Annotated in this window: 52 protein-coding genes, 4 tRNA genes and 2 other annotated features (1 of these 58 cut by a window edge); of the genes, 35 read left to right on the top strand and 21 right to left on the bottom strand. The window is 54.7% G+C overall.

The features are described 5' to 3' along the window. The 7 genes from DDA898_RS16530 to DDA898_RS16500 form a co-directional block, all read left to right on the top strand. On the top strand, positions 1 to 540 hold the 3' portion of the coding sequence (locus DDA898_RS16530; protein WP_013319125.1) for a sensor histidine kinase. It extends 1152 nt beyond the left edge of the window; the window shows 540 of its 1692 coding nt (coding positions 1153–1692); its start codon lies beyond the left edge, outside the window; the stop codon is at positions 538 to 540. Beyond that, entirely contained in the window at positions 534 to 1259 is a 726-nt protein-coding gene (gene btsR, locus DDA898_RS16525) for a two-component system response regulator BtsR (RefSeq protein WP_013319124.1), read from the top strand. The genes DDA898_RS16530 and btsR overlap by 7 nt, the downstream gene beginning before the upstream one ends. 328 nt (positions 1260 to 1587) lie before the next feature. Then, on the top strand, positions 1588 to 3735 hold the full coding sequence (locus DDA898_RS16520) for a carbon starvation CstA family protein (RefSeq protein ID WP_038911762.1): 2148 nt from the start codon (positions 1588 to 1590) through the stop codon (positions 3733 to 3735). Between the two features lie 99 nt (positions 3736 to 3834). After that, the gene (locus tag DDA898_RS16515) at positions 3835 to 4038 is read left to right on the top strand and encodes a YbdD/YjiX family protein (protein WP_012768713.1); all 204 of its coding nucleotides are present in this window, start codon (positions 3835 to 3837) and stop codon (positions 4036 to 4038) included. Between the two features lie 33 nt (positions 4039 to 4071). Then, entirely contained in the window at positions 4072 to 5049 is a 978-nt protein-coding gene (gene yjiA / locus DDA898_RS16510) for a GTPase (protein ID WP_038911761.1), read from the top strand. A gap of 273 nt (positions 5050 to 5322) precedes the next feature. Beyond that, complete coding sequence (locus DDA898_RS16505) at positions 5323 to 6015, top strand: Nmad2 family putative nucleotide modification protein (protein ID WP_038911759.1); 693 nt, start codon at positions 5323 to 5325, stop codon at positions 6013 to 6015. A gap of 241 nt (positions 6016 to 6256) precedes the next feature. After that, a complete protein-coding gene (locus tag DDA898_RS16500) occupies positions 6257 to 6703 on the top strand; it encodes a hypothetical protein (protein WP_013319120.1) in 447 nt (148 codons plus the stop codon). Between the two features lie 85 nt (positions 6704 to 6788). Here DDA898_RS16500 and eutR read toward each other — a convergent pair whose 3' ends face one another. The 8 genes from eutR to ytfQ form a co-directional block, all read right to left on the bottom strand. After that, a complete protein-coding gene (eutR, locus tag DDA898_RS16495; protein WP_038911758.1) occupies positions 6789 to 7832 on the bottom strand; it encodes an HTH-type transcriptional regulator EutR in 1044 nt (347 codons plus the stop codon). 266 nt (positions 7833 to 8098) lie between these two features. Next, a complete protein-coding gene (locus DDA898_RS16490) occupies positions 8099 to 9445 on the bottom strand; it encodes an aldehyde dehydrogenase family protein (RefSeq protein ID WP_050570344.1) in 1347 nt (448 codons plus the stop codon). A 468-nt stretch (positions 9446 to 9913) separates the two neighbouring features. Then, entirely contained in the window at positions 9914 to 11602 is a 1689-nt protein-coding gene (locus DDA898_RS16485; protein ID WP_038911756.1) for a dipeptidase, read from the bottom strand. Between the two features lie 98 nt (positions 11603 to 11700). Continuing rightward, positions 11701 to 13110 carry a phosphatidylserine decarboxylase family protein gene (locus DDA898_RS16480; RefSeq protein ID WP_038911754.1) on the bottom strand — a complete coding sequence of 470 codons (1410 nt, stop codon included), beginning with the start codon at positions 13108 to 13110 and terminating at the stop codon, positions 11701 to 11703. A 610-nt stretch (positions 13111 to 13720) separates the two neighbouring features. Next, positions 13721 to 14713 carry a galactofuranose ABC transporter, permease protein YjfF gene (yjfF, locus tag DDA898_RS16470; protein ID WP_038901866.1) on the bottom strand — a complete coding sequence of 331 codons (993 nt, stop codon included), beginning with the start codon at positions 14711 to 14713 and terminating at the stop codon, positions 13721 to 13723. Further along, on the bottom strand, positions 14700 to 15737 hold the full coding sequence (gene ytfT, locus DDA898_RS16465) for a galactofuranose ABC transporter, ATP-binding protein YtfT (RefSeq protein WP_139348398.1): 1038 nt from the start codon (positions 15735 to 15737) through the stop codon (positions 14700 to 14702). The genes yjfF and ytfT overlap by 14 nt, the downstream gene beginning before the upstream one ends. Before the next feature lie 13 nt (positions 15738 to 15750). Next, positions 15751 to 17253 (bottom strand): galactofuranose ABC transporter, ATP-binding protein YtfR, encoded by a 1503-nt coding sequence (ytfR, locus tag DDA898_RS16460; RefSeq protein ID WP_038901864.1) that lies wholly within the window; start codon positions 17251 to 17253, stop codon positions 15751 to 15753. Positions 17254 to 17322: 69 nt separating this feature from the next. Beyond that, entirely contained in the window at positions 17323 to 18279 is a 957-nt protein-coding gene (gene ytfQ, locus DDA898_RS16455) for a galactofuranose ABC transporter, galactofuranose-binding protein YtfQ (RefSeq protein WP_013319111.1), read from the bottom strand. 651 nt (positions 18280 to 18930) lie between these two features. Here ytfQ and DDA898_RS16450 point away from each other — a divergent pair. Further along, positions 18931 to 19416 (top strand): hypothetical protein, encoded by a 486-nt coding sequence (locus DDA898_RS16450; protein WP_224062110.1) that lies wholly within the window; start codon positions 18931 to 18933, stop codon positions 19414 to 19416. Positions 19417 to 20028: 612 nt separating this feature from the next. Further along, positions 20029 to 20124, top strand: a complete 96-nt coding sequence (mgtS, locus tag DDA898_RS23260; protein ID WP_022634566.1) for a protein MgtS — start codon at positions 20029 to 20031, stop codon at positions 20122 to 20124. Between the two features lie 87 nt (positions 20125 to 20211). Here mgtS and DDA898_RS16445 read toward each other — a convergent pair whose 3' ends face one another. The 4 genes from DDA898_RS16445 to DDA898_RS16430 form a co-directional block, all read right to left on the bottom strand. Next, positions 20212 to 20805 carry an ankyrin repeat domain-containing protein gene (locus DDA898_RS16445; RefSeq protein ID WP_038911752.1) on the bottom strand — a complete coding sequence of 198 codons (594 nt, stop codon included), beginning with the start codon at positions 20803 to 20805 and terminating at the stop codon, positions 20212 to 20214. Positions 20806 to 20865: 60 nt separating this feature from the next. Continuing rightward, on the bottom strand, positions 20866 to 22341 hold the full coding sequence (gene katB / locus DDA898_RS16440; RefSeq protein ID WP_171850668.1) for a catalase KatB: 1476 nt from the start codon (positions 22339 to 22341) through the stop codon (positions 20866 to 20868). 531 nt (positions 22342 to 22872) lie between these two features. Continuing rightward, positions 22873 to 23370, bottom strand: a complete 498-nt coding sequence (locus DDA898_RS16435; protein ID WP_201765866.1) for a MarR family winged helix-turn-helix transcriptional regulator — start codon at positions 23368 to 23370, stop codon at positions 22873 to 22875. A gap of 367 nt (positions 23371 to 23737) precedes the next feature. Further along, positions 23738 to 24511 (bottom strand): (S)-acetoin forming diacetyl reductase, encoded by a 774-nt coding sequence (locus DDA898_RS16430; protein ID WP_013319106.1) that lies wholly within the window; start codon positions 24509 to 24511, stop codon positions 23738 to 23740. 361 nt (positions 24512 to 24872) lie between these two features. Here DDA898_RS16430 and DDA898_RS16425 point away from each other — a divergent pair, with 361 nt between their 5' ends. From DDA898_RS16425 to cybB, 3 genes are all read left to right on the top strand, one after another. Beyond that, entirely contained in the window at positions 24873 to 25526 is a 654-nt protein-coding gene (locus DDA898_RS16425; protein ID WP_013319105.1) for a hypothetical protein, read from the top strand. 107 nt (positions 25527 to 25633) lie between these two features. Then, complete coding sequence (locus tag DDA898_RS16420; RefSeq protein WP_038912619.1) at positions 25634 to 26263, top strand: LysE family translocator; 630 nt, start codon at positions 25634 to 25636, stop codon at positions 26261 to 26263. 386 nt (positions 26264 to 26649) lie between these two features. Further along, the gene (gene cybB, locus DDA898_RS16415) at positions 26650 to 27183 is read left to right on the top strand and encodes a cytochrome b561 (protein WP_038911750.1); all 534 of its coding nucleotides are present in this window, start codon (positions 26650 to 26652) and stop codon (positions 27181 to 27183) included. 80 nt (positions 27184 to 27263) lie between these two features. Here the strand turns inward: cybB and DDA898_RS16410 are convergent, their stop codons facing one another. Both DDA898_RS16410 and DDA898_RS16405 read right to left on the bottom strand, forming a co-directional pair. Then, positions 27264 to 27776, bottom strand: a complete 513-nt coding sequence (locus DDA898_RS16410) for an SRPBCC family protein (protein ID WP_033112015.1) — start codon at positions 27774 to 27776, stop codon at positions 27264 to 27266. Between the two features lie 1482 nt (positions 27777 to 29258). Beyond that, the gene (locus tag DDA898_RS16405; RefSeq protein WP_038911749.1) at positions 29259 to 29723 is read right to left on the bottom strand and encodes a GNAT family N-acetyltransferase; all 465 of its coding nucleotides are present in this window, start codon (positions 29721 to 29723) and stop codon (positions 29259 to 29261) included. Positions 29724 to 29973: 250 nt separating this feature from the next. Between DDA898_RS16405 and pncC the strand changes: the two genes are divergently transcribed. From pncC to recX, 3 genes are all read left to right on the top strand, one after another. Beyond that, positions 29974 to 30462, top strand: a complete 489-nt coding sequence (gene pncC / locus DDA898_RS16400; RefSeq protein ID WP_038911748.1) for a nicotinamide-nucleotide amidase — start codon at positions 29974 to 29976, stop codon at positions 30460 to 30462. Positions 30463 to 30571: 109 nt separating this feature from the next. Then, the gene (gene recA / locus DDA898_RS16395) at positions 30572 to 31648 is read left to right on the top strand and encodes a recombinase RecA (protein WP_038911747.1); all 1077 of its coding nucleotides are present in this window, start codon (positions 30572 to 30574) and stop codon (positions 31646 to 31648) included. Between the two features lie 43 nt (positions 31649 to 31691). Continuing rightward, positions 31692 to 32177: a recombination regulator RecX gene (recX, locus tag DDA898_RS16390; RefSeq protein WP_038912618.1), complete on the top strand. Its 486-nt coding sequence runs from the start codon at positions 31692 to 31694 to the stop codon at positions 32175 to 32177. Positions 32178 to 32217: 40 nt separating this feature from the next. Here the strand turns inward: recX and DDA898_RS23410 are convergent, their stop codons facing one another. Then, the gene (locus DDA898_RS23410) at positions 32218 to 32367 is read right to left on the bottom strand and encodes a hypothetical protein (RefSeq protein ID WP_162471549.1); all 150 of its coding nucleotides are present in this window, start codon (positions 32365 to 32367) and stop codon (positions 32218 to 32220) included. On the opposite strand from DDA898_RS23410, the gene alaS reads away from it, so the two are divergent. The 10 genes from alaS (at position 32317) to luxS (ending at position 39727) form a co-directional block, all read left to right on the top strand. Further along, positions 32317 to 34944 carry an alanine--tRNA ligase gene (alaS, locus tag DDA898_RS16385; RefSeq protein WP_038911746.1) on the top strand — a complete coding sequence of 876 codons (2628 nt, stop codon included), beginning with the start codon at positions 32317 to 32319 and terminating at the stop codon, positions 34942 to 34944. The genes DDA898_RS23410 and alaS overlap by 51 nt on opposite strands. A 321-nt stretch (positions 34945 to 35265) precedes the next feature. Beyond that, positions 35266 to 35451 carry a carbon storage regulator CsrA gene (gene csrA / locus DDA898_RS16380; RefSeq protein ID WP_005972168.1) on the top strand — a complete coding sequence of 62 codons (186 nt, stop codon included), beginning with the start codon at positions 35266 to 35268 and terminating at the stop codon, positions 35449 to 35451. Positions 35452 to 35754: 303 nt separating this feature from the next. Further along, positions 35755 to 35847, top strand: a tRNA-Ser gene (locus DDA898_RS16375). 7 nt (positions 35848 to 35854) lie between these two features. Continuing rightward, a tRNA-Arg gene (locus DDA898_RS16370) sits at positions 35855 to 35931 on the top strand. Positions 35932 to 36007: 76 nt separating this feature from the next. After that, positions 36008 to 36084: transfer RNA gene (locus DDA898_RS16365), tRNA-Arg, on the top strand. Between the two features lie 58 nt (positions 36085 to 36142). Next, positions 36143 to 36219: transfer RNA gene (locus DDA898_RS16360), tRNA-Arg, on the top strand. Between the two features lie 193 nt (positions 36220 to 36412). Next, positions 36413 to 36979 (top strand): fructose-1-phosphate/6-phosphogluconate phosphatase, encoded by a 567-nt coding sequence (yqaB, locus tag DDA898_RS16355; RefSeq protein ID WP_013319095.1) that lies wholly within the window; start codon positions 36413 to 36415, stop codon positions 36977 to 36979. Next, entirely contained in the window at positions 36976 to 37404 is a 429-nt protein-coding gene (locus tag DDA898_RS16350) for a YqaA family protein (protein WP_013319094.1), read from the top strand. Before yqaB ends, DDA898_RS16350 begins: the two co-directional genes overlap by 4 nt. A gap of 80 nt (positions 37405 to 37484) precedes the next feature. Beyond that, positions 37485 to 39038, top strand: a complete 1554-nt coding sequence (gene gshA / locus DDA898_RS16345) for a glutamate--cysteine ligase (RefSeq protein ID WP_038911745.1) — start codon at positions 37485 to 37487, stop codon at positions 39036 to 39038. A gap of 173 nt (positions 39039 to 39211) precedes the next feature. Next, entirely contained in the window at positions 39212 to 39727 is a 516-nt protein-coding gene (gene luxS, locus DDA898_RS16340; RefSeq protein WP_013319092.1) for an S-ribosylhomocysteine lyase, read from the top strand. 92 nt (positions 39728 to 39819) lie between these two features. On the opposite strand, the gene DDA898_RS16335 is transcribed toward luxS, so the two are convergent. Beyond that, positions 39820 to 40614: a cytochrome C assembly family protein gene (locus DDA898_RS16335; protein ID WP_013319091.1), complete on the bottom strand. Its 795-nt coding sequence runs from the start codon at positions 40612 to 40614 to the stop codon at positions 39820 to 39822. A gap of 172 nt (positions 40615 to 40786) precedes the next feature. On the opposite strand from DDA898_RS16335, the gene ffh reads away from it, so the two are divergent. The 5 genes from ffh to rplS all read left to right on the top strand — a co-directional run bounded on the left by ffh (position 40787) and on the right by rplS (position 44327). Then, the gene (ffh, locus tag DDA898_RS16330; protein ID WP_038911744.1) at positions 40787 to 42148 is read left to right on the top strand and encodes a signal recognition particle protein; all 1362 of its coding nucleotides are present in this window, start codon (positions 40787 to 40789) and stop codon (positions 42146 to 42148) included. Positions 42149 to 42307: 159 nt separating this feature from the next. Next, on the top strand, positions 42308 to 42556 hold the full coding sequence (gene rpsP, locus DDA898_RS16325) for a 30S ribosomal protein S16 (protein WP_012768742.1): 249 nt from the start codon (positions 42308 to 42310) through the stop codon (positions 42554 to 42556). Between the two features lie 18 nt (positions 42557 to 42574). After that, positions 42575 to 43123 carry a ribosome maturation factor RimM gene (gene rimM, locus DDA898_RS16320; protein ID WP_038911742.1) on the top strand — a complete coding sequence of 183 codons (549 nt, stop codon included), beginning with the start codon at positions 42575 to 42577 and terminating at the stop codon, positions 43121 to 43123. A 38-nt stretch (positions 43124 to 43161) separates the two neighbouring features. Next, the gene (gene trmD / locus DDA898_RS16315) at positions 43162 to 43917 is read left to right on the top strand and encodes a tRNA (guanosine(37)-N1)-methyltransferase TrmD (RefSeq protein WP_013319087.1); all 756 of its coding nucleotides are present in this window, start codon (positions 43162 to 43164) and stop codon (positions 43915 to 43917) included. A 62-nt stretch (positions 43918 to 43979) separates the two neighbouring features. Further along, the gene (gene rplS, locus DDA898_RS16310; protein ID WP_012768745.1) at positions 43980 to 44327 is read left to right on the top strand and encodes a 50S ribosomal protein L19; all 348 of its coding nucleotides are present in this window, start codon (positions 43980 to 43982) and stop codon (positions 44325 to 44327) included. A gap of 87 nt (positions 44328 to 44414) precedes the next feature. Here the strand turns inward: rplS and DDA898_RS16305 are convergent, their stop codons facing one another. Together DDA898_RS16305 and DDA898_RS16300 are read right to left on the bottom strand one after the other, a co-directional pair. After that, a complete protein-coding gene (locus DDA898_RS16305; RefSeq protein WP_038901861.1) occupies positions 44415 to 45353 on the bottom strand; it encodes an SAM-dependent methyltransferase in 939 nt (312 codons plus the stop codon). Between the two features lie 365 nt (positions 45354 to 45718). Further along, on the bottom strand, positions 45719 to 46096 hold the full coding sequence (locus DDA898_RS16300) for a DUF2799 domain-containing protein (RefSeq protein ID WP_038911740.1): 378 nt from the start codon (positions 46094 to 46096) through the stop codon (positions 45719 to 45721). Positions 46097 to 46736: 640 nt separating this feature from the next. Between DDA898_RS16300 and DDA898_RS16295 the strand changes: the two genes are divergently transcribed. After that, the gene (locus DDA898_RS16295) at positions 46737 to 47801 is read left to right on the top strand and encodes a 3-deoxy-7-phosphoheptulonate synthase (protein ID WP_022634542.1); all 1065 of its coding nucleotides are present in this window, start codon (positions 46737 to 46739) and stop codon (positions 47799 to 47801) included. A 12-nt stretch (positions 47802 to 47813) separates the two neighbouring features. Further along, positions 47814 to 48935 (top strand): bifunctional chorismate mutase/prephenate dehydrogenase, encoded by a 1122-nt coding sequence (gene tyrA, locus DDA898_RS16290; protein WP_038911738.1) that lies wholly within the window; start codon positions 47814 to 47816, stop codon positions 48933 to 48935. A gap of 111 nt (positions 48936 to 49046) precedes the next feature. On the opposite strand, the gene pheA is transcribed toward tyrA, so the two are convergent. The 3 genes from pheA to bamD all read right to left on the bottom strand — a co-directional run bounded on the left by pheA (position 49047) and on the right by bamD (position 51946). Then, positions 49047 to 50204 carry a bifunctional chorismate mutase/prephenate dehydratase gene (gene pheA, locus DDA898_RS16285; protein WP_033112392.1) on the bottom strand — a complete coding sequence of 386 codons (1158 nt, stop codon included), beginning with the start codon at positions 50202 to 50204 and terminating at the stop codon, positions 49047 to 49049. Between the two features lie 22 nt (positions 50205 to 50226). Then, positions 50227 to 50354: a sequence feature (Phe leader region), on the bottom strand. Between the two features lie 210 nt (positions 50355 to 50564). Further along, on the bottom strand, positions 50565 to 50900 hold the full coding sequence (raiA, locus tag DDA898_RS16280; RefSeq protein ID WP_013319077.1) for a ribosome-associated translation inhibitor RaiA: 336 nt from the start codon (positions 50898 to 50900) through the stop codon (positions 50565 to 50567). Positions 50901 to 51211: 311 nt separating this feature from the next. Continuing rightward, a complete protein-coding gene (gene bamD / locus DDA898_RS16275; RefSeq protein ID WP_013319076.1) occupies positions 51212 to 51946 on the bottom strand; it encodes an outer membrane protein assembly factor BamD in 735 nt (244 codons plus the stop codon). Positions 51947 to 52079: 133 nt separating this feature from the next. On the opposite strand from bamD, the gene rluD reads away from it, so the two are divergent. From rluD to clpB, 3 genes are all read left to right on the top strand, one after another. Next, positions 52080 to 53057, top strand: coding sequence for a 23S rRNA pseudouridine(1911/1915/1917) synthase RluD (gene rluD / locus DDA898_RS16270; protein ID WP_013319075.1), 978 nt, complete (start codon positions 52080 to 52082; stop codon positions 53055 to 53057). Positions 53058 to 53076: 19 nt separating this feature from the next. Further along, positions 53077 to 53802, top strand: a complete 726-nt coding sequence (yfiH, locus tag DDA898_RS16265; RefSeq protein WP_038912617.1) for a purine nucleoside phosphorylase YfiH — start codon at positions 53077 to 53079, stop codon at positions 53800 to 53802. Positions 53803 to 53937: 135 nt separating this feature from the next. Then, positions 53938 to 56511 carry an ATP-dependent chaperone ClpB gene (clpB, locus tag DDA898_RS16260; RefSeq protein ID WP_038911736.1) on the top strand — a complete coding sequence of 858 codons (2574 nt, stop codon included), beginning with the start codon at positions 53938 to 53940 and terminating at the stop codon, positions 56509 to 56511. 514 nt (positions 56512 to 57025) lie between these two features. Further along, positions 57026 to 57273: a sequence feature (16S ribosomal RNA rRNA prediction is too short), on the top strand.

Here is a 57273-nt window from a genome sequence, read left to right as displayed (position 1 = left end):
TTTAACGCGCTCAATACCCTGCTGGCGGTGATCCGCCGCGACAGCGAACAGGCCGGCCGGCTGGTGCAGTCGCTGTCGACGTTCTTTCGCAAGAACCTCAAACGCTCTGAAGAAGTTGTTACACTGGCCGATGAGATCGAACATGTGAACGCCTATCTGCAAATCGAGAAAGCCCGTTTTCAGGAGCGGCTACAGATCCGTTTCAATCTGCCGCCGGCGCTGATGTCGATGCGGTTGCCGGCGTTCTCGTTACAACCGCTGGTGGAAAACGCCATCAAGCACGGTACGGCGCATCTGCTGGGTACCGGCATCATCACCATCAGCGCCAGCCGGCAGGGCGACCGCCTGTTGCTGAGCATCGAGGATAATGCCGGCCTGTACCAGCCTCGCACCAACTGCACCGGGCTGGGGATGAATCTGGTGGATAAACGCATCCGCAGCCGTTACGGCAACGACTATGGCCTGAGCGTGGAATGCGAGCCTGACCGTTACACCCATATCCATCTGACCCTGCCTTGTGAGGAAAGCCAGCTATGCTGACCGTGCTGATTGTTGATGATGAACCGCTGGCGCGGGACAATTTGCGTTGCCTGTTGGAATCGGATGACGGCCTTGAGCTGGTGGGCGAATGCGCGAATGCGGTGGAGGCGATCAGCGCCATCCACCGGTTGCATCCCGACGTGGTATTTCTGGATATTCAGATGCCGCGCATCAGCGGGCTGGAGATGATCGGCATGATCGACCCGGACAATATGCCCTACATCGTGTTCATTACCGCCTACGACGAATACGCCATCAAGGCGTTCGAGGAACAGGCGTTCGATTATTTGCTCAAGCCGATTGACCCGCCGCGGCTGGCGAAAACCTTGCGCAATCTGCACCGTGAGCGACCGGCGCAGAATATCGACAAGCTGTCCGACCCGCAGGCCGGCCTCGACTACATCCCTTGTACCGGGCACAGCCGTATTTACCTGATGAAAAGCAGCGAAGTGCAGTTTGCCAGCTCGCGGCAGAGCGGGGTGTATGTGACCGGCCCGCAGGGGGAGGAGTGCTTTACCGAGTTGACCCTGAAAACGCTGGAAAGCCGCACCCCGCTGGTGCGCTGTCATCGGCAGTATCTGGTCAACATGGAGCATCTGCGCGAAATCCGGCTGGAGGAGAGCGGTCAGGCGGAAATTGTGCTGAAAAGCGGCCAGCCGCTGCCGGTCAGCCGCCGCTACCTGAAAACCCTCAAGCAACTGCTCGGCCTTAAGGGGTGAACGTCCGGTCCGTGTTTGCGCGGGCCGACTTTTGCTTTCTGCCGCTGTTTTTTCCTGTGGTTGTCTTCTTTTTCCTGTGGTTGTCTTCGTCGCCGGTGCGTTGACCCGTGTCGGCATCGCATCTTGTGCTGCTTTTCTGTTGCCCGCCGAAGGGTGAACTTTCGTCAATCCAGGTAAAAATCCGTCACCGCTTATCCCGGTATGCGACCGGTCATCGGCTTATCCGACCGCTGACGCAAATTCAGCTATTGCCCGACTTGTGGCCCGATTACAGTCACGACAGGTGACTACATCATAAGTAATTACATCAATAAGAAGAGTAAACGCTATGAAAGATAAACTTCTCAGGCATCTTCCCTGGGCGTTACTGGGGTTCATCGGGGCCAGCTGTCTCGGCGTGGTCGCGCTGCGTCGCGGCGAACACGTCAGCGCCATGTGGATTGTGGTGGCTTCGGTAGCGGTCTACCTGGTGGCCTACCGTTACTACAGTCTGTACATCGCCCGCAAGGTGATGCAGCTCGACGCCAACCGCGCCACGCCCGCGGTGGTCAACAACGACGGGCTTAACTATGTGCCGACCAACCGCAATGTGTTGTTCGGCCACCACTTCGCGGCCATCGCCGGCGCCGGTCCGCTGGTAGGCCCGGTGTTGGCGGCCCAGATGGGCTACCTGCCAGGCACGCTGTGGCTGCTGGCCGGGGTGGTGCTGGCGGGCGCGGTGCAGGACTTCATGGTGCTGTTCATGTCGACCCGCCGCAATGGCGTCTCGCTGGGGGAAATGATCAAAGAGGAAATGGGGCCGGTGCCCGGCACCATCGCGCTGTTCGGCTGCTTCCTGATAATGATCATCATCCTGGCGGTACTGGCGTTGATCGTGGTGAAAGCGCTGGCGGAAAGCCCGTGGGGCGTGTTCACCGTCTGCTCCACCGTGCCTATCGCGCTGTTTATGGGCATTTATATGCGCTTCCTGCGCCCCGGTCGGGTGGGGGAAGTGTCGGTGATCGGCATCGTACTGCTGCTGCTGGCGATCTGGTTCGGCGGCGTCATCGCCCACGACCCGTACTGGGGCCCGGCGCTGACCTTCAAGGACACCACCATCACCTTCGCGCTGATCGGCTATGCCTTTATCTCCGCGCTGCTGCCGGTGTGGTTGATCCTGGCGCCGCGTGACTACCTGGCGACCTTCCTGAAAATCGGGGTAATCGTCGGTCTGGCGATCGGTATTGTGATCATCAACCCCGAACTGAAAATGCCGTCCATGACCCAGTTTATCGACGGCACCGGTCCGGTGTGGAAGGGCGCTCTGTTCCCGTTCCTGTTTATTACCATCGCCTGCGGCGCGGTATCGGGGTTCCATGCGTTGATCGCATCCGGCACCACGCCGAAGCTGCTGGCCAACGAAACCGATGCTCGCTTCATCGGTTACGGCGCGATGCTGATGGAGTCCTTTGTCGCCATCATGGCGCTGGTCGCCGCGTCGATCATCGAGCCGGGCCTGTACTTCGCCATGAACACCCCGCCGGTGGGGCTGGGCATCACCATGCCTAACCTGCACGAGCTGGGCGGCGCCAATGCGCCGGCGATCATGGCGCAACTGCACGACGTCACCGTGCAGGCGGCGGCCACCGTCAGTTCCTGGGGCTTTGTGATTTCGCCGGAGCAGATCCTGCAAACCGCGAAGGACATCGGCGAGCCGTCCGTGCTCAACCGCGCCGGCGGCGCGCCGACGCTGGCGGTAGGGATCGCTTATGTGTTCCATCAGATCATCCCCAGTGCCAACATGGGCTTCTGGTATCACTTCGGTATTCTGTTCGAAGCGCTGTTTATTCTGACCGCGCTGGATGCGGGCACCCGTTCCGGCCGCTTTATGCTGCAGGACCTGCTGGGCAACTTCGTCCCGTTCCTGAAAAAGACCGATTCACTGGTCGCGGGTATCGTCGGCACCGCCGGTTGCGTCGGACTGTGGGGCTACCTGCTGTATCAGGGCGTGGTGGATCCGCTGGGCGGCGTCAAGAGCCTGTGGCCGCTGTTCGGCATCTCTAACCAGATGTTGGCCGCGGTGGCGCTGGTGCTGGGCACCGTGGTGCTGATCAAGATGAAACGTACCCGCTATATTTGGGTGACAATGCTGCCGGCGGTCTGGCTGCTGATCTGCACCACCTGGGCGCTGGGGCTGAAGCTGTTTAGCAATAATCCGCAGATGGAAGGTTTTCTGTATCTGGCGCGCGTTTACAAACAGCGCATTGCCGAAGGCACCGACCTGAGCGCGCAGCAGATCAGCAACATGCATCACATTGTCGTCAACAACTATACTAATGCCGGGCTGAGTATTTTGTTCCTGGTGGTGGTGTATAGCATAATTTTCTATGGTATCCGCACCGCGATGAGTGAGCGAAACTCGTCGGAACGTTCCGACCGGGAGACGCCGTATGTGCCGGTGCCGGAAGGCGGCGTGAAGATCTCCTCCCACCACTAACCGAGGGCGAGGAGGATACCGCCGGCGGGCGCCTGTACGGGCCTGCCGGCGTTCATGTCCTGTCGGCGCGCAGACCAGCGGAGACAAAGAGAGGGCGATATGTTCGGAAACCTTGGGAAAGCGGGAAAATACCTGGGACAGGCCGCCAGAATGCTGGTGGGCATCCCGGATTACGATAATTATGTGCAGCACATGCAGACCAACCACCCGGACCAGGACGTCATGAGCTACGAGGAGTTTTTCCGCGAGCGCCAGCAGGCACGCTACGGCGGCAGCGGCAAAGGCGGTTTTCGGTGCTGTTGAACGTCAGAACGCGACAAGGAGTTTTTTTCGATTATGACCCATTCAGTACCCGCAGACGTATTACCCGCGACCATTCTCACCGGCTTTCTCGGCGCCGGTAAAACCACGCTGCTCCGGCACCTGTTGTACGCCGATCACGGTGAAAAGATCGCGGTGATTGAAAATGAATTCGGCGCGGTGGCGATTGATGACGCCTTGCTGGGCGACCGGGCGACCCGCATTACCACACTGAGCAACGGCTGCATCTGCTGTAGCAGCGCCAACGAGCTGTCCGACGCGCTGCATGACCTGCTGGACGGGATTGATCGCGGCGAACTGGTCTTCGACCGACTGGTGATCGAATGCACCGGTATGGCCGATCCGGGGCCGGTGATTCAGACCTTTTTTTCCGACGAGCGCCTGAGCCAGCGTTTTCTGCTGGACGGCGTGATTGCGTTGGTGGATGCGGTGCACGCCGATGACCAGTTGAACCGGCATACCGTAGCGCAGGCGCAGGTGGGCTACGCCGACCGTTTATTGCTGACCAAGACCGACCTGGCGGGCGATACCTCGGCGCTGGAGTCAAGGCTGGCACGGATCAACGCGCGCGCCAGTCTGCATCGGGTGATTAACGGCCAGATCGACCATCGCCAGATCTTCGGTGTCGACGGTTTCATGCTCAACGATCGCCTGTCGGTTTCTCTGCCGCGTTTTCGGCCGTTGATCGAACAGGATAACGCCATCACTTCGCTGGTGGTGCGGCTGACGCGCCCAGTGGACATGGCGGCGGTATCGGCGGTGATGGAGCAATTGTTGGTCAACTGCGCCGACAACCTGCTGCGTTATAAAGGCGTGCTGGCGATCGACGGTGATGACCGTCGCCTGCTGTTTCAGGGGGTGCAGCGGCTCTACAGCGCCGACTGGGACCGGGAATGGCACGCCGATGAACCGCGCGAAAGCGTGATGGTGTTTATCGGCATCCGGTTGCCGGAAGACGACATACGCCGCGCGTTTGATGCGCTGAGTGCGTGACCACGCTTGCCGGATGAAACGTGGGAATACTTCATCTGGCAATGATCCATTTTCCGTTTAGGAAGTTGCTGGATATTCTATTTTGGTGTTGATTTCCGGTGTGGAATAAAAGTCCAACGGACTTCGTTGGTCGGTCCGAATAGTTGACCTTTTTATTCATATCCTCTGATTGGTCTTCGTCAGAATAACTGACCATGAATAACGTTCAGTGTTTTTGTCGTTGTTTTTATTATCGCGCATGGCGTGGTTGTCGTTTATCCGATAGGAGGTTTTATGCAGCTATTCAGTTATAAAATGACCCACGATACTGGATTCGCGCCAAATCCATTTGGCGAGACGTTAACACTGGCAACCTGTAAGCCTCATTTTCGGTTGAGAAAGCGGGTGGGGCAGTGGATTGCGGGGTTTACATCCGCTGCCTTGACTGGGGAGCCTGTGGGCGAAGAGCGTCTGGTTTATCTGATGCGGATTGGCGAAAAAATAACTATTCGTGATTACTATTACGATCCACGCTTTTTAAACAAACGCCCTGGTGAAACAACAGAAGGGCGATGCGGAGACAATATTTATTGCCCGGTGATACCAACGGCTACCGATGATGAGCATTTTGAGCTGATAGCCAATCCTCACCACGATGAAAGTGATAAAAAGATCGATATATCAGGAAGGTATGTTTTAATTGCCGATGAGTTTTATTACTTCGGTAAAAACGCGTTGGTGATTCCTGCAGAACTGCGCCCTGCTATTCCCAGAGGTCAGTCGGCGCATGGTCGGCTGACGACAGACGAGCAGGTTGTCAAATTTATCGACTATATCCGACACCATTACTCGCCGGGAAGGCACAGCTGGCCGACGTGGTGGAAAGATGATGAGACATCATCACCGTGTGGAAAAGCATGTGCGATAAAAACACCGTCTTCATGGGATAAATACACCGGCGGAGCCGGAAAAAAGAAACGTTGTTGAATATATTACAGCATCGCTTTTCTCTGTTTATTCGTCGGTCGCCATGTGACGCAGAGCATCAACAATCAACATGTGTCATCAACAAGAATCTTATTTTGTCTTTTACCGAGATATGACAGGTGATTTTTATTACGCTATTAATCTATTTTGAAAATTAGTGTTATATTTATTACCTTTGGTGGAAACAATTTATAGATAACTATATTACGGCTCTTTACTTTATTCAGAAGGATATTGAATCATGAAAAACGTTACCAAAATTTTAGTGGCTACGGCGTCGTTATTGGCGTCTTACTCGGCGATGGCCGGCTGGCAGCCGTATAAAACCGTGACGCTGGATGGATATAACAATACTGTCCCTGGCGGAAGCGCTTACAATGAAACCACGATCGCGTCGGGGGTTTATCGTTTTCGCATCGATCCGACTTCGGCGGGGGTTGACTATGCAACAGGGCAGGCCGGTAATACGCGTTCAAAATCGGCGGCGTTGATGGTGTATGACCGCACCAGCACCTCGGATAAGACCGCTGCCGTCAGCTATTACGGCCTGAATGACGATGGGATGCATGCCGCCGCCATCATTCATGCGTTCCCGCAAACCGGGGGCTTCGACTTGTACCTCCAGGACTGGCAGCGTGTGGACAATTCTGGCACGGTGAAAGTCATTATTGAAAAATGGCAGGATTGATCGCCTGAAGCGACGAGCCGATGCCCGTCGGCTCGTCATATACCGCCTGATATCCATGACCTCCGCGTGCCCGATTTTCCCCCTTTCATCCAGCTAATCGCGCTTTGAGCGTTACCGATGGTTTTTCATCAAACAGCCGCTGGTAGTCGCAGGCGAACTGGCTCAGGTGCCAGAACCCCCACTGCATGGCGGCATCCTGCACGGTACGGTGGCAGGAATAAGGACTGATCAGTTCGCGGCGTACCGCGTTGAGGCGGATCATCTTCAGCCAGGCGTTGGGGCCGCACCCCAGCACATCGCAGAACGCGTTTTGCAACGTGCGGCGGCTGACGTGCAGGCGGCGGCACAGGTCGAGCACGGTGACCGGTTCCGACTGCTGGCTGAGTACATATTCTCTGGCGCGGCCGATCAGGCTGCGGTAGCCGATGCGTTTGTCGGTGTGCGCGGTGCCGGCGACGGCCGGCTGGGCGCTTTCCAGAAACGAGATCACCGTGGTCAGCAGGTTGTGTTTCAATACCTTGACCGCATTGCTATGCCGCAGGCGTTGCGGTTCATGGCCGCCATACCACAGCGCTTCACGCAGAAACGACCAGAAGATTTCACGCCTGCGCGGCTCCACCAGCAGCGTGGCGCTTTGCGCCAGCAGACGGGTCAGCTGTTCCGGTTCTTCCAGTGCGTCGGTGTATTGCAGCAGTTCGTCGTGGGAAACCACCACCCCCAGAATGGCGTAGTCGTCCGGCGTGTTCAGTTCGAACTCTTTACCGCCGGGGCTGACGGCAATCGCGCTGTCGCTGATGGGGTGGGAGCCGATGAAGCCGGTCCCGACATGACGGGCCGGGATGCCGAACCAGAAGGAGTCCGGCCATACCATGCAAGACTGGCGTAGCGCCAGACTGGTGTATTCGTGACAAAGCTGGATGCCGTCGAGCAGGATTTCCTGTAGCTCGCCGTTGAAATGCCCCGGCGAAACCTGATCGTAAATTTGCTGCCAGGCGGTAATGGTGCGGGACTGGGCGTAGACGTCCTGAGTCTGGCGCTGATGCACGTTATCGCCCGGCGACATTGCTGTTGTTGCCGAAAGACGGCGCACCGCATCCAGATGATGCAGGTTGACCGGGTTATGTTTCATCGTCAGCTCCCCTCCGTGACAATAGCGGGCGAGGTCCGCAAGGCATGGTGGCCGGTCGTTGCCGGCGACAGGGCTGATGCAGACCTGCGCATGACCCGTTATACGGCATTCGGTTGGGGAGGAACAGGCGCTGCGGCACACTTTGTTCCATTCCCCGATTATTCCAGCCCCCTGATTATTCCAGCCCCTGATTTCTCCCTGCTCCCTGTGGCGTTGCCGTGTCGCCGCCGGTTGTTGTCGGCGGCGACACCGTGGCGAACGTGCGATCAGGCGATACGGAACATGTCCACCAGTACGCAGCGGCGCAGACGGACGAAGGTGCGGGCCGAGGTGACGCCTTCGCCGGTCGGGGTCGAGATAGTCATCGAGGTCCAGCCTTCGCCGCCCAGCCCCAGCCCGGCGATACAGGGGCCGTTTTTCACGAAAATACTGGTGTTGATGGCGTTGGCCATCCGGTTCAGGTTGCGGATGTTGGTGGAGTGCATCGCCGCGGTGTGGCGACAGCCGTTTTCCAGTTTGACCGCCAGTGCGATGGCGTCATCCACATTTTTCACCCGTACCACCGGCAGCACCGGCATCATCAGTTCGGTGACGGCGAACGGGTGGCCGGCATCGGTTTCCGCCAACAGCAAGCGAGTGTGCTCGTTGACCTCCAGCCCGATGGCGGCGGCGAGTTTGGCGGCGTCGCGGCCGACATAGTCACGGTTGACGCGGCCTTTACCCTGCGCGTCGATATCGCTCAGCAGCGCGGGCAGCAACCGCTCGGTCTGTTCCGGCGTGAGCAGCACCGCATGGTTGCGCTGCATCTCCGCCAGCAGCGCGTCGGCCACGCTGTCCACCACGATCAGCACCTTCTCGTCGGCGCAGATGATGTTGTTGTCGAACGAGGCGCCTTTGACGATGGCGCGGGCGGCTTTCGGAAGGTCGGCGGTTTCATCCACCACCACCGGCGGGTTGCCCGCTCCGGCGGCGATCAACCGTTTGTCGGTATGCTTGCGCGCCGCTTCCACCACCGCTTCGCCGCCGGTGACCACCAGCAGGCCGATGCCGGGGTAGCGGAACAGACGCTGCGCGGTTTCGATATTCGGGTCGGCGACGCTGACCAGCAGGTTCTCCGGGCCGCCTGTCGCGACAATCGCTTTGTTGAGCAGGCTGATGGTGCGCAACGACACCTTTTTCGCCGACGGATGGGGCGCGAACACCACGCTGTTGCCCGCCGCGATCATGCTGATGGCGTTGTTGATCACCGTGGCCGCCGGGTTGGTGGACGGCGTGACCGAGGCGACGACGCCCCAGGGCGCGTTTTCGATCAGCGTCAGGCCGTTATCGCCGGTCAGCACTTCCGCCGACAGGCATTCGATTCCTGGTGTATGGCGCGCCTGAGACACGTTTTTGACGTATTTATCGACTACGCGGCCCATACCGGTTTCGGCCACCGCCATTTCCGCCAGCACCTGCGCGTAGCGTTCGCCGGCCACGCGAATGGCTTTAATCACCTGCTGGCGCAGTTCAACGCTGGTCAACTGCTGCTGAGCCTGCGCCGCGGCCTGAACCGCATCGTCAAGCGAGTCGAAAATACCGCTCGGCGCATCAAACATCACCGGGGCGGGCATCGGTACTGTCGGTTCGATCACGGGGTGTTCCATAGGGCTTATCCTCTTGTTATGTCACCTGTTTACGCGTCGTTGATCATCGGCCTGGAGCAGGTTGATCAAACGTGCAGTGGTCAAAAGTACGGATGCGAATTCGGTGTCTTATGCAGGTCGGGCCGAGTGTGGCTCGGCATGTGCGGAGGTTGTCATTCCCGCATGGCTAGAAGATGGGATGACTGTGCCGCAACGGGGGAATCTCATCCCTGAGAGAACCCTTCCATTATTCAGACCTCGCCGCCTGACGGACCCGGTCTGATGTCTCCTGTGTTGACTTGTGGTTATTGTGGCAACGGCGCGCCAAAGCGAATAACAAAATTCGGCAAGTCGGCGTAAAGGTTGAAAGGGATCACGAAAAAAGAACCGCCTGATGAACAGAAAAGAAATCGCCGGGCGATGAGGCGGGGGCGGCGCGGCACCCCCGTAGCGCCGTCATCGGCGGGTTGCCGCCGGGGCGACCGGCATGTCGTAGCTTATCGGCCCGTCGCGATAATTGGTGATGCTCAACCAGTCGGCCGGGTAACCGATGGGAATGGCGGGTAGGTTCTGCGGGCGGAGCGGCGGCGGATTGATGTAGCCGTCGGAGTATTTGGCGATCAGCATATCCGCCAGCCCCCACCAACGGGCGAGCACCTCGTCGGCGTTGTGCTCGCACAGCCGGGCCAGTTGCGCCGGATCCGGCTGCTGCGCCATGGCGTTGTCCCACTCCGCCACGCGCGCGTCCTGTTGTGCTTCCAGAATTTGCTGCAACGGCCGGATATCCACGTGGTACATCCGCTGATAATTGAGTCGTGCCCAGTTGGCAACGAAATCGAACGCCCACCATGCCGCCCGGCGATCAAACTGCTGGGGATCGCCGCTCTGGTAGGCGGCGGGCAGGTCGGGGAGTTTGGCCGGGAAGGGGGCAAAACAGGTAGTGTAAGCCACGTCCGGGCCAAACCAGACGATGCCGCGAGTCAGCTCCGGCGCGGCGGGACGGGTTTGCGCCACGTAGGTATAGCCCTGGTAGAACACCGAGATGGCGCGTTCCCAGGCACCGAGCAGCGTGTGGTCGGCGGAGACATTGTTCTGGTTGCCGTCGTAGGGGCCGACGTAGCGGTTGGGATCGCCATAGGGGCCGGCCGCGACGCCTTTGGTCAGGTCGAACGGGGTGCCTTCGTAGTGGTCGCGGTACAGCGCGAACAGGTCGCGAGCGACGAGCGGAGTTTTGGGCGTGACCGAGAAAGGGTAGTCGGTAGTGTAGCTGCCGCCGTTCACCCACGGGCTAAGGCCGAGATCCGGGTTGATGCGATCGAAGATGCGCCAGACGCGGCGCAGCGAATAGTAGGGGTGGTTGTATTCCCCCCAACTGACCGATTTCAGCCAGTCGACCGGGCCTTGTTCCGGCGTCGCCCAGCCGACTTTTTTCAGCCCAGGCAGCAGGTGGCGGGAAAACCGCTGCGCTGGGTCGTTCTCCCGGATTTCCCGGATACGGAATTCGTTCGCCGCCACGAAGACGGTGCCGTCCGGGACACGCTGGGCCACCCAGGCCGAGTGGTAGACTTCATCCGGCAGCGCGCACATTTCAAACACCCAGCCTTCGTTTTCATCCGCGACCAGCAGGGTTTCGCCGGTAGAGAAATAACCGTAGGTGTCAATCAGCGATCCCATCAGGTCCACCGCCTCCCGGGCGGTTTTGCAGCGTTCCAGCGCAATGCGCGACAGCTCGGCGCTGTAGAACAGGCGGCAATGGGTGTCGTTTTCGGCCGCTTGTTCCACGGTGACGTGCGTCGGCTCGTACCTGGCTCCGTTGGTGCATTCGCCGAACATCAGATGGTGTTCATTCATGATGCCGTAGTTGCCGTCGAAGTAGGCGTAGGTGTGCTCAACCTGGGGAATGGCGCCGATCAACGGCGTTTCCGGCCAGCCGGGCGTCTGGTAGCCGGCACCCCGGTCCTGGCTGACGATGCGCGGATAGCTGACGTTGGTGCCGTCGATGACCCCGCGCAGGCTGCCCGGCGCATGATGCTGTGCCGGTACATGGATAAAACGCTGATCCGACAATTCGTCATCGTCCGAATGGGTCACCATCGTGGAACCGTCGGCGGTGGCGCCGCGGGTGATAATCATTGTGGTACACATGGTTTACCTGACCTTGATGAAGCCGGGGTGCGCGAGAGCGGGCTCCGGCCCGGGTTGATAAACGGGCCCCGGCCACAGCCGGAACCCGGGGCGGGCGCTTATTGGCTTTTGTGAAGCGCGGTGGCGATCACGCTGCCCAGCGGGGTGGGATTTTTATCGTTACGGTGACGGGCGGCGTCGATGGCCCATTTTTCCAACGCCACCCGATCTTTCTGGAAGATCATCATGTGGGTCGATCCGCCGAATTCGAAGTGACCGATTTCGACGCCGCGGGTGATGCCGACCGGCTCGGCGCTCTCTTCAACGATAAAGGTGCTGGGTTCGATCACGCAGCTGGAGACTTCCACCATGCCGATGCAGATTAGCGCCACATAGCCGCAGGTCTTGTGCCGGAAAATAAACACCGCGCGCGCGGCCACGTGACCGAGGTAAGGTTGCGACTCGGTGCCTTCCCAGGTGCCCTGATCTTCACCCTGTCCGGGACGCTGAGCGAAGTAAGTGCCCGGCTCTACCCAGGAACGCACCAGAAAACCGTCCAACGGCGCGTTCCAGCGATGATAGTGGGTGGCGGAGAGGAACCCTTGATAGAGCTGCCCTCCCTCGAACAGTTTGGCCCATTGCCGCTGCCCGCCGAACAGATCGAGCAGCGAATAAGGTATGTCTTTGACCCAGAATCGGCTCTCCAGCTGCAACTGGTCGGCGTAGCGCCACGGCGTGGTTTCACAGCCGATGTCGACCTGGGTGTTCGGATCACCCTGGAATGGGCGCGCGCCGGGGACGAACTGACGGATAAAGAAATCGTTCCAGCTGGCGAAACCGTAGCCCGGCAGGTTGGGATCGTGCTGCATCTGGTGCCAGACGCCGGCCTGATGCGCGGCTTTGGAGATCCAGGAACCGGCTTTTTCCGGCTGTGCGATATCGAGCTTGTCGAGTGAGGCGCTGCTTTTCAGGAAGCAGTTCCAGGCGTCCAGCACCTGGCGAAACTGCTGGTTGAACGTCGCGTCGTGGAACAGCGCCACGCCTGCTTCTGTCCCCATCGCCACCGCCAGAAACGCATTCATCGGTGTCCCGACTTGTGCGGTGGTGTTGAACGACGGCGAGGTAGTGATGATTTCGTTGAGGATCTCGAAGAAGCTGTCGTAGCTGTCTATCCAGGTGGCGTCGCCATCGTCGCTGATCTCCTTACGGGTGGATTCGGGCAGAGAAGCAACATAGGCGTTGGATTGTTCGATCATGCTATTGAGCCACATGCGGTAGACGCTGTGGTTGGTCACCCAGTTTTTAAAGTTCTGGAGCACGGGCTGCATCGGCGTCAGGGTATTGGTCTGTTTTCTGTTGGCGATATGTTCGCGCAGCGGCATCAGAAATTTGGCGGTAGCCCATACCCGGTTGGGCACCCAAAACCCCATCTGGATCGGCCCGGCGTTATCCAGGGTCAGCAGGCTGTGCCCGCTGCTTTCGTAATCTACTTCCGGTGTGCTTGCGGTGTGGTTTTTGGAGCGAGTCATGGCATTTCCTCTCGATAGAACATGTCAATGTCGAAAAATGAATGTGGTCGAAAAATGACGTGGTCGAAAAATAAATGTGCGTTGAAAAATGAACGTGCAGCCACCCGAAAAAACCGTTGCACAGGGCAATTGCCGGGCTGACGGTAGCTTCATATCGTTATGTTTGAACAACGTACGACCTGGTGGTGTGATGAAAGGAAAGCGAAGGGCGGCAAGGATGAAAGCGCTATGGGTATATACCTTAAATAATTCAAGTAGCAGGACAACCGGCTTGCGTGTTGAACAACGCAACGCGTTGGCCCTTTATGGCAAGGCTCATTAGAGCCTTGTCACGCGGCAACAGAGCGAATCCCAAGGATGGGCCGAGTAATAAAGCCAACGCTTCTGCAACTTGACGTATGACGGGTATGATGCCGGGTCGTTGCCCGGTGACAACATGCGCTGTCCCTGTATCAAACATAGGCGTATTCCGGCCGATGGCAAGTTTGCCGCCGACGGGTGATAGTTGACTCAATGGCATGATAGGGAGTGTTAGGCGAGTACAAACGTAGGGTGAGGCCTTGGGGGCGCGTCTCACACCTACGTTTGGGGCGGGTTACCGGTTCTGCCGTTATCCGTGCGGGGCGATACGGCGCACCGGCGCATTCTGGCGGTTTTCCCACAGCGCGGTCAGCCCGCGTTGCAGGGCGATGAACACAAACAGCAGTACGCCGATGGCAATCTTGGTCCACCAGGAGCTTAGGGTGCCGTCGAAATTGATGTAGGTTTGAATCAGCCCCTGAATCGCCACGCCGAATAACGTACCGAGCACGGTGCCGACGCCGCCGCTCAGCAGCGTGCCGCCGATCACCACCGACGCGATGGCGTCCAGTTCGACCCCGACCCCGGCCAGCGCATAGCCTGCCGAGGTGTAAATGGAGAATACGATGCCGGCGAGGGTCGCCAGCCCAGTGGACAGCATGTAAATGCGGATGGTGGTGCTGCGGGTGGAGATGCCCATCAGGTTAGCGGAGGTGCTGTTGCCGCCGATAGCGTAGACCTCGTTACCAAAGCGAGTATGGCGGGCCAGCACGATGCCGACGGCGACGACCATCAGCATCAACAACCCCATCGCGCTGAGTCGTCCGCCGCCGGGAATGACCCACGCCAGACTGGAGAGCGTCTCGTAGATCGGATGGTTGATCGGCAGGGATTCTTTCGACACCAGATAGCTGGCGCCGCGCAGAAAGAACATCCCGGCGAGGGTGATAATGAACGCCGGGATCTTCAGCGCGTCGATAAGCCAGCCCATGAACGCGCCGAAGGCGCAGCCCATCAGTAGAATCAGCGGGAATGCCGCCAGCGGCGACAGCCCCCAGACGCCGATGGCTTTGGCGAGAAACACGCCGGTAAAAGCGATCACCGACCCGACGGACAAGTCGATACCGCCGGAGAGAATCACAAAGGTCATGCCGACGGCGATGATGCCAAGAAAGGCGTTGTCGGTAAGAATGTTGCAGATCACCCGGGTGGAGGCGAAGCCGGGAAACTGCGTCAGGCAGTACAGATAACCCAGCACGAACACCGCCAGGGTAATCATCAGCGGCAGATTACGCTTTATCATGATGGCCAGCTCCTCGTAGCAAGGTCATAAAGCGCGGTGACTGAACGATCAACACGCACAACACCACGATGGCTTTCACCACCTGATTGAGTTCCGGCGGAAAGCCGGACAGCAGAATACCGGTGTTCATGCCCTGAATGATCAGCGCGCCCACCACCGAGAGCGCCAGATTGAAGCGCCCGCCCATCAGCGAGCCGCCGCCGATCACCACCGCGAGGATGGCGTCCAGCTCCAGCCACAGGCCGGCGTTGTTGGCGTCGGCGCCGCGGATGTCGGCGGTGACGATCACCCCGGCGATGGCGGCGCACAGCCCGCTCAGCATATAGGTCATCGTGACCATGGCGCGGGTGCTGACCCCGGCGTTTTTCGCCGCCCGGATGTTGATCCCCACCGATTCGATGAACAGCCCCAGCGCGGTTCGGCGCACCAGCAGCCAGAACAGAAGCAAGGTGACCAACGCGATGATCACCGGCGTCGGGAACCACAACAGCGCGCCGCTGCCGAGCCACGCCAGCGGCGGCGAGTTGAAGGTGACGATCTGCCCGGCGGTGATCAACTGGGCGATGCCGCGCCCGGCCACCATTAGAATCAGGGTGGCGACGAACGGCTGGATCTTCAGAACCGCGACCAGAATGCCGTTCCACAGCCCGGCCAGCATGCCGACGCCGAGCGACGCCAGCAACACCACCGGCAGGCTGTAGCCCTGCACGGTGAGCGATGCCGCCACCGCGCCGGCGATCGCCATGATGGCGCCGACCGACAGGTCGATGCCGCCGGTGGCGATCACCAGCGTCATGCCGATAGCCAGCAGCGCCACCGGCGCCGCCCGGTTGAGGATATCGATAGGGCTGCCGAACAGGCGACCATCCTGCACTACGATCTGGAAAAAGTGGCTGGCGACCAGGCTGTCCACCAGCAGTACCAGCGCCAGCGCGACGATCTGCGGCATCCCCTGCGGCAACCGTAACGACGGCCAGCGAAACGGACGTTTGTCGGAGCCCGGTTTGAGCTGTGAGCGAAGCATCACCCTGTCCTCCTTATGCCGCGATGGCATTCATGATGGCGGAAACGGACAGTTGGTCGAGCGGGATTTCCGCCACCTGCTGCCGGTCGCGCATAATCAGTACCCGGTCGGCGTACCCCACCAACTCCTCCAGTTCGGAAGAGATCACCAGCAGCGCCAGCCCGTTGGCGCACAGGCTTTCGATCAGCCGGATGATCTCGGCATGCGCGCCGACGTCGATGCCGCGCGTCGGTTCATCGAGGATCAGGAATTGCGGCTTGGTCAGCAGCCAGCGCGACAGCAACACTTTCTGCTGATTACCGCCGGACAACAATTCGATGGGCTGTTCGGCGCTCGGCGTGCGAATGCCAAGCTGGCGGATGAACCGTTCGGCGATGGCCTGCTGTTCCTTGCGAGGGATCGGGCGTAGCCAGCCACGCTGGGCTTGCAGCGCCAGAATAATATTTTCCTGCACCGAGGCGGCGGCGATGATGCCGTCGGTTTTGCGATCTTCCGGACAAAAGCCGATGCCAAGGCAGGAAGCCTGATGCGGCGAGCGCAGCGTCTGCGGTTTGCCTTTGATCACCGCTTCGCCGCAATCGGCTGGTTTGATGCCAAAGATCACTTCGGCGGTTTCCGTGCGTCCGGAGCCTAGCAGCCCGGCAAGACCGACGATTTCGCCGGGCCGCACCGCCAGTTCGAACGGCGCAATCACGCCTTTTTTGCCGTAGCCTTTGAATTCCACCACCGGTTTGTCGCTCAGCAGCGTGCGGCCGGCGCGTTGCAGCGCGTTCTGCTCCAGTTCGCGCCCCAGCATCATTTTTACCAGCTCGATCTGCGGCAGCGAGGCGGTGTCGCGGGTGCCGACGAACGCGCCGTTGCGCAGCACCGTGATGCGGTCGGTCACCTGATAAACCTGGTCGAGAAAATGCGTGACGAAGATCAGGCTGACGCCCTGATCGCGCAGCTGACGCATCAGGGTGAACAGCATTTCCACTTCCTGGGTGTCTAGGCTGGCGGTGGGTTCGTCGAGGATCAAGACCTTGGCGGAGAGGTCGATCGCGCGGCAGATGGCGACGATTTGCTGCATCGCCACCGAAAAGCGGTTCAGCGGTTCGCGGACATCCAGTTCGAAACCGTAGGAGGACATCAGCGCGGCGGCGCGTTTTTCCATCTCTTTGCGTTGCAGCAATCCGAAGCGCCTGGGTTCGCGGCCGATGAACAGGTTATCCGCCACCGACAGGTTGGGCAGCAGGTTCACCTCCTGATATACCGTGCCGATCCCCAATTGCTGGGCGTGAGCGGTGTTTTTCGGCGAAATGGACCGGCCTTCGAGGTAGATAGCGCCCGCATCGCGCTGATACACCCCGGTGAGGGTTTTAATCAGCGTGGATTTCCCCGCGCCGTTTTCCCCCAGCAACGCCATGATTTCCCCGCGCCGCAGGCTGAAGTCCACCTTATCCAGCGCTTTTACCCCGGGAAAGTGTTTACTCAGCCCTTCCGTACGCAGGATGTCCTGGTTGTCGAAACCGTTCATGCGATTCTCCCTCACAAAACCGGCGATGTCCTGCCACGGCAGTGGCAGGACGGAGATGACGATAAACGATCAATATCCCATGTTCTTTTTCTTATCGAGCTCGGCCTGCGCGCTGTCGGGTTTGAACAGCGTGGACGGCGTCAGAATCAATTTGGGCGGCAGCGTGCCATCCTTTTTATATTTCTCCAGTGCATCAAACGCCGGCCCGGCCATATTCGGCGTCAGCTCGACCGAGACATTGGCTTCACCCGCCAGCATGGCGCGGAAAATATCCGGTACGCCGTCAATCGAGCCGGTCAGAATATCTTTGCCCGGTTTCAAGCCGGCTTCCTTAATAGCCTGAATGGCGCCAATCACCATATCGTCGTTATGGGCGAAGACCATGCAGATATTTTTGCCGTTGTTTTCCGACTTGATAAAACTTTCCATTACCTGCTTGCCGCCGCTACGGGTGAAATCACCGGACTGGGAACGGATGATTTTAATATTCGGCGTTTTGGCGATGGCCTCTTCAAACCCTTTTTTACGGTCAATGGCGACGCTGGCGCCGACGGTGCCTTCCAGTTGCACCACATTACAGGCTTTGCCGTTTTCGTTTTTAATCAGCCAGTCGCCAATCAATGCCCCTTCTTTGATATTGTCGGCGCGCACGGTGGTGAGATAGAGCGAGTCGTCTTTGACGTCAATGCCGCGGTCCAGCAGGATCACCGGAATCTTGGCTTCTTTGGCTTCTTTCAGCACCGGTTCCCAGCCGGTCGCCACCACCGGCGCAATGAAAATGGCGTCCACCCCTTGCGCGATGAAGGAGCGCACCGCCTTGATCTGGTTTTCCTGTTTTTGCTGGGCATCGGCAATTTTCAGGTTAATGCCGTGCGCTTTCGCCTGTTCTTTCGCAACGGTGGTTTCAGCCGCGCGCCAGCCTGATTCCGAACCGACTTGAGAAAACCCCACCGTTAATGGCGCTGCCAGCGCGACGGATGACAGGGACGCACACACAGCTGAAGCTAAAATGACGCGTTTCCACATAAAAGTGTCCTCTCTGGTAATCATTGGCTATCGGTTTTCGTTCTTGGGGATAGCGGTATTATTCGGTATTCAGAATTGTCGCCCGTATTTGGAATGTGTCAGGCGGCGTTATTTTTCCTCCGTCAAACCGTCATGACAAAACAGTAGTTTTTGCCACGGGGAGAGGGTCAGGGCGTATTCGCTGATCTTATGGATAAAATGGCCGTCAGCGGGGAATCTGTGACTCCACGCAAATATTGTTTTATACCCGTCATACTTCAAGTTGCAGGTGCGTTGGCTGCACTCAGTAACCCGAATCACTTACCTGAGTAAGCTCATCGGGATTCCCTCCCTTGCCGCGTTACAAGGCTCAATGAGCCTTGCCCTGAAGGGCCAACGCGTTGCGTTGTTCAAAACGCAACACGTTTTGTCCTGAAACTCGAATTATTTAGGGTATAGGTGATTTTTCGGTATTGGGCGGATGCGTGCCGTATTCTGCAAGCGGCGTCATGTTTTTTTAAATTGCGGTATTTATCACACAAGGTGATGTGCTGTAGTCAGGCCGCGTATTTTCCGTCGACCTGACTTTTTTACCGTGTCCGTGGGCGACATATGGATATTTGTGGCGTTTTGCCTTTTGGCTTATTGCCGGCCTATGGCACAACATGAACCATGCGCGCATCAGGTGATTTCTCTTTATTATCACCACCGAAGCAACGCAACGTTTTACTCGGGATTTACCATTTTAACGGCTTTGCGCTGGTAAAACAGGTTTGCGATATACGTACTTTAAAAATAAGGCTGACAGAAATGACTGAAGAAGATATTTATCCGCTGCTGGGTAAGCTGGCTGATGGTCGTGTTTATTCCTATGCTGTACCTTGTTGTTTATACCATTCGTCTTATCAGCAATGCGCATTTATTCTTTTTTCTCTGAGTCAGGAAAATAATTATAACAGCACACAACAACTGGCGAACCAGTACATTACCGTCAGCGTTGATTGCTATGCCCACACCGTGGCGGCGGCCCGCGCTTTGCGTGAACAGGTACGCACGGCGCTGGCCGTATTGAAACCGTATAAAACGGTTGAATATAACGATTTTGACGTGGAGTTCGAGCAGTTTCGTATGACGCTGGAAGTCAGTGTCGCCCGTTGATGTTATCTCCCCATGGACTACAGCTTCGACGCCTTTGCCCTGAAAGAAGAGGCCGGGCAGGGTAATCAGTCTTTGACGCTGGAATCTTTCGATGTGGAAAATCGCGACAAATACTGATGTGGCGGGTATTAGTCGTCTGTCAGCCTGGCTTATAACTGCTTTTTTAAGGTCGGTATTTTTATACGATTTTTTGTAATGACAGGCTGGCGGTCGGCGTGATCAAAAAGCATTACATTTTTTCTTTGTTTTCTTGTGTTGCTGACAATAAATATAGGTTTTTATTATTATCAATAATCTGCATATACAATTAAATATATATTCATGCGTATAATTTTCTCCGTGAGCAATGCACCGTTGTTTACTAATAACTGCTTTTTAACCAAGTGGTTATGATGGGGGTGACTATATGTATCGGCGGTAGATGCACCCAACGTGATGCTGGAAAACGAGAACGGGAATCTGTCATTTGAGGTTTTTCGTCCTGCTCTGATTTTTTACCAATAAACGAGATATTAATGTTTGCTTAACTTTCGGCCGATAAAATCATCGTGTAGTGAGCGAAAGCGTCGTTAAACCATGAGGTCGTGTTACATGCAGATGTAGGAGGTTGTTATGATCGAACAGGTCACTGTTTATTTAGCGATATTGGCCGTTATCGTTGTTCCGGGATTTCTGGCCGCTTTTCTGAGCCCCAAATGGGATGACTAAATCATGCTAACCCAGCCTGATACCACACGCCCCGCCTGAAAGTTATTGATTCATGCGGGGCGTGCTATTTTAGGTGACACACTTCGGTTATTGCCCTTTTACTTCCCCTTTTCCCAACGCCTGCACGCTGTTGCCCATCGCGTCGGTGGCATTCATATCCGCGCCCTGTTCCTGTAACGCCTTGAGAATTTCCGCACGCTGAAATAATGATGCATACATCGCGGCGGTCTGCCCGGCGTGGTTGCGGGTATCCGGATTGCATTTGGCCGCCAGCAGCAGGCGGGCAATTTTCAGCTCGCCTTTGAACGCCGCGCCCATCAGTGCGGTGTTGCCGCGATTATCCTGCTGGCAAGGGTCTGCGCCGTGGTTGAGCAGCAGCGAAACCGTGTCGTAATGACCGTGGTAAGCGGCCAGAATGACCGCGCTGTAGCCCTTTTCATCGCGCGTATTGAGGTTATAACCGGCGTTGATGAATTCCTGGATCACGGCGTCGTTGCCGGTGCGGGCGGCATCCCACAAATACTGATTGAGCTGGCTCTGAACCTGGCGTTCATTTAGTGCTGGCGCGGCGGGGGCGTTGGAGACCGATGCCGGTGGGGCGACCGGCGCCGTGGGTTGCTGCGCCTGCGCGGTTGTCAGCGTCAACGCCAGCAGGCAGAGAAAGAGACGAAATGGTTTCATGATGACGGTTCCCTGGTCGTTGGCGCCGCCCGGATGAGATGTCCGGGCGGCGACGTTCAGTTAGTCAGCCAGTTTGCTGGCCAGCGACTGTACTTTGCTCAGGTCGCCTTTGGCGACGTCGGTCAGACGGGTGCCGTAGGTCGCGTCGGCCTTGTAGAAATAAGAAAGCATGATGGTCTTGCTTTCGGTGTCGGCCATCGCCAGCGCGGAGCCCAGGCTTTGCACCAGGTCGTCCTGATCTTTTTTGCTGTAGGAGCGATACAGTTCACCAGTCTGCCTGAAGTTCTGCTCCTTCTGGATCTTGCGCTGCTGGGTGGTGCCGCTGAGCGGCGCCTGGCTGTAGCGCGCGGAGGTTAACTCTTCACGCGGATACAGACGGCTCGGCTGATAGTTCACCCCTTTGTCTTGCGTGTGGCCGCTGTTCAGGCTGCCATCCTGATTGATGTTGTTGGCTTGTTTCAGCGGGGCATTGATCGGCAGACTCAGGCCGTTAGCGCCCAGCCGGTACATTTGGGTATCGGCGTAAGAGAACAGACGGCCTTGCAGCAGCCGGTCTTCAGACGCTTCGATCCCCGGCACCAGATTCGCGGGCGCCATAGCGACCTGCTCGGTTTCCTGGAAGAAGTTGTCCGGGTTCTTGTTCAGTACCATCTGGCCGATTTTACGCTCGGGTACACCCGGCCAGATTTTGGTGGCGTCCAGCGGGTTAAAATCGAACTTAGCCAGATCGTCCGGCGTCAACACCTGAATGTAGAGATCCCATTTCGGGTAATCGCCGCGGTTGATGGCTGCCACCAGATCGTTGGTCAGGTGGCTGTAATCCTTGCCCTGAACTTCCTCCACCTGTTTCGGGTCGAGATTCTTCACGCCCTGCAGGGTTTTCCAATGGAATTTGACGTAATGCACTTCGCCTTTGGCGTTGACCAGCTTGTAGGCATGGACGCCGTTGCCGTCCATGTTGCGATAGCTGGCCGGCGTGCCTTCGTTGGAGTAGAGCAGGGTCAGGGTACGGATGGATTCTGGTACGTGAGAGAAGAAATCGAACCGGCGTCCGTCATTATCCTGATTGGTGCGCGGGTCGGGCTTGAACGCGTGCACCATGTCCGGGAACTTGATGGCGTCGCGGATGAAAAAGGTGGGGAAGTTGTTGCCGACCAGATCCCAGTTGCCTTGGGTAGTATAGAACTTGGTGGCGAAGCCGCGCGGGTCGCGCAGGGTTTCCGGGGAATGATTACCGTGTACTACGCTGGAGAAACGCACGAATACCGGTGTTTCGCTGCCTTTTTTGAACACTTCGGCGATGGTCAGGTCCGAAATATCCTCGGTGGCGGTGAATTCCCCATGTGCGCCGGTGCCGCGGGCGTGAACCACGCGTTCCGGAATACGTTCACGATCAAAACGTTGCAGTTTTTGCAGCAACTGAACGTCCTGTAACAGAACCGGGCCGTTGGGACCGGCGGTTTGCGAGTTCTGGTTGTCGCCCACCGGCGCGCCGTTGTCGCGAGTCAGAACATCGGCCATCGCCGGATAGGCCATCAACAGTGAAGACACGATCACCAGCGGCTTTTGCCAGCCGGGGACACGATGTGTAGCGGTGTGATTGCTCATAACTTTCCTCATCTTCCGTATGATTATTATCAACAATAGGGTTTGGTTATTGCTGTGAGTCCATTGCACTGCTCGAAGCTATAAGCAGAGAAAATTCACCATCAGGGAAAGCTGATAACAACGCTGCCCAACTGGTGAATACGTTTTACCTGTCGTCATGACGGGCAACGGTTTTTTCGCTTATGGTCGGAGGTGTGGCTACCACCGGTGTTACTGGCGAGTCGCAAAGACTCACAGCAACTGCAGGTACTTTACCGTTTTTGACACAACGGATAATGGCAGTTGTTTCTATCGAATTAATAGGCATGCCCTGAATAGGGAATAAGGAAAACGGTGAAGGCAACCACGGACAATAATCGGAAAAGGGAATAACGCGTGGGTGGGCGTGAAGGGCGCATGTAAAGCGTCATACCGGAAAGCTCGCGGCGCTTCTGGTAACGGGCTTTCCGGTACGGTGGTTTAGTCGAACGATTCCGTCTGCGAACTGAAGCGTTTGATCGGCACGCTGCCACGATGGTTGTTGCCTTCAACCAGCGTTTTCATCATCTGAATAAAGGCCTTTCTTGACGCCGGTGGTAACGGCGCCAGTAATTTCATCTGCGCCTGATGCATGTCGGCGGCGGTTTTGTTCAGGATCTTTTTGCCCCTAAGCGTGATTTCCACCGTTTTGCGGCGGCGATCGGAATAGTGGGTTTCGCGCCGGACATAGCCTTTGAGCTCCAGTTGTTCAATAGCGCCGGCCAGCGTGGTACGGTCGGTGCCCAGCTCGGCGCCGAGCATGGTCTGGTCCAGGCCGCCGCGAGCGTTGACCACCGTCAGCAGACCGTATTGCAGCGGGGTGATGTCGCCCCTGAGCGCTTCAAAGAATACCGTATGGTGAATCTGGTTTAGGCGACGAATCAGGAAACCGGGGCGTTCCCACAAATCGTCGGTGTTGATTTCATCGTCTTGCATCATCCTGACTCCTTTGTATGACGGCGGCTGTATGCTGGAGACTGTATGACGGCGACCGCCAGCCAACATCGATGTCCCTGTGCGCACGATGCCATGCGTTCTTATTCGGAGTGATTTGGATATTCAGGGACATAGGTACATGCGGCGTCGCGCATGGCGCTGCCAGCATGAGGCGACGCTCTGGTCATAGCCTGCCAACCGGGCTGCCACCATACCACAAATCTGGTTAATTTTTCTTCTGTGTATCGCAACAGGATTCAGGTAGGAAAAATCCTCAGCGCGCCGTAAGACGCGGTGAGGATGCGAATATGTAGATAGCGCGACGGGCAATAGACGCGGGTCGCGCAATTGCAGAGAGCAACTGTGGAGATCAGTTGAAGACCATACCGCCGTCGATCAACAGGGCCTGGCCGGTCATGTAGTCGGAGTCCGGACCGGCGAGATAGGAAACGCAGGCGGCGACGTCTTCCGGTTCGGACAGGCGGCCGAGCGTGATGCGTTTGGCGAACTCCGCCGTGCCGTAGCCGAGCGGTTTGCCGGCGGCTTCGGAAATCTGGCGGTCAATCTCTGCCCACATCGGGGTTTTGACGATGCCGGGGCAATAGGCGTTGACGGTAATGCCCAGCGGCGCCAAATCGCGGGCGGCGGTCTGGGTTAGACCACGCACGGCGAATTTGCTGGAGCTGTAAACCGCCAGTTCCGGGTTACCGACGTGACCGGCCTGAGACGCGGCATTGATGATCTTACCGCCCTGGCCCTGAGCCTTGAAGGCTTCCACCGCCGCCTGTATCCCCCAGATGACGCCTTTTACGTTGATGTTGTAGACCTTATCGACGATTTCCGGTGTGATATCTTCAATCAGCGTGGTGGGCGCGATACCGGCGTTATTGACGATAACGTGGAAACCGCCCAGCTGTTTGTGCGCGGTGCGTACCGCATCGAACACCTGATCGCGGTTTGAGACATCGGCGGTAAGCGCGATGGCGTTACCGCCGTGGTGTCTGATTTCCTGCGCCACCTGGCCGGCGGTATCGCTGTTATAGTCCACGACCGCCACGGCAAAGCCGTCTTTTGCCAGACGAAGAGCGATGGCCTTGCCGATTCCCTGGCCTGCGCCAGTGACCAATGCGACTTTCTGTTTCATGGTCTTTTCCTGTGTTGTGAATGAAAGAATAGCCACTGCAGGCAGGCTAGCGCGCGATAACAGGAATGAAAACTTATAGTAAATATCGAGAACTATCATTTTAATGGATTAACTTTTTTTATTTGAAAATAAGTCTGTTTATTACCACTGTTTACTGTTGGTTTTTGTGCTGCTTTATTCTGAGTAGTGAACCTGAGGCTAGGGAACGATCCGTCTCGCACTGTAAAGCGTGCTCCGGAAACGGTTGATCTGGAAAGATTGGTCTGGAGAAGGCGCGGCACACAGTGTACCCTGCGAAGAACACCATCCGGGCCATGCCCCGCCGATATCTGTCTTGATGACTGTTTAAAAGCCGGTAACCATGAGCTACATCGATACCATCAAACACGAACTGGTTGGTTTCCTTAACGGATTGCCAATCTATCATCCGCTTGAAGAGGTGACGGATTCGCCCTGGGGTGCGGATGATTTTTCCTGTACGCCGGACAATCTGATTATTGGTGGCGGCGCAGGCGAGCATCCTGCGCTGGTTATCCACCAGTTAGGGGCGCTGGTGGCATCTTACCTGTTGTTGTGCCTGCAAAAGCACAATGAATTTTTTCCCGAACAGCCTGACCCGCTGCCGGCAATCTCGGTAGATCGGTTGTACGAAATGGCGGAGCGGCAGCGCTCGCTGGAGTTTTGCGGCTGGTCGATGAACCATGTGAAGGAGTTTGTCGATCTGGCGCGTTCGCCGCTGCATCCCAACCCGTTATCGGATCTGGGGGTCGCTGAAGAGTGGATTGAGCACTCTATCGGTGAATTCGTTTATTACTCGTTGCCGGAGCTTAACCCGCTGGATGCGAAAATAGCGCGGCTGCCCGGCATGGGAGGCTGGTTTCCCGGTTATTGGATGTGCAACGTCACCTGTCCGCCGCCGAACTATGTCAAAACACGCAAACAGTCGTTGCTGTCCGGCTCGTTTCAGGATCACGGTTTTTTCCGCTGGGATTACCGCTACCCGCCGGAAGAGTAATCGGCGGCGGCGCAATGTCATGATGACGGCAGGTACGAAATGAGATTGAGGCGGTTTGCAAAAACAGTTACACCTGAGGGCTGTCTGCTGTTTGCCGAGGTTTGATGATGGTCAGTTCATCCCAGTTGTTACCGTTTGCCGCAGTTGCGTTAGGTCTGGTGTTGACGCCCGGTCCGAATATGATTTATCTGCTCTCGCGTACCGTCTGTCAGGGGCGGCGAGCCGGCCTGGTGTCGTTATCCGGCGTCGCGCTGGGGTTCCTGTTCTATATGAGCGCTGCAGCGCTCGGTATTACCGCCATCATGATGGCCGTGCCGCTAGCCTACGACGTGCTGCGAATCGCCGGCGCGTGTTATTTGCTGTGGCTGGCCTGGCAGGCTGTGCGCGGTGGCGCATCGCCTTTCCAACTGCGCGAACTGAAACCGGACAGCAATCGCCGCCTGTTTGTCATGGGGCTTGTCACCAACCTGCTGAATCCTAAAGCTGCGATACTTTACCTTTCTCTGCTGCCGCAATTTATTCGCCCGGAGCAGGGGAGTGTGCTGGCGCAGTCGCTGACGCTGGGCATCACCCAAATCGCTATCAGCATGACGGTCAATGCGTCGCTGGTGATGGCGGCAGGGTACATCGCCGCCTTTCTGGCAGAGCGCCCGTTGTGGCAACGTGTTCAGCGCTGGCTGATGGGAACGGTGTTGGCCGGGCTGGCGGTAAGGATGCTGGTGGATAGTCGGCGCTGATGCGCGCGCAGGCGGTCAGCGTTGGCCGCCCTCCCTCTATGCCTTGGGCGCTTTTGCCGTTTCTTTGCCTGGCCGACGGCTCCTGTTCGACGCTGTTATCCCTGTCAAATTCGACTTACATCCCGCCAACCAACCTTACCGACAGATGACAGTTCTATACACTGAAGCTGGTAATGTTTGTCTCAACCCTTGTTGATGTTGTGTTATTTATCCCTGTCAGAGAGTAGTCATTTTTCCCGCCTTCCCATTAAGGCGGGATTTTTTTGTCCAAAAGAACGTTTCGCTGCTGCCGGATAAAAACTAATGCTAGCTTAAGATAGTGAAGTTAGGCTGTATGCGTTTTATATTCACACACTGATTGTATGCTCATACAGAGAAGGAATTCCATGAAGACCAAGTATCACTCATCTCAGATTGTGTTGCACTGGCTGGTATTGCTGCTGGTAATAGTCACTTATGCCGCTATGGAGCTACGTGGTTTTGCTCCGCGCGGGAGTAGTGCGCGAGCGCTGATGTCGACTATTCATTACAGCTGCGGCGTGTCCGTGTGGGTGTTGATGATCCTGCGGGTTGTACAGCGCTTTCGCCATCCTACTCCGCCCATCACGCCACCACCGGGACGACTGCTGGTGATCGCATCCCATGCCGTGCATGGCTTTCTTTATCTGATGTTCCTGGCGTTGCCGGTGCTGGGTGTGCTGGGCATGTACTATCGCGGCGCCGACTGGTCGATATTCGGTATTGCGATGCCGTTCGCTGCCGAATCGAATGAAGATATCAAGCAGATATTGCTGAACATCCACGAGCTGATTGCCAACGCCGGGTATTTCCTGGTAGGGCTTCACGCGGTAGCCGCCTTGTATCATCACTATGTGGTGCGCGACGATACGCTGCTGCGGATGATGCCTAACAAGAAATAATATCGATGGTTGTTGATAAAACAGACGGCGGGGTTTTCCCGCCGTCTGTCTTTTATGCCTGTCGCAGAATAAAGACGGGATCAACGCTCATCAGGCGGCGGCGTTGTTCCAGCACCTGGCTGTTCCGCCATCTGTTTGAAGCGCAACAGCGTTTTGTGCAACATCTCTTTAGGTAGTAGCTGAAACACCTGGCTGAGGGTGCGCCCCAAAAAACCGCCAGGAGGATCGAAACGAATACTGAGGGTCACTTCGGTGCCGTCACCGTGCGGGGCGGGACGAAACGAGAGGCGTCCTTCGTTCGGGATTCTGGCGCCAGGCAATGAGCGCCAGTGAATAAACTGGCCGGGTTGCTCATCCACGATACGCGCCTGCCATTCAATATATTGGCCGAGCGGCGCTTTCATCCGCCACAGAGAATCCGTGCTATTGATGATATCGATGCGGGCGACATGGTTCATCAGCACCGGTAGCGTTTTAGGGTCGCGCCACAAATCGAACAGCACATCCGCCGGACGGAAAATGACCAATGAACTACTGAGCCGATCGGTGTGATTATCCGTAATGCCAGATCGACGTAAGAATGCAGGTGGCACGTTTTCTTCCCCTCCTGATTGACCTGAGACAAACTCTGTTCTGCTTTTTTGATAACCGCTCGAAATAGGCAAGTAAACCCTTTTCTGTAACGGGAGTCGCCGTGTCTTCTGGCGAGTGTACGTGATGCCTGGGGAAACCTGCAAACCCGCTGGAAATAAAAACCGGTTTTAGCGCAGTGACGGGCCGACGCTGCCGATATCGGGCAGGGGAGGATGCGCATTCTCACAAAAACAGAAGAATAATGAACGCTGTCAGAGCAGGTTGGCGGATTTCTGTTACACTTTTACTTAGTATTAATTGACTGCAGTGCCATGTTATAGAGTAAGGAATTTTTTTCGATTGTCATTTTTATTTGGCCCATCTCTGATGGGCTTTTTGTTTTATTGTGGTAATGACGGTAGGGATTATTGGCGTGTTTTCTATTTTTTTTATTTTGTGATAGTCGAAAAATAAATGAGATAAATTGTTTTTTAAGGTTGTTTTAATCTTCCTGGTGTAATTTTATCAGCAGGTAATGATTTTACCGCGCCAAACACCAGGTTTTTTATAATAATTAGCTAGTATTTGCCCACCTTTTGGTGGGCTTTGTTTTTTCATCTTCTTTTTATTTTTAGTGAGGATTTGCATTGATGGTTTTTTTGTTTTTCCTAATGTTGGCTTAATATTTATATTGTAGCATTCTTATCAGGCGGCGGAACGCCGCCAACCTGTGTCTTCAGGATGCTTCATGCCAGAGAATAGTGTCATTTTGCCCACCAGTTGGTGGGCTTTTTTTTTGCTTGTAACACAGTGGGTTAATTAATTGGTGGCCGATTTTGTTTTTTTATCAATGTTTATGTGAGTATGAGATAAAACTAAGGTTATTTTAAGGAATAACTGGTAAATTTATTTTCAGGCAGTGGATAACTGTCGTGCCAGTACTACTAAATCTTTGCTGTTGAAAAACCCAATAGCTTTGCCCACCAGTTGGTGGGCTTTTTTTTATGTCTATCCACCGGCGTTGTGTTTCAATATGGCAATAGTTCCGCTAGGTATAATCATGCCGGAAAATAAAAATATTTTCTTTTCGGGGTAAGGTTATTGGTTTTCTCGCCGATAAATAAAAAAGAAAAGGAGCACTCCAGAAAATAAGCTATCGTAGCCCAACGCACTTAAAGCAGAACAAGATGCAAAAACTAAATGGGAGAGTGCCGCGCTAATTACCCGCCAGGGATGAAACACCGATAACAAGGCTTTTTATACCCAGGGGATTTTGAGTTTGCAGGACAGTGGCAAACAGCGTAACCCCCAGTCGTTTACCGAAGTCAGGGACTGGAAACGAAGCAGCCAATACGCCAGCAGCTTGAAAGATAACAGGTATATCATGAAGTCGATTCGCCTGATGTGTTAATCCACCATGTAGCCAGTGGTATTTCGCAACACAGGCGCTATTCCTTTCTGTGGGTTCCTACCCAACTGGCCTGTCAACTGGCAGGCCAGCATTATTTCAGGTCCAGATACCACGCCTGCCGGGATTCATCTGCTGTTGAGGCGGTGAGAGAAATACGTTGAAAGCCCAGCCGTTGGTAAAGCCTGATCGCCGGGTAGTTATCGCTCATGACCGTCAGCGTCAGGCGCGACAAGCGAGCACCGGCATCATTAATCAGCGCACGCATTAATCTGTCTGTCGCACCGGTTCCACGCAGGGAGCCTGCGACATAGACACCCCAGATAATCCCTTCTTCATCGTTTTGCCCGGCATAGGCGGCGACGCCGCATAACTGGAATTCCGGCTCGAACACGCCCCATACGCGATTATTTTCCAGACGACTGAGAAAAGCGCCGACAGGTTCCGCCTGCTCTTTTTGCCAGGTGCTGCCGAAGGCGTGCGGGGCTTGCCGCAGCCCTTCCAGCCGGATACGTCGAAATTCAGCGAGATCATCGGTTGTCAGTTGGCGAATTATCATCGGCTGTGCCTTGTAGCGCCAATAAAAAAGCCCCGAGGCGGGGCATGCATGTCGTAAAAACGCTATCGTCGTTATTATTGTGTGTCAATCATATACAGTCACAGTGACAATAATAAGACAACGCGCCGCGCCATGTTGCGCGCCGCCTCGCATTCCTGTTAAGCAACGGGGTTGCACGAGGAAAAGTGCTACCCTGAGGGAGAATGTGTTCATTACTATTGAGCTGCGATGGATAAAACAGGGTGCTGCGATGACAGAAACTGAAATCTTGCTACTGAGCGCGCTGGTGGGAGAACGTCTGAAGGCGCGTCAGGCGAAAATAACCTGCGCCGAGTCCTGTACCGGCGGATGGCTGGCCAAGGCGATTACGGATGTGCCCGGTAGTTCGGCATGGTTTGACTACGGTTTTGTGACTTACAGTAATCAGGCCAAGCAGGCGCTGATTGGCGTGCAGGCAAACACACTGGCGCAGTTTGGCGCGGTTAGTCGCGACGTCGTGAACGAAATGGCGGCGGGGGCGCTAAGTCGCTCCGGTGCGGATATCGCCGTATCGGTCAGCGGTATTGCCGGGCCGGACGGCGGAACGCCAGACAAACCGGTGGGAACCGTATGGTTTGGTTTTAGCGATAAAAACGGCAACAGTGTGGCGCAAAGAATGCAGTTTGACGGCGATCGCCATGAGGTTCGTTTGCAGGCGGTGGCTTTTGCCCTGCAGACGCTGCTGGAGAGATTTTTATAAAATAGGCTTGATGCTGTATGAGTATACAGTATAATGCGGCCATCGGTTCGGTGAATCATGAATAAGCAACGGCGTAGAGGCAGCGGCAGGCTGCGCGACAGGAGTAGAAATGGCTATTGATGAGAACAAACAAAAGGCACTGGCGGCGGCGCTGGGTCAGATCGAAAAGCAATTCGGTAAAGGTTCTATCATGCGTTTGGGCGAAGATCGCTCAATGGATGTTGAAACGATCTCCACGGGCTCCCTGTCGCTCGATATCGCACTGGGTGTTGGTGGTTTGCCGATGGGGCGTATTGTCGAAATCTACGGCCCGGAATCCTCCGGTAAAACTACGCTGACGCTGCAGGTGATTGCAGCTGCACAGCGTGGAGGCAAAACCTGTGCGTTTATCGATGCTGAGCACGCGCTGGATCCGATCTACGCCAAGAAACTGGGCGTAGATATCGATAATCTGCTGTGTTCCCAGCCGGACACCGGCGAACAGGCGCTGGAAATCTGCGATGCGCTGGCTCGTTCCGGCGCGGTGGATGTGATTATCGTTGACTCCGTGGCGGCGTTGACGCCGAAAGCGGAGATCGAAGGCGAGATCGGCGATTCGCATATGGGGCTGGCGGCGCGCATGATGAGTCAGGCCATGCGCAAACTGGCTGGTAACCTGAAACAATCCAATACGTTGCTGATCTTTATCAACCAGATCCGTATGAAGATTGGCGTCATGTTCGGTAACCCGGAAACCACGACCGGTGGTAACGCGCTGAAATTCTACGCTTCCGTCCGTCTTGATATCCGCCGCATCGGCTCGATTAAAGAAGGCGAAGAAGTGGTCGGGAGCGAAACCCGCGTCAAGGTCGTGAAGAACAAGGTTGCCGCACCGTTCAAACAGGCCGAATTCCAGATTCTGTATGGCGAAGGGATCAATACCTACGGTGAACTGGTTGATCTGGGCGTGAAGTACAAGCTGATTGAAAAAGCAGGCGCCTGGTACAGTTACAATGGTGACAAGATCGGTCAGGGCAAGGCTAACGCTTGCAATTTCCTGAGGGAAAATTCGACCATCTCCGCCGAACTGGACAAGAAACTGCGCGAAATGCTGCTGCACAAAGATAATGAAGTCGTGCCGAGCGTTAGCGGTGAACGCGCTGAGTACGATGAGGAAGCCGCTGGCGAACTCAACGACGATTTTTAATGGAACGTCGTAGCATGGACAGCACATTCTCGGGATGACAGGCATGTCGAAAGTACTCCGCTATGCGATGAATGTGCTGGCTGTGCGAGATCATAGCGAGATGGAATTGCGCCGCAAAATTGCGGCGTATTTGCAGACAAACCGTGAGTGCGACAATGCAGACGAATCTGCATTGTCCGAGCTCGATACCCAAATCGAGCAGGCGGTGGACAGCTGTCGGCAACAGGGCTGGCTGGATGATGCGCGCTATGCCCTGCGTTATATTAGTAGCCGCTGCCGTAAAGGATATGGTACTCAGCGTATTTGCGCCGAGCTCAATCAGCGGGGCATCGATAAATCTACCCAGCGTATGGCGCTGCAGTCCTGCGACATTGACTGGTATCTACAGGCGAAAGCAGTGGCGACCCGTAAATTCGGTTCACCGTTGCCAGTGAACTGGCAAGAACGTGCCAAAGTTCAGCGTTATTTGCTTTACCGCGGTTTTTCCCACGATGAAATTCAGTCGGTATATATGAATTTTTCCGATTGAACGCATACGGGATTTTACTTCCCCCCTAAGAAAATTTATCTTATTCCCACTTTTTTTGTTTCGCGTTTGGCTTGGTCACATCAGCATGCTGCATCTGCCTTGCCCGCGACTGTTCTTTTAGCTTGATTTCAGGACAATTATGAGCAAGAGCACCGCTGAGATCCGTCAAGCGTTTCTCGACTTTTTCCATAGTAAAGGTCATCAGGTTGTCGCCAGTAGTTCCCTGGTGCCAAACAATGATCCTACGTTGCTGTTTACCAATGCCGGGATGAACCAGTTCAAGGACGTTTTCCTGGGGTTGGACAAACGTAATTATGTGCGAGCCACGACCTCTCAGCGCTGTGTGCGTGCCGGCGGTAAGCATAACGATCTGGAAAACGTGGGTTACACTGCGCGTCACCACACCTTCTTCGAAATGCTGGGTAACTTCAGCTTCGGTGATTACTTTAAACGCGACGCCATCATTTACGCCTGGGAATTGTTGACCAGCCCGCAATGGTTTGGTCTGCCCAAAGAAAAATTGTGGGTTACGGTTTACGCCACCGATGATGAAGCCTATGACATTTGGGCGAATGAGGTGGGCGTGCCTCACGAACGCATTATCCGCATCGGCGACAACAAAGGTGCGCCATACGCGTCGGATAACTTCTGGCAGATGGGCGATACCGGTCCTTGCGGCCCTTGCTCTGAAATTTTCTACGATCATGGCGATCACATCTGGGGCGGACCGCCGGGAAGCCCAGAAGAAGATGGCGACCGCTACATCGAGATCTGGAACCTGGTATTTATGCAGTTCAACCGGCAGGCCGATGGCACCATGCTACCGCTGCCGAAACCATCGGTTGATACCGGCATGGGGCTGGAACGTATTTCCGCCGTCCTGCAGCATGTAAATTCCAACTACGAGATCGATCTGTTCAAAGCACTGATCGCGGAAGCCGCCAGCGTGGTGGGAACCGACGATCTGAACAACAAGTCACTGCGCGTCATCGCCGACCACATCCGTTCTTGTGCATTCCTGATTGCCGATGGCGTAATGCCGTCGAATGAAAACCGCGGCTATGTGCTGCGTCGCATCATTCGTCGTGCTGTCCGTCACGGTAATATGTTGGGTGCGAAAGAAACCTTCTTCTATAAGCTGGTTGGTACTCTGATTAAGGTAATGGGGCCGGCTGCCGAAGAGCTTCAACGCCAGCAGGGGCTGGTGGAGCAGGCGCTTAAGAATGAAGAAGAGCAGTTTGCCCGTACTCTGGAACGCGGGTTGCTGTTGCTGGACGAAGAAATTAAGCAGCTAAAGGGCGATACCCTGAGCGGCGAAGCGGCGTTCCGTCTCTATGACACTTATGGCTTCCCGGTCGATTTGACCGCGGATGTTTGCCGTGAGCGTAATCTGAAAGTGGATGAAGAGGGTTTTGAACGTGCGATGGAAGCGCAACGCCAGCGCGCACGTGATGCCAGCGGCTTCGGCGCCGACTACAACAGCCTGATCCGTGTGGATGAGTCTACAACGTTCTGCGGTTACGAACGTACTGAGCAGCAGTCGAAGGTCGTGGCGATTTATCGTCAGGGCGAGTCTGTGCAGGAAATTCAGGCGGGTGACGATGCGGTCGTAATCCTGAGCGAAACCCCGTTCTACGGCGAATCCGGCGGTCAGGTTGGCGATCAGGGCGAGTTGACGTCGGCGGCAGCCCGCTTTTCTGTCGCCGATGCTCAGAAATACGGTCAGGCCATCGGCCATATCGGCAAACTGACCCAGGGTTCTCTGCGGGTGAACGACAAGGTGGATGCCGTGGTGGATCATGTCCGCCGTGACCGCATTCGTTTGAACCACTCGGCGACTCATTTGTTGCACGCAGCCTTGCGTCAGGTCTTGGGCGAACATGTGGCGCAGAAAGGTTCGCTGGTCAATGACAGCTACCTGCGTTTTGACTTCTCTCATCCGGAAGCGATGAAGCCGGAGCAGATTCGTCAGGTGGAAGATATCGTCAATACCCAGATTCGTCGTAATCTGCCGGTAGAAACGGACGTAATGGCGCTGGATGCGGCCAGAGCGAAAGGCGCGATGGCGCTCTTTGGTGAAAAGTACGAAGAGAATGTCCGCGTGCTGTCGATGGGGGATTTTTCCATCGAATTGTGTGGCGGTACTCATGCTCGCCGCACCGGCGATATCGGCTTGTTCCGGATTGTATCTGAATCGGGTACGGCAGCGGGTATTCGTCGTATTGAAGCGGTTACCGGCGAGAATGCTATTGTCGCTCTGCACCATCAGAATGATTTGCTGCATGAAGTCACACAACTGGTGAAAGGCGATAGTAACAATTTGGCAGACAAAGTGCGTTCTTTGCTGGAACGTACCCGCGGGCTGGAAAAAGAGTTGCAGCAGTTGAAAGAGCAGCAAGCCGCGCAGGAAAGCTCTTCGCTGTCCAGCAAGGCGAAGGATATCAACGGGGTGAAGCTGCTGGTGACGCAGTTAAGCAACGTTGAGCCCAAGCTGCTGCGGACGATGGTGGATGATCTGAAGAACCAACTGGGTTCTGCGGTGATTGTGCTGTCGACGGTGGCGGATGGCAAAGTCAGCCTGATCGCCGGTGTGACCAAAGAATTGACCGATCGCGTCAAAGCGGGCGAGTTGATTGGCTTTGTGGCAAACCAGGTTGGCGGCAAAGGTGGTGGTCGTCCGGATATGGCGCAAGCAGGCGGCAGTGATGTCGATGCGTTGCCATCGGCGTTGACCAGCATTGAAGCCTGGGTGGTTGATAAGCTATAAATATTAAATACGTGTTATCCCGGCAAAAACGCCATGACTATGAGTGGCTTTGGCGTTTTTAGCTTGCGGTAAGGATGGCCGTAAACAAGACTGTTCATAGGTCGTCTGTGGAGCTCCAGAGACGACCAGTGAGGCGAAGTCTGGTTGTGATAACAAAAAGCGCAAGCTGTCTTATATCGACTAAACTGAACATTAGTAACAGACAATGAGTGAGATGATGAGACATTTTCGTCATCCAGGTTTACGTTTTCCCCAACCATGATGGATAATGACGGGAGAACGGAGAGACCTGACTCTTTATAATCTTTCAAGGAGCAAAGAATGCTTATTTTGACTCGTCGAGTTGGCGAAACCCTCATGATCGGCGATGAGGTCACGGTTACCGTACTAGGAGTAAAGGGCAATCAGGTTCGTATCGGTGTTAACGCGCCGAAAGAAGTCTCTGTACACCGTGAAGAGATTTACCAGCGTATTCAGGCAGAGAAGTCTCAGCCTACCTCCTATTGATTGAATAGCGTCTCGTGTTGGCGAGGCGCTGTTGTTCAAGTATTTCTGTCCGCTCCTGTATTTTCCTTTTTGCCAATGAATAGTCTCCCGGGCATTTGCTGTTGTGAGTGCAAATAACTGGTTGTTTTATTGGCGATAAAGCATGCTTTTTGTCGTTAATCTGTTCTTGTTGGGTGCGAAGTGTTCAAACGGAACTGATATCGGAAAAATTGTTTGACTTATAAGTCCGGGAAAGTAATATGTGCGCCACGCAGACAGGTGAGCGCTGAATGAAGACGAAATTCAGTGGTTACCGGTCGGTACGGTGAGGTGGCCGAGAGGCTGAAGGCGCTCCCCTGCTAAGGGAGTATGCGGTCAAAAGCTGCATCGAGGGTTCGAATCCCTCCCTCACCGCCATTAAATTGCATCCATAGCTCAGCTGGATAGAGTACTCGGCTACGAACCGAGCGGTCGGAGGTTCGAATCCTCCTGGATGCACCATTTAATGTAATGCATTATCTGACAACAGCATTGTCAGTGATACAATTTAAGAGAAGTTTGCAGTAAGTCTTGAAATGCATCCGTAGCTCAGCTGGATAGAGTACTCGGCTACGAACCGAGCGGTCGGAGGTTCGAATCCTCCCGGATGCACCATTCTCCTGATGCTGTTTCCTCTTTGTTGTAACATCAAAATCTAAGCAATTTCTAAAATGCATCCGTAGCTCAGCTGGATAGAGTACTCGGCTACGAACCGAGCGGTCGGAGGTTCGAATCCTCCCGGATGCACCATCTTCTTCAAAACCATCTTTGTTTCCTTCCAAATCATCGCCTTTCTTTTGTTTAACGCTTTGTGTTTAACGCTTTGGTATTTCACCCGTCTGATATATCTATTTCACTGTTTTTACTAAGGTTATTGAGTAAGCGACAATGTTTTGAGTTTGCGTTAAAGTAGTCGTCTCTTTTCGGTGGGTACGGAGTCATGATGTACGATCGCTATCAGGGCCTGATCTTTGACATGGATGGCACTATTCTCGATACGGAACCAACCCATTGTCAGGCGTGGCAACAGGTACTGGCAAAGTATGGTATGAGCTATGACAACGATGCCATGACGGCGCTGAACGGCGCGCCGACCTGGCGCATTGCCGAAGTGATTATCAACCAGCATCAGTCAGATCTCGATCCGCATAAACTGGCGGCGGAGAAAGCGTCCCTGACCGAAACCATGCTGATGGACACCGTACAACCACTGCCGTTGATTGAGGTCGTCAAAGCCTATCATGGCCGCCGCCCGATGGCCGTTGGCACCGGGAGCACGCATGGTCTGGCCGAGCGTCTGTTGCGCCATCTTGGCCTGCGTGATTATTTTTCTGCGCTGGTCGGCGCTGATGATGTGCAGCGGCATAAACCTTTCCCGGATACCTTCCTGCGTTGTGCAACATTAATCCAGGTTGCCCCTGAGCACTGTGTCGTGTTTGAAGATGCCGATTTTGGTCTTCAGGCCGCCGCCAGTGCCGGTATGGATGTGGTTGACGTAAGAACGCTGTGAGTGAGTTCTGGGCGGTCTTTTCCCTGTTCTGGAGCAGCTTCCTGAGTGCGACGCTGTTGCCGGGCAGTTCTGAAGTCGTGCTGGTATCGCTGCTGTTAACCCACAGCACCAGCCCATTGCTGCTGATTGTTATTGCTTCCATTGGTAATACGTTGGGAGGGATCACCAATATCATTGTCGGGCGCTTGATACCCGAACTTAAGCCGCAAAGAGGATTGGATACCGCCCGACGCTGGTTGCAGCGTTACGGCACCGCAGCATTATTGTTTAGCTGGGTGCCGGTGGTCGGCGATATATTGTGCGTATTGTCGGGTTGGCTAAGGATGCCCTGGGCAAGCTCCGTAATATGTATTTTTATCGGAAAAACGTTGCGCTATCTGGTAGTAGCTGGCGTGGCGCTGAAATGGACGATGGGAACCGGGTGAGTTGTAATCGCGATTATTGTCCCCATATACCATCCATTATTCTTATTAACATGACTAAATCTTCATAGCGGGAGGTCAATTTGATCCCGGACGTATCAAAAGCGCTGTCCTGGCTGGAAAAACATCCTCAGTCGATAAAAGGGATCCAGCGTGGTATTGAGCGTGAAACACTGCGCGTGATGGCAAATGGACATCTGGCGAAAACAGGACATCCGGAGAAACTGGGGGCGGCGCTGACTCACCCCTGGATTACCACGGATTTTGCTGAAGCATTGCTGGAATTCATTACGCCGGTTGACAAGGATATTGATCACCTTCTCGCCTTTTTGCGTGATATTCATCGTTATGTGGCGCGTAATCTGGGTGATGAGCGCATGTGGCCGTTAAGTATGCCTTGCTTTATCGAAGCCGGGCAGGATATCGAACTGGCGCAGTATGGTTCATCGAATATTGGCCGTTTCAAAACGCTATATCGCGAGGGCCTGAAAAACCGTTATGGCGCGTTGATGCAGACCATTTCCGGCGTGCACTATAACTTTTCGCTGCCGCTGGCATTCTGGCAGGCCCGTGATGGTATTACCGACGCTATCAGCGGCAAAGAAGCGATTTCCGCCGGGTATTTTCAACTGATTCGTAATTACTACCGCTTCGGCTGGGTAATTCCGTATCTGTTTGGTGCATCGCCGGCGATTTGCTCCTCTTTCCTGCAGGGCAAAGAAACCCACCTGCCGTTTGAGCGTTCGGAAAAAGGGATGCTCTATCTGCCGTACGCCACATCGCTGCGTTTAAGCGATCTGGGCTATACCAACAAATCGCAGAGCAACCTTGGGATTACCTTCAACAGCCTGGACACCTATGTTTCGGCGCTGAAAAGGGCGATTCACACGCCTTCTGAAGAATATGCGGCGATTGGTCTCAAAAAAGATGGCCGTTATCTGCAGTTGAATACCAATGTGTTGCAGATCGAAAACGAATTATATGCGCCGATTCGGCCGAAACGCGTCACCCGTCCAGGCGAGTCGCCTTCCGATGCGTTGCTGCGTGGTGGAATCGAGTATATCGAAGTGCGTTCGCTGGACATTAATCCGTTCTCGGCAACCGGCGTCAGCGCCGAACAGGCTCGCTTCCTCGACCTGTTCCTGATTTGGTGTGCGCTGGCGGATGCGCCGGAAATGAGCGAAGCGGAACTGCTCTGCACGCGTAAAAACTGGAATCAGGTGATCCTGGAAGGCCGTAAACCGGGTCAGACGGTAGGCATGGGCTGCGATACGACGCGTCAGACGATTGCTGATGTTGGGCGCACGCTGTTTGCGGATCTGCGGCGTGTTGCGGAATTGTTGGATCAGGGGCAGGCTACGTCGTACTATCGACAGGTCTGCGACCAACTGGTGGAAGGGTTCGACGACCCAGACAAGACGTTCTCCGCCCGGATTCTGGCGATGATGCTGGAAAATGGCAGCGGCGGTGTTGGTTTGCAACTGGCCGGGCAGTACCGCGAACAACTGTCGCAGGAGCCGCTGGAGATTCTGTCTGAAGTGCAGTTTACCTCTGAGTGCGAGCGTTCATGGCAGCACCAGCGTCAACTGGAGTCGGAAGATACGTTGAGTTTTGACGCCTATTTGTCCAGACAGTAAGGCCGGTAGCCGGTAAAAGAAAAGGCCACTCGATTGTCATCGGGTGGCCAAAGAAACATCTCTGATAATAGGGATGATGATAATAAATGCGCGTCTTTCATTTATTATGACCGGTACCGGTAAGAAAAGTTTCCTGGAAACGAGAAATAAATTTTTCATGAGGAGGTGGCAAGATGCCATTACTAGATAGTTTTACTGTCGATCATACTCGTATGGCTGCGCCGGCCGTTCGGGTGGCCAAAACCATGACAACCCCTCATGGTGATACGATTACCGTGTTTGATCTGCGTTTCTGTCGTCCTAACCAGGAGATCATGCCGGAGCGTGGTATCCACACGCTGGAGCACTTGTTCGCTGGTTTCATGCGTGACCACCTTAACGGTGACGGCGTGGAAATCATCGATATCTCGCCTATGGGTTGCCGTACCGGCTTCTACATGAGCCTGATTGGCACGCCGGAAGAGCAACGTGTGGCGGACGCCTGGAAAGCGGCCATGACGGATGTGCTTAAGGTCACCGACCAGCGTAAAATCCCGGAACTGAACGAGTATCAATGCGGCACCTATGAAATGCATTCCCTGACCGAAGCGCAGGACATTGCACGCCACATTTTGGATCACGACGTTCTGGTCAACAAAAACGACGATCTGGCGTTGCCGAAAGACAAACTGGCGGAATTGCACATCTGACTTGCGGACTTACGTTAGCGTGTGACAGTAAAAAAGAGAGCGAGGCTCTCTTTTTTTATGCGCTTGATAAAGTGCTTAAGCCGCGACGGCGGTCAATGCGCCAGGAAGTTCTGGATTACCCGACTGCCGAAGTAGGAGAGCGTCAGCAACAGGGCGCCGATGAGGTTGAACCACACGACCCGGCGTCCGCGCCAGCCTTCGTGGTAGTGCCCCCAGAGCAGCAGAATGTAGACAAACCATGCCAGCAGGGAGAACAACGCCTTATGCAGGTTCTCTTTATTGCTGAGCAAATCGTTCATGTAGATAAGGCCGGTGCATAGCGTCAGCGTCAGCAGGATGACGCCAATCTGGGTAATGTGGAACATCTTGCGTTCGATGCCCAGCAGCGGCGGCATGTCGGCGGCAAAGCCCAATTTCTTGGTTTTCAGCATGTAGTCCAGCAATGCCAGTTGCAGCGCATACAACGCGGCAATCATCAGCGTGGCGTAGGCAAACAGCGCCAGACCGATATGCACCATTAAACCGGGCATCGCTTCGAGGTGGGTAATAAACTCACCCGGCATGAAACTGGCGAACGCCAGATTAATGAATGCAAAGGTATAGACGATGGGCAGCAGGAACCAACCGCGATTGCGCGACGCTACAATGGTCATGACCGTGCAGATAATCAGGCTAATGAGGGACCCGATGTTCAGCAGGCTCAGGTTTTGTCCGACCTGAACATCGAAAATACGCTGATACAAGGCCACTGCATGGCAGACCAGGGCGATCGTAGCGGATACCACTGCCAGACGGCGGTAGGTTCCGTTTTTTCGCACCAGACTGGGAATAATCAGCCCCAGACTGAGGAAATAGGCCGCTAAAGCTACAATGGCGAAGACAGACATAGCGATAGGTTATTCAATATCAACTGAGTAAAATGAAGGGTCAGTATAGCCTTAGTCGCCACCGCCACCAACCAGTTATCCGTGCCGGCGCACGCAGATTGGTCTGGCTTTCGTGTTATACTCCTCGTTGTTCGCGTCGCGGTAGCGGCCAGTTTCACATTGAGCATGAGATATGTTTGAAAATTTAACCGATCGACTATCGCGCACTCTGCGCAATATCAGCGGCCGTGGGCGGCTGACGGAAGACAATATCAAGGATACGCTGCGTGAAGTCCGTATGGCGCTGCTGGAAGCGGACGTGGCGCTGCCGGTGGTGCGTGATTTCATCAATCGTGTAAAAGAGCAGGCGGTTGGTCACGACGTCAACAAGAGCCTGACGCCGGGGCAAGAGTTCGTCAAGATTGTTCAGAACGAGCTGGTGACCGCCATGGGCGAAGTCAACCAGGCGCTCAATCTGGCCGCACAGCCGCCGGCGGTGGTGCTGATGGCGGGCCTGCAAGGGGCGGGTAAAACCACCAGCGTTGGTAAGCTGGGTAAATTCCTGCGTGAAAAACAGAAGAAGAAAGTGCTGGTCGTGTCGGCGGACGTGTATCGCCCTGCGGCGATCAAGCAGTTGGAAACGCTGGCGGAGACCGTTGGCGTTGATTTCTTCCCCTCGGAAGCGCATGAAAAGCCTATCGATATCGTTAACCGCGCGTTGCAGCACGCCAAACTGAAGTTCTACGATGTTCTGCTGGTGGATACCGCCGGTCGTTTGCATGTCGATGACGCCATGATGGACGAAATCAAGCAGGTACATGCGTCGATCAATCCGGTGGAAACCCTGTTTGTGGTTGACGCTATGACCGGTCAGGATGCGGCGAATACGGCTAAAGCTTTTAACGAAGCGCTGCCGTTGACCGGGGTGATTCTGACCAAGATCGATGGTGATGCCCGTGGTGGTGCGGCGCTGTCTATCCGCCATATTACCGGCAAACCGATCAAATTCCTGGGCGTCGGCGAGAAGACCGACGCGCTGGAGCCTTTCTACCCGGACCGTATCGCTTCGCGCATTCTCGGTATGGGCGATGTGCTCTCGCTGATTGAGGAACTGGAAAGCAAGGTCGACCGTTCTCAGGCCGAGAAACTGGCTAAAAAACTGAAGAAAGGCGATGGCTTTGATCTGACCGATTTCCTGGATCAGCTAAAGCAGATGCGCAATATGGGCGGTATGGCCAGCATGATGAGCAAGCTGCCGGGCATGGGGCAGATTCCGGATAACGTGAAATCGCAGATGGATGACAAGGTGCTGGTGCGGATGGAGGCGATCATCAACTCCATGACGCAACAGGAGCGCGCCAAACCGGAGATCATCAAAGGTTCGCGTAAGCGTCGCATTGCGATGGGGTCCGGCATGCAGGTGCAGGATGTCAACCGACTGCTAAAACAGTTTGATGATATGCAGCGCATGATGAAAAAGATGAAGAATGGCGGCCTGGCCAAGATGATGCGCGGCATGAAAGGGATGATGCCGCCAGGTTTTCCGGGACGCTGAGTCGGGGAAATGTGACCCCGACAGAAAAGTCGGTGGTGCGAATGCATGGTTTTAGATTGCTTTTTGCACCAAAATGAGTAAAATATTCGGGCTTTTTATATGACACTGGGCCCCGTTCCTCGATGGGGCCCGGTTGTTTTATTAACTAAAGAGGATGTTATGGTAACAATTCGTTTGGCACGTGGCGGCGCTAAAAAACGCCCGTTCTATCAAGTCGTTGTGACCGATAGCCGCAATGCGCGCGACGGTCGTTTCATTGAGCGCGTAGGTTTCTTCAACCCGATCGCTACCGGTAAAGCAGAAGGCCTGCGCCTGGATCTTGACCGTATCGAGCACTGGGTTGGCCAGGGCGCTACCGTTTCTGATCGCGTTTCCGCGCTGATCAAAGACGCGAAAAAAGCAGCGTAATCTGTTGCGGTGGTGGTAATGAGCAAGCAACTCAGCCCGAAAGCCCCGGTCAACCCGATCACATTGGGGAAAATGGGGTCGACGTACGGCATCAAAGGTTGGCTCAGGGTATTTTCATCCACCGAAGACGCCGAAAGCATTTTTGATTATCAACCCTGGTTCATCCGGAATAAGGGGCTGTGGCAACCGATCGAGATCGAGAGCTGGCGGCACCATAATCAGGACCTGGTCATCAAGATCAAAGATATTGACGATCGGGATGCGGCGAATTTACTGACCAATTGCGAAATTGTCGTAGATTCGGCCCAACTGCCTGAACTGGGTGAGGGTGATTATTACTGGAAAGATCTTATTGGCTGCGACGTCGTCACCATAGGTGGCTATGAGCTGGGAAAAGTCATCGACATGATGGAAACCGGTTCTAACGACGTTCTGGTGGTAAGAGCTAACCTGAAAGATGCTTACGGAGTCAAGGAACGGTTGATTCCGTTTCTGACCGAACAGGTTATCAAGCACGTTGACCTGTCTACGCATCGTATTGACGTAGACTGGGACCCTGGTTTTTGAACTCTGTAGAATCTGCAGTCAATGAGTGGAACGGCGCTATGTGGATTGGGGTGATTAGCCTGTTTCCTGAGATGTTCCGCGCCATTACTGATTATGGAGTCACAGGCCGGGCAGTTAAAAATGGCCTGCTGAGCGTACAGTACTGGAGTCCTCGCGACTTCACTTACGATCGGCATCGCACTGTGGACGATCGCCCTTACGGCGGCGGTCCCGGTATGCTGATGATGGTGCAACCCTTGCGGGATGCCATCCATGCAGCGAAAGCAGCGGCAGGCGAAGGGGCTCGGGTGATTTATCTGTCACCGCAGGGTCGCAAACTGGATCAGCAAGGCGTACGTCAACTCGCCGCACATCAGAAGATGATTCTGGTTTGCGGAAGGTACGAGGGCATTGATGAGCGTGTCATTAAAACCGAAATTGACGAAGAATGGTCAATCGGTGATTACGTTCTCAGTGGTGGCGAGCTGCCGGCAATGACGCTGATTGATTCGGTCGCCCGGTTTATTCCCGGCGTACTGGGTCATGAAGCATCGGCACAAGAAGATTCTTTTGCCGATGGATTGCTGGATTGTCCTCACTATACCCGGCCTGAAGTGTTGGAAGGTATGGATGTGCCGGCGGTATTGCTGTCGGGCAACCATGCGGAAATACGCCGCTGGCGTTTGAAGCAGTCGCTGGGCCGAACCTGGCTTAGAAGACCTGAACTTCTGAAAAGCCTAGCTCTGACTGACGAGCAAGCAACGTTGTTGACTGAGTTCCAACAGGAATATCAGTCCGAACAACATGAGTATTAGGGGCCGTTGCGGCAGCGCCGGGCGAACCCAAATATCAGTTTACCTAGGGTAAGAGACATATTATGAGCAATATTATCAAGCAGCTTGAACAAGAGCAGATGAAGCAAGACGTACCTGCGTTCCGTCCGGGTGACACCGTGGAAGTGAAGGTATGGGTCGTTGAAGGTTCCAAAAAACGTCTGCAGGCATTCGAGGGCGTGGTTATCGCAATTCGTAACCGCGGTCTGCACTCTGCATTCACTGTTCGCAAGATTTCCAACGGCGAAGGCGTAGAGCGCGTATTCCAGACGCACTCTCCGGTAGTGGATAGCATTACCGTTAAGCGCCGTGGTGCTGTGCGTAAAGCCAAACTGTACTACCTGCGTGAGCGTGCTGGTAAGTCTGCTCGTATCAAAGAGCGTCTTAACTAAGCATACGCTTTCGCAACATCCGAAAGCGATAAGGGGTGGCAAATGCCACCCCTTTTTCTTTGCGCCTTATTTGCGTTATGCGGCGTTTTACGCTTTCCGGGCGATTACGGTCGGGAACATCCGCATGCGGTCATCAATAAAATGTATGTCGCTGAATCCTGCTTGTTCCAACTGGCGCTGCGTCTGGGAATGGGTACGGAATGCCGTCCATTTGGCTTCCAGAATGCGTGAAAACAGTAGGTGTTGTAAGGGAAGTAAGCGCTGTTCTTCCTCGGTGACCTGCCAGGTTGATTCTGCAGATAACACCGGGGGCGGCGTTAGGAAACTGGTGATCAACGTACCCCCAGGTTTTAGTGCCTGATTGAATGCCCGATAGAGGTCCGTCACTTTTTCATCATCGGGTTCATAAACGTTGAGTCCATTACTGGTCAGGACATCCGCGGGTTCTGGCAGTTGTAATGACCAGGCGTCGCACTGCAACAACGTGATGCGATCGTCGCAATGCTGTTGTTTAGCCAGTGAATTCGCGGCTTCCAGCGCCTGCAGATCCAAGTCTGCACCGATTAACCGCACATCCTGATGATGTGAATAATCCAGCAACAGCAAATCGCCCATCAGCCCGCAGGGAACAGAGGCCAATACCATTCCGTTACGCAGCCGTGACTGTAACTGCTGGCGGAAAATACCGAATCGTTCACGGGTGGCGAGTACGGCGGGCAATTGTTCGTAGATCAATTTTTCCAGATCGCTGTGGGATGACCGTGTTGCGGTGGTGGAAGGATAGGTGACCAGATTATGAGTCCAGTAGGCGTTCAACCCTCGGTGCGCCAAAAGAAATTGCCCGAGGTCGAATGTAGCCATTTCTTCGGCAATCGCGATTTGCTCTTCCACCGTCGCACCGGGGAGATCGCCGGCCTGGCGAATTCTTGATCTAACCGCGTCGAGCGTGGCGTAATGATCATCAGGTGAGCTTAAGTGATGAGACAGTAGCTGTCCTTGTCCGGAGTGCGATGACGTACTTTTCATAATAAAGTCCTGTTTGCCAGCTTATTGCGTGAATAAAAGCGGTGAATGTTCGACCAGGGCAATGATGGCAATACAAAACGAATGTGTGCGTTCAATTCCATTTGATGTCAGCAGGTGGTTGCGGATTGTTATGATTTATTTTTGTTATTATAAGTTTGATTTACCATCAGGGGTAGCTGATTTATCCGAAAGCCGTGTCAGCAGGCAACAAAGTAGGCAGGATAATCAGGCGGACTGATGATGAAAGCGTCGGGAAAGCGGGGGAAGCATAGCGAGTAGGATGCCCTTGCCAGCGGCTCGCTGGCCGGTTCATACAGTGCTACTCAAGAACTTAGTAGAGTCTATTTGGAGAGAGTAGGGGTAAATCAGTCGGTTGACCTGTGACGAAGGGTCGATTCATCCGCCGCGTATTGCCACACTTTTTTCAGTTTCTCTGCGTTATTGACACCATCGCAGCCAGCCGGGAAGGACTTTCCTGCACGGCCCCAGGCGGTGACATTATCGGGGTGGCACCATTCTGTCTGCCTGGCCCTATACCCAGTCAGATAGGCATGGCGATCAACCTCCGGATTGCCAGACCATTCCGACAGCGTTTCGTTATCCCTGACAACCATACCGTTGGTGGCATCCTTATATCCCGTGTCATACCAAAAACTGGACTCGCCTTTAGTCGGCGATACCGACGGAATGGACTGGCACCCGGAGAGGAGCAACAACCCTATCAACACTATACCGTTTCTCATGATTGAACCTGTTTTGACAGCATCAGAATGGAGAGATACGGCCTAATATTACGCAATTTCCTGTTTTTCCTTTAATGATTTCAATGCACTGTGCCTGATTAACGTTTACCACTCCATTCAGCGCCGATGCCTTTCCGATTTCCCGACCCCGGCAGCATACGGTCATGGCCGCTACAAGGAATAGTTGCGATGATGCTGAATAATGGCTGTATATTTTTGTTTACGGGTTGAGTGCCGTTGGCGCTCGGCATTTTTGCCAGCCATGTGGTTTGTTGCGGTTTAAGCAGCCACTTAGCTGTCTGTTCTGAGAGGGAACTATTCTGCACTCGTCAAATATCACCAGTAACATCATTAGGCTTCGAAATCATTTCAGCATTGCTGATTTTCTGCCGCTGAATACCCGAAAAGTGGCGTCAGGTTAAAAACTTTCCTCGCTTTCAATGAATTACGGTATTCAGCGGTGAGGCTCGTCTGGTAGTCGTTCGTTATTTTTGTGATGTCTAACCCGTTTTACGAGAGTAATTTTAACTTTACACCTATGGCTTGAAAAATTTACGACCTGTGTGCTAAGGTGTGAACCTGTTACTGACAATGACGAAATCGCTCCCTTCATACCAAAGGAATACACAGGATCATCATCATGCAAAAAGACACGCTCAATAATATTAATATCAGCGCCGAACAGGTTCTTATTACTCCCGACGAACTGAAAGCCAAATTCCCGCTCAATGAGCCGGAGCAGCAGGCGATTGCTCTGTCGCGTAAAACTATTGCTGACATTATTCATGGCAACGACAAGCGTCTTCTGGTGGTGTGTGGTCCCTGTTCTATTCATGATACGGATGCCGCGTTGGATTACGCGCGTCGTCTGCAATCTCTGTCAGCCGAATTGAGCGATCGGCTGTATATCGTCATGCGTGTCTATTTTGAAAAACCCCGTACCACTGTCGGCTGGAAAGGGTTGATCAACGATCCCTACATGGATGGTTCCTTTGATATGGAGGCGGGGCTGCATATCGCCCGCGATTTGCTGCTTAAGCTGGTCAACATGGGGTTGCCGCTGGCGACCGAAGCACTGGACCCGAATAGCCCGCAATACCTGGGGGACTTGTTCAGCTGGTCGGCGATTGGCGCCAGAACCACCGAATCCCAGACTCACCGCGAGATGGCCTCCGGGTTATCAATGCCGGTGGGTTTCAAGAACGGTACTGACGGTAGTTTGGGAACCGCCATTAATGCCATGAAAGCCGCATCAATGCCGCATCGTTTTGTCGGTATCAATCAGAGTGGTCAGGTTTGCTTACTGCAGACGCAGGGGAATCCGGATGGACACGTGATCCTGCGCGGCGGCAAAAAGCCGAATTACAGCGCGGAAGACGTGGCTGAGTGTGAAAAACAGATGCGCGATGCAGGACTGAATCCAGCGCTGATGATAGATTGTAGCCACGGTAATTCCAGCAAAGACTACCGTCGGCAGCCGTTGGTGGTGGAGTCCGCGATTGAGCAGATCAAATCCGGTAACCGTTCTATTATCGGGCTGATGCTGGAGAGCCATATCCACGAAGGTAATCAGTCTTCCGAACAACCGCGCGCCGACATGCGTTACGGGGTATCGGTGACGGATGCCTGCATCAGTTGGGAAAGTACAGAGACATTGCTGCGCTCGGTTCATAAAGAGCTTAGCGCGCGAAGCGCCAATCAGTGAGGAGAAGAACAGATGGTCGCTGAACTGACCGCATTGCGTGATCAGATAGATGAGGTAGATAAAGCATTATTGGCGTTGTTGTCGCGTCGGCTGCGTCTGGTGGCGGAAGTCGGCGAGGTAAAGAGCCGTTATGGTCTGCCAATTTATGCGCCTGATCGGGAAGCAGCGATGCTGAGTTCACGACGTAAGGAAGCGGAAACGCTGGGCGTTCCCCCGGATTTGATTGAGGATGTTCTGCGTCGGGTGATGCGGGAGTCCTACGCCAGCGAGAATGACAAAGGGTTTAAAACACTCTATCCGTCGCTGCGCCCGATTGTGATTGTGGGAGGGCGCGGTCAGATGGGCCGCCTGTTTGACCGAATGTTGACGCTGTCCGGCTATCAGGTACGTATCCTGGAACAGGAAGACTGGCCGCAGGCGGAGTCTCTGCTGGCGGATGCCGGCATGGTGATCGTCAGCGTGCCGATCCATGTCACCGAACAGGTTATTGCCCAACTGCCTCGATTGCCGGATGACTGTATTTTGGTGGATTTGGCGTCGGTCAAGAATGGTCCGCTGCAGGCGATGCTGGCGGCACATCAGGGGCCGGTGCTGGGGTTGCACCCAATGTTCGGTCCGGATATCGGCAGCCTGGCCAAACAGGTTGTTGTGTATTGTGATGGGCGCCAGCCAGAGGCCTATCAGTGGTTGCTGGAGCAGATCCAGGTATGGGGCGCCCGGTTGCATCGCACCAGCGCGGTGGAACACGACCAAAACATGGCGTTCATTCAGGCGCTGCGTCATTTCGCGACGTTTGCTTATGGTGTACATCTGGCGGAAGAAAACGTGCAGTTGGAACAATTGCTGGCGCTTTCTTCGCCGATATACCGGCTTGAACTGGCAATGGTGGGGCGGTTGTTCGCGCAAGACCCGCAACTCTATGCCGATATCATCATGTCTTCCGGCAGCAATCTGGCATTGATCAAGCGTTACTACCAGCGTTTTGGCGAGGCGATTGCATTGCTGGAAGCGGGAGATAAAGCCGCGTTTGTCAGCAGCTTCAAGAAAGTCGAACACTGGTTTGGCGATTATTCGCGGCGATTCATGGCGGAAAGCCGTACCCTGCTGCGTCAGGCTAACGATATTCGCCAGTAGTTCTGGGGATATCCTAACCGTTTTCTGAAAAGCCACCCTCGCTGTTGATGGTGGCTTTTTTTATTGCCGGGAGCGGAGTTTATCTCCTGGCGGCCCCTGATGCGATGTGGGTTATGCCGGTTCCACCGGCACCACATTTTCGCTGGGGTAGCAACCCAACACCTTGAGCGAGCGGGTAATGGCGGCCAGTCCTTGCAGCGCTTTACGGGTATTGTCGTTGCGCAGATTGGCCTGCACGTCGATATAAAACATCTCTTCCCACGGATTGCCGTTTATCGGCCGCGACTCCAGTTTTGTCATCACGATGCCGTGCTCGCGCAGGACCAGCAGCGCTTCCACCAGTGCGCCGGATTGCTGTCCGGTAGCCATGATTAAGGTGGTTTTGGCTGGCACTTGTTCGGTGACGTCAATCGGCTTGCGGGCCAGTACGATGAATCGGGTGATGTTCTGTGCCTGATTGGCCAGATTGTGTTCCAGCACCTGCAACTGATAAAGCATTCCACCGGCTTCGCTGCCCAGCGCGGCGGCATGCGGGGAATTGAGCTCGGCGACTTTCGCCATGGCGGCGGCGGTGCTTTCGCAGTACTCGATCTTCCAGTGCGGGAAACGGTTGATGAAATGGCTGCACTGCTGGAAAGGCTGTGGGTGGCTGTAAACGGTTTGGATCTGGTCCAGTTGCGTCTCCACGGCGACCAGCACGCAATGGTCAATAGGCGTGGTCAGCTCACCGACGATGGATAACCCGGTGTGCTGCAGCAGGTCGTAGACATCGTTGATCGAACCTGAACTGGTGTTCTCTATCGGCAGCACGGCGTAATCAGCCTGGCCGGTTTCCACCAGGTTGATGATGTCCTGAAAACGCTGGCAGCCGCATTCAATAATCTGATCAAAATGGCGCGCGGCATACTGGCGAGCGGCCAAATGAGAGTAAGAGCCTTTGGGGCCCAGAAAAGCGACGCGAGCGGAATGCGACGCGCCAGAATTGAGGTGCTGTTGCAGCAGCGCCTGCTGGGTCAGCACCGAATCTTCGATAATCAACTGGAACAGACGGGTAATGTAGTGACCGTCGAGCTGCCGCTTTTTACCTTCTTCCGCCAGCCGGGACAGTAAATCCCGCTCGCGCTCTTTATCGCGAATGGGTCGATGGGAATGCTGTTTGGCCCGCGCTACATCCAGCGCCAGCTCCCTTCGTTGCGCCAACAGTTCGAGCAGTTGCATATCCAGCGCGGTAATGCGCTCGCGCAGCGCCAGTAATGGGTTATCGGTCATGGTGTGTACCTGTTTGCTGTCCAATAAAAAAGCCTCCTGATTTCAGGAGGCTTTTTTGTTCGTCTTCGTATTCTTACTCACACGACAAATCGCCCCCCCGCATCGGGGAGAGTAAAAAAGAATACGAAGAAGAACGGTTGTGGCGTCATGTCACCAAATCCTTGTTGAGAATGTTGATTAAGGTAACTGTTGCCTTTTCATCCTGTCAATACAAAATCGCCGGGAGCCGCAACGCGCAACGTCGGTCTATCAAGGAAGGGGAAACTCGAACCGTAAAAAACGCGCCTTGCGGCGCGTTTCAGGCAACGGACAGAATCTGTCATTAAAGCTGGAGACGCGGCGGTTGCGCCATCCGAACGGTTATTCTGCCGAGGCCTGCAGATTGACATCTTTGATGCAACTGTCCGCACGGCGAGCTTCGCCTTTGTGCTGGACCTTGTTCAGCTGTCGTTCCAGTTTTGTAATGAGCTCATTGACAGCGGTATACATATCTTCGTGTTTGGCGCTTGCCACCAATGGGCCATTGGGCGTACTGATGGTGGCGTCGACCACAAAACCCTGTGGCTCTTTAGACAGGATAATGTGCGGATTAATCAGCTGAGTCTGCCATTTATCCAGTTTGCTGAGACGGTCTTCGACATGCTGACGTATTGCGGGGGTAATATCCATCTGCTTGCTGGTAATGTTGATAGTCATAAAAACTTACCTCTCTGCCTTTTCCGTCTTGGGTGATTTCAGCATACCCCTAGTCGATGCAAATTGGGTGATTTTGATCACCTTTTCTGGTCACTTTTCCGTCATATGAATTGATTTGTGAGCGGCTTTGGGGAACCGGCGCGGCGCGCTTGTCGCCTTGTCAGGGCTGTGCCATTATCTATTGGATGTATTGGCGGGATTATCCGGTTACATTCAGGATGACCGGCTATAGATTGAAGAAACAGGTCGAGAAGACAGAGCGAAAAAACGGCAACCGAAGTTGCCGTAGTAATAGGATTTCAGGCGTCTCGTCAGGCAGAGGGGTTGGCGGCGATGATTTTAGCCACCTTGTCGGCCTGCGCAGTCAATTGCAGTTCCCGATAGGCATTTTCCATCAGCGGCAGCGCGGTGCGCGTTGCCTGCGTATCCGGATAGTCCTTCAGCATTTGTTCTACGCGGTTAACCACGGCGACATAAGCGCCGCGTTTCGTGTAATACTGTGCGACAGAAAGCTCATACTTGGCCAGACGTTCTTTCAGGAATGCCAGGCGCTTGCTGGTGTCCGTGGCGTATTGGCTGTTCGGGTAGCCCTGAAGCAACTGGCTGAAAGCTTTAAACGCTGAGCGAGCATACTGAGGATCGCGGTCTGAACGATCGACGCCGAAGAAGCCTTGCAACGTGCTGTCATCCTGCGCCATGTTAGTCAGCCCGCGCATATAGAGAACATAGTCTACGTTCGGGTGCGTCGGGTTCAGGCGGATGAAGCGATCGATCGACGCCTGAGCCAACGGCAACTCGGCGGATTTGTAATAGGCGTAAATCAGGTCCAACTGGACCTGCTGGGAGTAAGGGCCGAATGGATAACGGTTATCCAGCGCTTCCAACTGCGTGATGGCGGCTTTAAAGTTGCCGTCCTGCAGTTTCTCCTGGGCGGTGGCATACAGTTCTGAAGGTGGACGGTCGGGAACCGCATCTTTGGAATTGGAGCAACCAGCCAGCGTCAGGCTCAACGTGGCAGCAGCCACCAGGTATTTCATACGCGTCATGACGATTTGATTATCCTCAGAGTGTTTTTCCGGGAAACTGTCCGTTAAGCTCCCGATTAAGACCAGCTACAATGGTACATTATTTTAAACGGCATCGCCGTTAAAACCCAACGTTAATAAGAAGCAGCATACTATGTCCCAACAAGTACAACTCACCGCGACGGTGGCCGAATCTCAACTTGGACAACGTTTAGATCAGGCTTTGGCCGAATTGTTCCCTGATTATTCACGCTCACGCATAAAAACGTGGATTTTGGAACAACGGGTACAGATTAACGGCAAGATGGTGGATAAACCAAAAGAGAAAGTGCTTGGCGGGGAGTCTGTCGCTATCGATGCTTTGATCGAAGAAGACGCCCGCTGGGAAGCGCAGCCGATCTCGCTGGATATCGTCTATGAAGACGAGGACATTCTGGTGATCAATAAACCGCGCGATTTGGTGGTGCATCCTGGCGCCGGTAACCCTGACGGCACCGTGCTGAACGCGTTGCTGCATCACTATCCGGAGATTGTCGATGTGCCGCGTGCGGGGATTGTTCACCGTCTGGATAAGGACACCACCGGTCTGATGGTGGTGGCCAAAACTGTGCCGGCCCAGACCCGGCTGGTGGAGTCGCTGCAGGCGCGTGAAATCACCCGTGAATATGAAGCGGTGGCGATCGGCACGATGACGGCCGGCGGTACGGTGGAAGAGCCGATTGCCCGTCACTCCACCAAACGCACGCACATGGCGGTGCACCCAATGGGAAAACCGGCCGTGACGCATTATCGCATCATGGAACATTTCCGTGCTCATACTCGCCTGCGTTTGCGGCTGGAAACAGGCCGAACCCACCAGATTCGCGTCCACATGGCGCACATCAACCATCCGCTGGTGGGCGACCCGTTGTATGGCGGTCGTCCGCGTTTGCCCAAAGGCGCTTCCGAGGCATTTATCGAGACGCTGCGCAATTTTGATCGTCAGGCGCTGCACGCCACCATGTTGCGCTTGTATCATCCTATCAGCGGTATCGAGATGGAGTGGCATGCCCCATTGCCGCAGGATATGGTAGAACTGATTGCCGCCCTGAAAGCGGATACCGACGCGTTTAAAGATCAACTTGACTGGTGATGGCATGGCGCCTGGCAACATGATGTTAATACCTGACTGGCCTGCACCGGCGACGGTGCGAGCCTGTAGCACCACTCGCCTTGGCGGCGTCAGCGGCGTGCCGTATAACTCGCTCAATCTGGGTAATCATGTGGGCGACGATCCGCTGCATGTGCAGGACAACCGGCAACGTCTGGTCGCCGCGGCCGGATTGCCGACAATGCCGCACTGGCTGGAGCAAGTACATGGCACTCAGGTGATTAATCTCGATCAGGCATCGCCTGCTTCGCTGACAGGCGATGCCGCCTATACCACCCGCAAGGATCGCGTCTGTGCGGTAATGACGGCCGATTGTCTGCCGGTGCTGTTCTGCTCTGCCGATGGCAGGGAAGTGGCTGCGGTGCATGCCGGCTGGCGCGGCTTGCAGGCTGGTGTGCTGGAACAGACGCTACGTCATTTCCGCGCTCGTCCGGCCGACATTCTGGCCTGGATGGGGCCGGCGATCGGCCCGCAGCAATTCGAAGTCGGGGGTGAGGTGCGCGAGGCTTTTATGCAGGGCGATCCCGCCGCCGATTGCGCTTTTATCCCCCGCAATGGTAAATTCCTCGCCGATATTTACCAGTTGGCCCGTTTACGCTTACAGGCCGCTGGCGTCAGCCAGGTGTTCGGCGGCAACGACTGTACGGTCAGCGACGCAGGCCGGTTTTTCTCCTATCGACGCGATGGAACGACCGGACGTATGGCAACTTTGGTTTGGCTGATATAACCTATTGAATTAAGACGATCCGGAGGGATTAACGTTTTTCCTTCTATTATTACTGGCAAAATAATCTTGAATTTTTGAGGGATGACCTCACTTAATCTCCAGTAGCAATTTTGACCAGTATGTATGGGAGGAGTTATGCGTCTGGATCGTCTTACCAACAAGTTCCAGCTTGCCCTCGCTGATGCCCAATCTCTCGCCCTCGGACGAGATCATCAATTTATTGAGCCGCTGCATTTGATGAGTGCCCTTCTGAATCAAGAAGGGGGCACCGTCGGCCCGTTGTTGACAGCAGCTGGGGCAAATGTGAGCCGTCTTAAAAGTGAAATTGAACAGGCAATCAGCCGATTACCACAGGTGGAAGGCACCGGTGGAGATGTTCAACCGTCCAGTGAGCTGGTACGGACGCTCAATATCTGCGACAAGCTGGCGCAGAAAAAGGGCGACACATTTATTTCTTCAGAATTATTCGTGCTGGCGGTATTTGAATCGCGCAGCGCATTGGGAGATCTGTTAAAAAATGCAGGCGCCACTCAGCAGAATGTGACTCAGGCTATCGAGCAGGTTCGCGGTGGGCAGCAGGTCAACGAGCAGAGCGCCGAGGACCAGCGTCAGGCCCTGAAAAAATTCACGATTGATCTCACCGAGCGTGCCGAACAAGGCAAGCTGGACCCGGTGATTGGCCGTGATGAGGAAATTCGACGCACCATTCAGGTGCTGCAGCGCAGAACCAAAAACAACCCGGTTTTGATCGGTGAACCTGGCGTCGGGAAAACTGCGATTGTCGAAGGGCTGGCGCAGCGTATCGTTAATGGAGAAGTTCCGGAAGGGCTGAAGAATAAACGTGTGCTGGCGCTCGATATGGGCGCGCTGGTGGCGGGTGCCAAATATCGCGGTGAGTTTGAAGAGCGTCTGAAAGGCGTGTTGAACGACCTGTCCAAACAGGAAGGCAACGTTATTCTCTTTATCGACGAATTGCACACGATGGTCGGTGCCGGCAAGGCAGACGGCGCGATGGATGCCGGCAACATGCTCAAGCCTGCGCTGGCGCGCGGCGAGTTGCACTGCGTAGGGGCGACGACGCTGGATGAATACCGGCAATACATTGAAAAAGATGCCGCGCTTGAACGTCGTTTCCAGAAAGTGTTTGTCGCCGAACCGACCGTTGAAGATACCATCGCTATTCTGCGCGGTCTGAAAGAACGCTATGAGCTGCACCATCACGTGCAAATCACCGATCCGGCAATTGTCGCGGCGGCCATGCTATCGCACCGCTACATTTCCGATCGGAAATTGCCGGATAAAGCGATCGATCTTATTGACGAAGCCGCATCCAGTATCCGTATGCAAATTGACTCCAAACCGGAGCCGCTGGACCGCCTTGATCGTCGAATTATCCAACTGAAGCTGGAACAGCAGGCATTGAAGAAAGAGTCTGACGAAGCCAGCCTGAAACGTCTGGAAATTCTGAATGCCGAGCTGGAGCAGAAAGAGCGCGAATACTCAAAACTGGAAGAAGAGTGGAAAGCAGAGAAAGCATCGCTGACGGGCACTCAAAATATCAAGGCGGCGCTGGAGCAGGCAAAAATTTCCCTGGAACAGGCAAGACGCCAGGGAGATTTAGGGCGGATGTCGGAATTGCAGTACGGCAAAATTCCTGAACTGGAAAAACAGTTGGCCGCCGCCACACAGGTTGAAGGCAAAACCATGCATCTGCTTCGCAATCGGGTAACAGATGCCGAGATTGCCGAAGTGCTTGCCCGCTGGACCGGTATTCCGGTTTCACGGATGCTGGAAAGCGAGCGGGAAAAACTGTTGCGCATGGAGCAGGAATTGCACCAGCGGGTGATTGGACAGAACGAAGCGGTGGAAGCCGTCGCCAATTCTATTCGCCGCAGCCGCGCCGGGTTGTCGGATCCCAACCGTCCTATCGGATCGTTTCTGTTCCTCGGGCCGACCGGCGTGGGTAAAACTGAATTGTGCAAAACGCTGGCGTCGTTCCTGTTCGATAGCGATGACGCCATGGTTCGTATTGATATGTCCGAATTCATGGAGAAACATTCGGTTTCCCGTTTGGTGGGCGCGCCTCCGGGATATGTCGGTTATGAGGAAGGTGGGTATCTGACCGAAGCGGTACGCCGCCGCCCTTATTCCGTCATCCTGTTGGATGAAGTGGAAAAAGCGCACCCTGACGTGTTCAACATTCTACTGCAGGTATTAGATGATGGCCGCCTGACTGACGGACAAGGCCGCACAGTGGATTTCCGCAACACGGTGGTTATCATGACTTCCAACCTGGGCTCGGATCTGATTCAGGAACGGTTTGGTGAGATGAATTACAACCAGATGCGCGATATGGTGTTGAGTGTCGTCAGTCATCATTTCCGTCCTGAGTTTATCAACCGTATCGACGAGGTTGTGGTATTCCATCCTTTGGGGAAAAGCCATATTACTTCAATTGCGCAGATTCAGTTGCAGCGGCTCTATAAACGGATGGAAGAGCGCGGCTATACCGTTACGATTTCCGACGCAGCGCTGGAATTGCTCGGTAAATCCGGCTTTGATCCGGTGTACGGGGCCCGGCCGTTGAAACGCGCCATCCAGCAGATGATCGAGAATCCGCTGGCGCAACAGATATTGTCAGGGGCTTTGGTTCCCGGCAAACCGGTTACCCTGGACGCGGATGACGAGGCGATTGTTGTTCGACAGTAATCGTTATTCTTATAATGAAGCCCGGCTAATGCCGGGTTTTTGTCTTTTTTATCACCTGAATAGGTAATAAATCGCCATTAATTGAGGTTTTAGTTCAAAATATGAGCGGTCGGGCCTTTTTTTGAAAATTAGTCTTGTCAGGCCAGAAGAACTCCCTATAATGCGCCTCCACTGACACGGCAACAGCGGAAACGCAGCGCGGTGTCAGGCGGGGAAAACGAGAAAAAAGTCGTTGACTCTGCAGGAGGAAGGCGTAGTATACGCCACCTCGCGACAGCAGGCTGTAAGCCGGTCGCACCGCTCTTTAACAATCAATCAGACAATCTGTGTGGGCACTCGCAGGACACTTCACTAAAAAAATTATGTGAAAGTCTTGAAGAGTGACAACAGTTAATTCATACGAACTAACAGTAAATTCTTTGAGCACCGCTTCTTAGGAAGCAGCATCAAAACTTTAAATTGAAGAGTTTGATCATGGCTCAGATTGAACGCTGGCGGCAGGCCTAACACATGCAAGTCGAGCGGCAGCGGGGGAAGCTTGCTTCCCCGCCGGCGAGCGGCGGACGGGTGAGTAATGTCTGGGGATCTGCCTGATGGAGGGGGATAACTACTGGAAACGGTAGCTAATACCGCATAACGTCGCAAGACCAAAGTGGGGGACCTTCGGGCCTCACGCCATCGGATGAACCCAGATGGGATTAGCTAGTAGGTGAGGTAACGGCTCACCTAGGCGACGATCCCTAGCTGGTCTGAGAGGATGAC

The organism is Dickeya dadantii NCPPB 898 (assembly GCF_000406145.1).
GTDB lineage: Bacteria > Pseudomonadota > Gammaproteobacteria > Enterobacterales > Enterobacteriaceae > Dickeya > Dickeya dadantii.
Note: the sequence above shows the minus strand (reverse complement) of the source record. Positions and strands in the feature narration are given on the sequence as shown.

Excerpts from the sequence above, each read along its gene's own strand:
- luxS (WP_013319092.1), top strand. The coding sequence starts at position 39,212 with ATGCCATTACTAGATAGTTTTACTGTCGATCATACTCGTATGGCTGCG.
- DDA898_RS16425 (WP_013319105.1), top strand. The coding sequence starts at position 24,873 with ATGAGCTACATCGATACCATCAAACACGAACTGGTTGGTTTCCTTAAC.
- pheA (WP_033112392.1), bottom strand. The coding sequence starts at position 50,204 with ATGACCGATAACCCATTACTGGCGCTGCGCGAGCGCATTACCGCGCTG.
- DDA898_RS16405 (WP_038911749.1), bottom strand. The coding sequence starts at position 29,723 with ATGATAATTCGCCAACTGACAACCGATGATCTCGCTGAATTTCGACGT.
- DDA898_RS16485 (WP_038911756.1), bottom strand. The coding sequence starts at position 11,602 with ATGTGTACCACAATGATTATCACCCGCGGCGCCACCGCCGACGGTTCC.
- recA (WP_038911747.1), top strand. The coding sequence starts at position 30,572 with ATGGCTATTGATGAGAACAAACAAAAGGCACTGGCGGCGGCGCTGGGT.
- bamD (WP_013319076.1), bottom strand. The coding sequence starts at position 51,946 with ATGACGCGTATGAAATACCTGGTGGCTGCTGCCACGTTGAGCCTGACG.
- yfiH (WP_038912617.1), top strand. The coding sequence starts at position 53,077 with ATGATGTTAATACCTGACTGGCCTGCACCGGCGACGGTGCGAGCCTGT.
- rluD (WP_013319075.1), top strand. The coding sequence starts at position 52,080 with ATGTCCCAACAAGTACAACTCACCGCGACGGTGGCCGAATCTCAACTT.
- clpB (WP_038911736.1), top strand. The coding sequence starts at position 53,938 with ATGCGTCTGGATCGTCTTACCAACAAGTTCCAGCTTGCCCTCGCTGAT.
- DDA898_RS16520 (WP_038911762.1), top strand. The coding sequence starts at position 1,588 with ATGAAAGATAAACTTCTCAGGCATCTTCCCTGGGCGTTACTGGGGTTC.
- DDA898_RS16445 (WP_038911752.1), bottom strand. The coding sequence starts at position 20,805 with ATGAAACCATTTCGTCTCTTTCTCTGCCTGCTGGCGTTGACGCTGACA.
- katB (WP_171850668.1), bottom strand. The coding sequence starts at position 22,341 with ATGGCCTATCCGGCGATGGCCGATGTTCTGACTCGCGACAACGGCGCG.
- DDA898_RS16300 (WP_038911740.1), bottom strand. The coding sequence starts at position 46,096 with ATGAGAAACGGTATAGTGTTGATAGGGTTGTTGCTCCTCTCCGGGTGC.
- yjfF (WP_038901866.1), bottom strand. The coding sequence starts at position 14,713 with ATGATAAAGCGTAATCTGCCGCTGATGATTACCCTGGCGGTGTTCGTG.
- csrA (WP_005972168.1), top strand. The coding sequence starts at position 35,266 with ATGCTTATTTTGACTCGTCGAGTTGGCGAAACCCTCATGATCGGCGAT.
- trmD (WP_013319087.1), top strand. The coding sequence starts at position 43,162 with ATGTGGATTGGGGTGATTAGCCTGTTTCCTGAGATGTTCCGCGCCATT.
- DDA898_RS16295 (WP_022634542.1), top strand. The coding sequence starts at position 46,737 with ATGCAAAAAGACACGCTCAATAATATTAATATCAGCGCCGAACAGGTT.
- DDA898_RS16420 (WP_038912619.1), top strand. The coding sequence starts at position 25,634 with ATGGTCAGTTCATCCCAGTTGTTACCGTTTGCCGCAGTTGCGTTAGGT.
- ytfR (WP_038901864.1), bottom strand. The coding sequence starts at position 17,253 with ATGAACGGTTTCGACAACCAGGACATCCTGCGTACGGAAGGGCTGAGT.
- DDA898_RS23410 (WP_162471549.1), bottom strand. The coding sequence starts at position 32,367 with ATGGAAAAAGTCGAGAAACGCTTGACGGATCTCAGCGGTGCTCTTGCT.
- yjiA (WP_038911761.1), top strand. The coding sequence starts at position 4,072 with ATGACCCATTCAGTACCCGCAGACGTATTACCCGCGACCATTCTCACC.
- DDA898_RS16500 (WP_013319120.1), top strand. The coding sequence starts at position 6,257 with ATGAAAAACGTTACCAAAATTTTAGTGGCTACGGCGTCGTTATTGGCG.
- DDA898_RS16305 (WP_038901861.1), bottom strand. The coding sequence starts at position 45,353 with ATGAAAAGTACGTCATCGCACTCCGGACAAGGACAGCTACTGTCTCAT.
- btsR (WP_013319124.1), top strand. The coding sequence starts at position 534 with ATGCTGACCGTGCTGATTGTTGATGATGAACCGCTGGCGCGGGACAAT.
- DDA898_RS16515 (WP_012768713.1), top strand. The coding sequence starts at position 3,835 with ATGTTCGGAAACCTTGGGAAAGCGGGAAAATACCTGGGACAGGCCGCC.
- DDA898_RS16335 (WP_013319091.1), bottom strand. The coding sequence starts at position 40,614 with ATGTCTGTCTTCGCCATTGTAGCTTTAGCGGCCTATTTCCTCAGTCTG.
- ytfT (WP_139348398.1), bottom strand. The coding sequence starts at position 15,737 with ATGCTTCGCTCACAGCTCAAACCGGGCTCCGACAAACGTCCGTTTCGC.
- rpsP (WP_012768742.1), top strand. The coding sequence starts at position 42,308 with ATGGTAACAATTCGTTTGGCACGTGGCGGCGCTAAAAAACGCCCGTTC.
- alaS (WP_038911746.1), top strand. The coding sequence starts at position 32,317 with ATGAGCAAGAGCACCGCTGAGATCCGTCAAGCGTTTCTCGACTTTTTC.
- yqaB (WP_013319095.1), top strand. The coding sequence starts at position 36,413 with ATGTACGATCGCTATCAGGGCCTGATCTTTGACATGGATGGCACTATT.
- raiA (WP_013319077.1), bottom strand. The coding sequence starts at position 50,900 with ATGACTATCAACATTACCAGCAAGCAGATGGATATTACCCCCGCAATA.
- eutR (WP_038911758.1), bottom strand. The coding sequence starts at position 7,832 with ATGAAACATAACCCGGTCAACCTGCATCATCTGGATGCGGTGCGCCGT.
- DDA898_RS16435 (WP_201765866.1), bottom strand. The coding sequence starts at position 23,370 with ATGATGCAAGACGATGAAATCAACACCGACGATTTGTGGGAACGCCCC.
- tyrA (WP_038911738.1), top strand. The coding sequence starts at position 47,814 with ATGGTCGCTGAACTGACCGCATTGCGTGATCAGATAGATGAGGTAGAT.
- DDA898_RS16480 (WP_038911754.1), bottom strand. The coding sequence starts at position 13,110 with ATGACTCGCTCCAAAAACCACACCGCAAGCACACCGGAAGTAGATTAC.
- ytfQ (WP_013319111.1), bottom strand. The coding sequence starts at position 18,279 with ATGTGGAAACGCGTCATTTTAGCTTCAGCTGTGTGTGCGTCCCTGTCA.
- recX (WP_038912618.1), top strand. The coding sequence starts at position 31,692 with ATGTCGAAAGTACTCCGCTATGCGATGAATGTGCTGGCTGTGCGAGAT.
- DDA898_RS16490 (WP_050570344.1), bottom strand. The coding sequence starts at position 9,445 with ATGCCCGCCCCGGTGATGTTTGATGCGCCGAGCGGTATTTTCGACTCG.
- DDA898_RS16430 (WP_013319106.1), bottom strand. The coding sequence starts at position 24,511 with ATGAAACAGAAAGTCGCATTGGTCACTGGCGCAGGCCAGGGAATCGGC.
- pncC (WP_038911748.1), top strand. The coding sequence starts at position 29,974 with ATGACAGAAACTGAAATCTTGCTACTGAGCGCGCTGGTGGGAGAACGT.
- mgtS (WP_022634566.1), top strand. The coding sequence starts at position 20,029 with ATGATCGAACAGGTCACTGTTTATTTAGCGATATTGGCCGTTATCGTT.
- ffh (WP_038911744.1), top strand. The coding sequence starts at position 40,787 with ATGTTTGAAAATTTAACCGATCGACTATCGCGCACTCTGCGCAATATC.
- cybB (WP_038911750.1), top strand. The coding sequence starts at position 26,650 with ATGAAGACCAAGTATCACTCATCTCAGATTGTGTTGCACTGGCTGGTA.
- DDA898_RS16450 (WP_224062110.1), top strand. The coding sequence starts at position 18,931 with ATGCGCGCATCAGGTGATTTCTCTTTATTATCACCACCGAAGCAACGC.
- rimM (WP_038911742.1), top strand. The coding sequence starts at position 42,575 with ATGAGCAAGCAACTCAGCCCGAAAGCCCCGGTCAACCCGATCACATTG.
- rplS (WP_012768745.1), top strand. The coding sequence starts at position 43,980 with ATGAGCAATATTATCAAGCAGCTTGAACAAGAGCAGATGAAGCAAGAC.
- DDA898_RS16505 (WP_038911759.1), top strand. The coding sequence starts at position 5,323 with ATGCAGCTATTCAGTTATAAAATGACCCACGATACTGGATTCGCGCCA.